Origin of the sequence: Streptomyces sp. NPDC051452 (genome assembly GCF_044454765.1) — a bacterium.
Taxonomy (GTDB): Bacteria; Actinomycetota; Actinomycetes; order Streptomycetales; family Streptomycetaceae; genus Streptomyces.
In genome coordinates this window covers 1-57671 of sequence record NZ_JBITEB010000009.1, presented here as the reverse complement: position 1 = coordinate 57671, position 57671 = coordinate 1, and the positions used below count along the sequence as shown (strand labels likewise).

At 72.0% G+C, this 57671-nt stretch carries 46 protein-coding genes; 17 read left to right on the top strand and 29 right to left on the bottom strand.

The genetic code is table 11. From position 1 onward, the window contains the following. Positions 1-3 precede the first annotated feature (3 nt). The 3 genes from ACIBA9_RS21490 to ACIBA9_RS21480 all read right to left on the bottom strand — a co-directional run bounded on the left by ACIBA9_RS21490 (position 4) and on the right by ACIBA9_RS21480 (position 3607). On the bottom strand, positions 4-1575 hold the full coding sequence (locus tag ACIBA9_RS21490; protein WP_399365158.1) for an FAD-dependent oxidoreductase: 1572 nt from the start codon (positions 1573-1575) through the stop codon (positions 4-6). Then, the gene (locus ACIBA9_RS21485; RefSeq protein ID WP_399365156.1) at positions 1572-2303 is read right to left on the bottom strand and encodes a methyltransferase; all 732 of its coding nucleotides are present in this window, start codon (positions 2301-2303) and stop codon (positions 1572-1574) included. Before ACIBA9_RS21485 ends, ACIBA9_RS21490 begins: the two co-directional genes overlap by 4 nt. 110 nt (positions 2304-2413) lie before the next feature. Next, a complete protein-coding gene (locus ACIBA9_RS21480; RefSeq protein WP_399365154.1) occupies positions 2414-3607 on the bottom strand; it encodes a lycopene cyclase family protein in 1194 nt (397 codons plus the stop codon). 241 nt (positions 3608-3848) lie between these two features. Between ACIBA9_RS21480 and ACIBA9_RS21475 the strand changes: the two genes are divergently transcribed. The 7 genes from ACIBA9_RS21475 (at position 3849) to ACIBA9_RS21445 (ending at position 12336) form a co-directional block, all read left to right on the top strand. Beyond that, positions 3849-5429: a polyprenyl synthetase family protein gene (locus ACIBA9_RS21475; protein WP_399365152.1), complete on the top strand. Its 1581-nt coding sequence runs from the start codon at positions 3849-3851 to the stop codon at positions 5427-5429. Continuing rightward, positions 5426-6979, top strand: a complete 1554-nt coding sequence (gene crtI, locus ACIBA9_RS21470) for a phytoene desaturase family protein (RefSeq protein ID WP_399365150.1) — start codon at positions 5426-5428, stop codon at positions 6977-6979. Before ACIBA9_RS21475 ends, crtI begins: the two co-directional genes overlap by 4 nt. Beyond that, positions 6976-8076, top strand: a complete 1101-nt coding sequence (locus ACIBA9_RS21465) for a phytoene/squalene synthase family protein (RefSeq protein WP_399365148.1) — start codon at positions 6976-6978, stop codon at positions 8074-8076. The genes crtI and ACIBA9_RS21465 overlap by 4 nt, the downstream gene beginning before the upstream one ends. Next, positions 8073-9086 (top strand): DUF5914 domain-containing protein, encoded by a 1014-nt coding sequence (locus ACIBA9_RS21460; protein ID WP_399365146.1) that lies wholly within the window; start codon positions 8073-8075, stop codon positions 9084-9086. Before ACIBA9_RS21465 ends, ACIBA9_RS21460 begins: the two co-directional genes overlap by 4 nt. Before the next feature lie 277 nt (positions 9087-9363). Then, on the top strand, positions 9364-9966 hold the full coding sequence (locus ACIBA9_RS21455) for a DUF2243 domain-containing protein (protein ID WP_399365144.1): 603 nt from the start codon (positions 9364-9366) through the stop codon (positions 9964-9966). Next, positions 9966-10835 (top strand): cytochrome c oxidase assembly protein, encoded by an 870-nt coding sequence (locus ACIBA9_RS21450; RefSeq protein WP_399365142.1) that lies wholly within the window; start codon positions 9966-9968, stop codon positions 10833-10835. The genes ACIBA9_RS21455 and ACIBA9_RS21450 overlap by 1 nt, the downstream gene beginning before the upstream one ends. Positions 10836-10929: 94 nt before the next feature. Beyond that, a complete protein-coding gene (locus ACIBA9_RS21445) occupies positions 10930-12336 on the top strand; it encodes a glutamate decarboxylase (protein ID WP_399365140.1) in 1407 nt (468 codons plus the stop codon). Between the two features lie 99 nt (positions 12337-12435). Here ACIBA9_RS21445 and ACIBA9_RS21440 read toward each other — a convergent pair whose 3' ends face one another. The 12 genes from ACIBA9_RS21440 to ACIBA9_RS21385 form a co-directional block, all read right to left on the bottom strand. Next, a complete protein-coding gene (locus ACIBA9_RS21440) occupies positions 12436-14829 on the bottom strand; it encodes a glycoside hydrolase family 65 protein (RefSeq protein ID WP_399365138.1) in 2394 nt (797 codons plus the stop codon). Next, positions 14826-15569 carry a beta-phosphoglucomutase family hydrolase gene (locus tag ACIBA9_RS21435; protein ID WP_399365136.1) on the bottom strand — a complete coding sequence of 248 codons (744 nt, stop codon included), beginning with the start codon at positions 15567-15569 and terminating at the stop codon, positions 14826-14828. Before ACIBA9_RS21435 ends, ACIBA9_RS21440 begins: the two co-directional genes overlap by 4 nt. A 351-nt stretch (positions 15570-15920) precedes the next feature. Beyond that, a complete protein-coding gene (locus ACIBA9_RS21430) occupies positions 15921-18389 on the bottom strand; it encodes a S9 family peptidase (RefSeq protein WP_399365134.1) in 2469 nt (822 codons plus the stop codon). 509 nt (positions 18390-18898) lie between these two features. Continuing rightward, positions 18899-20683: an N-acetylglutaminylglutamine amidotransferase gene (locus ACIBA9_RS21425; RefSeq protein WP_399365132.1), complete on the bottom strand. Its 1785-nt coding sequence runs from the start codon at positions 20681-20683 to the stop codon at positions 18899-18901. Between the two features lie 244 nt (positions 20684-20927). After that, entirely contained in the window at positions 20928-22121 is a 1194-nt protein-coding gene (locus ACIBA9_RS21420; protein WP_399365130.1) for a YbdK family carboxylate-amine ligase, read from the bottom strand. Positions 22122-22356: 235 nt separating this feature from the next. Next, positions 22357-23160 carry an SDR family NAD(P)-dependent oxidoreductase gene (locus tag ACIBA9_RS21415; protein WP_399365128.1) on the bottom strand — a complete coding sequence of 268 codons (804 nt, stop codon included), beginning with the start codon at positions 23158-23160 and terminating at the stop codon, positions 22357-22359. 83 nt (positions 23161-23243) lie between these two features. Continuing rightward, the gene (locus tag ACIBA9_RS21410) at positions 23244-23864 is read right to left on the bottom strand and encodes a lytic transglycosylase domain-containing protein (RefSeq protein WP_399365126.1); all 621 of its coding nucleotides are present in this window, start codon (positions 23862-23864) and stop codon (positions 23244-23246) included. 218 nt (positions 23865-24082) lie between these two features. Continuing rightward, a complete protein-coding gene (locus ACIBA9_RS21405) occupies positions 24083-24313 on the bottom strand; it encodes a hypothetical protein (protein ID WP_399365124.1) in 231 nt (76 codons plus the stop codon). 358 nt (positions 24314-24671) lie between these two features. Further along, positions 24672-26369: an MFS transporter gene (locus tag ACIBA9_RS21400; protein WP_399365575.1), complete on the bottom strand. Its 1698-nt coding sequence runs from the start codon at positions 26367-26369 to the stop codon at positions 24672-24674. A gap of 122 nt (positions 26370-26491) precedes the next feature. Next, on the bottom strand, positions 26492-27028 hold the full coding sequence (locus ACIBA9_RS21395; RefSeq protein WP_399365122.1) for a MarR family winged helix-turn-helix transcriptional regulator: 537 nt from the start codon (positions 27026-27028) through the stop codon (positions 26492-26494). 704 nt (positions 27029-27732) lie between these two features. Next, on the bottom strand, positions 27733-28359 hold the full coding sequence (locus ACIBA9_RS21390; protein WP_399365120.1) for a hypothetical protein: 627 nt from the start codon (positions 28357-28359) through the stop codon (positions 27733-27735). A 13-nt stretch (positions 28360-28372) separates the two neighbouring features. Next, complete coding sequence (locus ACIBA9_RS21385; RefSeq protein ID WP_399365118.1) at positions 28373-29164, bottom strand: SDR family NAD(P)-dependent oxidoreductase; 792 nt, start codon at positions 29162-29164, stop codon at positions 28373-28375. A 99-nt stretch (positions 29165-29263) separates the two neighbouring features. On the opposite strand from ACIBA9_RS21385, the gene ACIBA9_RS21380 reads away from it, so the two are divergent. Continuing rightward, a complete protein-coding gene (locus ACIBA9_RS21380; protein ID WP_399365116.1) occupies positions 29264-29857 on the top strand; it encodes a TetR/AcrR family transcriptional regulator in 594 nt (197 codons plus the stop codon). Between the two features lie 51 nt (positions 29858-29908). Here ACIBA9_RS21380 and ACIBA9_RS21375 read toward each other — a convergent pair whose 3' ends face one another. Next, positions 29909-31162 carry an MFS transporter gene (locus tag ACIBA9_RS21375; protein WP_399365114.1) on the bottom strand — a complete coding sequence of 418 codons (1254 nt, stop codon included), beginning with the start codon at positions 31160-31162 and terminating at the stop codon, positions 29909-29911. A 208-nt stretch (positions 31163-31370) separates the two neighbouring features. After that, positions 31371-32633: an MFS transporter gene (locus ACIBA9_RS21370; RefSeq protein WP_399365112.1), complete on the bottom strand. Its 1263-nt coding sequence runs from the start codon at positions 32631-32633 to the stop codon at positions 31371-31373. Between the two features lie 1223 nt (positions 32634-33856). Here ACIBA9_RS21370 and ACIBA9_RS21365 point away from each other — a divergent pair. The 3 genes from ACIBA9_RS21365 to ACIBA9_RS21355 all read left to right on the top strand — a co-directional run bounded on the left by ACIBA9_RS21365 (position 33857) and on the right by ACIBA9_RS21355 (position 37703). Next, a complete protein-coding gene (locus ACIBA9_RS21365; RefSeq protein ID WP_399365110.1) occupies positions 33857-35098 on the top strand; it encodes a hypothetical protein in 1242 nt (413 codons plus the stop codon). 182 nt (positions 35099-35280) lie between these two features. Further along, entirely contained in the window at positions 35281-36225 is a 945-nt protein-coding gene (locus tag ACIBA9_RS21360) for a restriction endonuclease (RefSeq protein WP_399365108.1), read from the top strand. A gap of 266 nt (positions 36226-36491) precedes the next feature. Next, the gene (locus ACIBA9_RS21355) at positions 36492-37703 is read left to right on the top strand and encodes a hypothetical protein (protein ID WP_399365106.1); all 1212 of its coding nucleotides are present in this window, start codon (positions 36492-36494) and stop codon (positions 37701-37703) included. A 477-nt stretch (positions 37704-38180) separates the two neighbouring features. Here ACIBA9_RS21355 and ACIBA9_RS21350 read toward each other — a convergent pair whose 3' ends face one another. Further along, entirely contained in the window at positions 38181-38402 is a 222-nt protein-coding gene (locus tag ACIBA9_RS21350) for a hypothetical protein (RefSeq protein ID WP_399365104.1), read from the bottom strand. Positions 38403-38454: 52 nt separating this feature from the next. On the opposite strand from ACIBA9_RS21350, the gene ACIBA9_RS21345 reads away from it, so the two are divergent. After that, positions 38455-38988: a hypothetical protein gene (locus ACIBA9_RS21345; protein WP_399365102.1), complete on the top strand. Its 534-nt coding sequence runs from the start codon at positions 38455-38457 to the stop codon at positions 38986-38988. 137 nt (positions 38989-39125) lie between these two features. Here ACIBA9_RS21345 and ACIBA9_RS21340 read toward each other — a convergent pair whose 3' ends face one another. The 6 genes from ACIBA9_RS21340 to ACIBA9_RS21315 form a co-directional block, all read right to left on the bottom strand. Further along, positions 39126-40343 (bottom strand): hypothetical protein, encoded by a 1218-nt coding sequence (locus tag ACIBA9_RS21340; protein WP_399365100.1) that lies wholly within the window; start codon positions 40341-40343, stop codon positions 39126-39128. Positions 40344-40642: 299 nt separating this feature from the next. Further along, positions 40643-41689, bottom strand: a complete 1047-nt coding sequence (locus tag ACIBA9_RS21335; protein WP_399365098.1) for an ATP-binding SpoIIE family protein phosphatase — start codon at positions 41687-41689, stop codon at positions 40643-40645. Further along, positions 41677-42096: an anti-sigma regulatory factor gene (locus ACIBA9_RS21330; protein ID WP_399365096.1), complete on the bottom strand. Its 420-nt coding sequence runs from the start codon at positions 42094-42096 to the stop codon at positions 41677-41679. The genes ACIBA9_RS21335 and ACIBA9_RS21330 overlap by 13 nt, the downstream gene beginning before the upstream one ends. Continuing rightward, positions 42093-42461, bottom strand: a complete 369-nt coding sequence (locus ACIBA9_RS21325; RefSeq protein WP_399365094.1) for an STAS domain-containing protein — start codon at positions 42459-42461, stop codon at positions 42093-42095. Before ACIBA9_RS21325 ends, ACIBA9_RS21330 begins: the two co-directional genes overlap by 4 nt. After that, on the bottom strand, positions 42458-43306 hold the full coding sequence (locus tag ACIBA9_RS21320; protein WP_399365092.1) for an STAS domain-containing protein: 849 nt from the start codon (positions 43304-43306) through the stop codon (positions 42458-42460). Before ACIBA9_RS21320 ends, ACIBA9_RS21325 begins: the two co-directional genes overlap by 4 nt. Before the next feature lie 128 nt (positions 43307-43434). After that, on the bottom strand, positions 43435-45507 hold the full coding sequence (locus tag ACIBA9_RS21315) for a TrkA C-terminal domain-containing protein (protein WP_399365090.1): 2073 nt from the start codon (positions 45505-45507) through the stop codon (positions 43435-43437). 226 nt (positions 45508-45733) lie between these two features. Here ACIBA9_RS21315 and ACIBA9_RS21310 point away from each other — a divergent pair, with 226 nt between their 5' ends. Further along, a complete protein-coding gene (locus ACIBA9_RS21310; protein ID WP_399365088.1) occupies positions 45734-46927 on the top strand; it encodes an acyl-CoA dehydrogenase family protein in 1194 nt (397 codons plus the stop codon). A gap of 149 nt (positions 46928-47076) precedes the next feature. Here ACIBA9_RS21310 and ACIBA9_RS21305 read toward each other — a convergent pair whose 3' ends face one another. The 3 genes from ACIBA9_RS21305 to ACIBA9_RS21295 form a co-directional block, all read right to left on the bottom strand. After that, complete coding sequence (locus tag ACIBA9_RS21305) at positions 47077-47568, bottom strand: ATP-binding protein (protein WP_399365086.1); 492 nt, start codon at positions 47566-47568, stop codon at positions 47077-47079. Next, on the bottom strand, positions 47565-47918 hold the full coding sequence (locus ACIBA9_RS21300; RefSeq protein WP_399365084.1) for an STAS domain-containing protein: 354 nt from the start codon (positions 47916-47918) through the stop codon (positions 47565-47567). The genes ACIBA9_RS21305 and ACIBA9_RS21300 overlap by 4 nt, the downstream gene beginning before the upstream one ends. A 1046-nt stretch (positions 47919-48964) precedes the next feature. Further along, positions 48965-50188, bottom strand: a complete 1224-nt coding sequence (locus ACIBA9_RS21295; protein WP_399365082.1) for a saccharopine dehydrogenase family protein — start codon at positions 50186-50188, stop codon at positions 48965-48967. A gap of 140 nt (positions 50189-50328) precedes the next feature. On the opposite strand from ACIBA9_RS21295, the gene ACIBA9_RS21290 reads away from it, so the two are divergent. Together ACIBA9_RS21290 and ACIBA9_RS21285 are read left to right on the top strand one after the other, a co-directional pair. Then, positions 50329-51036 carry a TetR/AcrR family transcriptional regulator gene (locus tag ACIBA9_RS21290; protein WP_399365080.1) on the top strand — a complete coding sequence of 236 codons (708 nt, stop codon included), beginning with the start codon at positions 50329-50331 and terminating at the stop codon, positions 51034-51036. Positions 51037-51109: 73 nt separating this feature from the next. Next, a complete protein-coding gene (locus ACIBA9_RS21285; protein WP_399365078.1) occupies positions 51110-52309 on the top strand; it encodes a spore photoproduct lyase family protein in 1200 nt (399 codons plus the stop codon). Between the two features lie 10 nt (positions 52310-52319). On the opposite strand, the gene ACIBA9_RS21280 is transcribed toward ACIBA9_RS21285, so the two are convergent. Both ACIBA9_RS21280 and ACIBA9_RS21275 read right to left on the bottom strand, forming a co-directional pair. Beyond that, entirely contained in the window at positions 52320-52949 is a 630-nt protein-coding gene (locus ACIBA9_RS21280) for a hypothetical protein (protein ID WP_399365076.1), read from the bottom strand. Between the two features lie 111 nt (positions 52950-53060). Further along, a complete protein-coding gene (locus ACIBA9_RS21275) occupies positions 53061-53810 on the bottom strand; it encodes a DUF4097 family beta strand repeat-containing protein (RefSeq protein WP_399365074.1) in 750 nt (249 codons plus the stop codon). 182 nt (positions 53811-53992) lie between these two features. Between ACIBA9_RS21275 and ACIBA9_RS21270 the strand changes: the two genes are divergently transcribed. Continuing rightward, entirely contained in the window at positions 53993-54193 is a 201-nt protein-coding gene (locus tag ACIBA9_RS21270; RefSeq protein WP_362156215.1) for a DUF6229 family protein, read from the top strand. 192 nt (positions 54194-54385) lie between these two features. Further along, positions 54386-57391, top strand: coding sequence for a type 2 lanthipeptide synthetase LanM family protein (locus tag ACIBA9_RS21265; RefSeq protein WP_399365072.1), 3006 nt, complete (start codon positions 54386-54388; stop codon positions 57389-57391). Positions 57392-57671: the final 280 nt, after the last annotated feature.

Sequence of the window (57671 nt, the reverse complement as noted above, 5' to 3'; positions counted from 1 at the left end):
CGCTCAGCGGCTCCCCAGCCGGGCGAGCGCGCGCAGTGCGACGCCGCGACCCCGGTCCGGTACCGTCCACAGCGTCTGCCCGCGCACCCCCCAGCGCTCCAGCAGGGCGTTCGCGGCGAGGAACCCACTCGTGGCGGCGCGCTCCATCAGTGCCACCGGCAGGTCGGTGCGCACCAGGTCACCGGCGAGCACGAGGCCGGGTTCAGGGGTGCGAACGGTCGGCCGGTCGGCGTAGCCGCCCACGGGGAACAGCGGGCAGTCGGCACGCCATTCGTGGCGGACGTCGACGACGGACGCGTGCCGCGTCTCCGGGTACACGCGGTGCAGCTCCTCGACCAGCCGCTTCTGCTCGACCTCAGGGGTGGCGTCCGGTGGTACGGCGTAGGCGTGCAGTTCGACCACCGAGCCACCGGTGCGCGCCGCCCAGCGGGCCGCCTCGTCCTCCCAGCGCTCCAACACGCTGACGTTGTCCAGGCCGCCGTATCCGCTCGTGCCCAGGAATCCGGGGCGCCCTGGGTCCACGGGGCGGTCCAGCCACAGGCGGCTCACCAGGAACGGCGGTGCTGCGCGCAGGAGTTGGATGCGCTCGCGCCACCGCGCGTCGCCCAGTCGGTCGGAGCGGCCGACGAGGGAGCGCAGTCCGGCGGCGTCCAGCGCGAGGACGACCGTGTCGTGCCGCCGCTCCTCACCGCCGGCGGTGAGCGTGTAGGCGCCGTCGGGCGTGTGCGCGATGTGCTCGACCGCGGTGCCGGTCCGTACCTCCGCGCCGTGCCGGCGCGCGTACTCGGCCAGCGGGTTCCACAGGGCCGCCGGGTAGGGCGCGCGGGGCACGTCGAACAGCAGGCCCTCGGCCGAGCCGAGGAAGTAGATGTGGAACATCAGCACCATCTCCGCCGCCGACAACTCCCTCGGATCGGCGAAGAAGCTGCGCGAGAAGACCTCGAACGCCAGATGCCGGGCCATGCGCGGGAAGCGTACGGCTTCGAGGAAGTCGTGGGCGCTGGTGCCGTCGAGGCGCTCGTACACCTCGGGGACGCGGACGTCCAGCAGGGGAAGGGCGGCGACGGCGTTCATCGCGCGCAGGTCGCGCATGCCGAAGGAGGGGCTGAGCGCGGCGAAGCCGAGCGCGCTCCACGGCGGGGTGCGCGGGACGTGGCGGAAACTGTCCCGCAGTCCGCTGCTGTGCCGCAGCGGGTAGTCGGGGAGCCCGGTCAGGCGCCGCAGGCCCGGGTCGGTGCGGCGGAGCAGTCCCCGCAGGTTGTAGTACTGACGGAAGAAGGCGTGGAAGCCGCGGCTCATGGTGACGCGGGAGCCGTCCTTCAGGTCCACCGGCCATCCCCCGGCGCGACCGCCCAGGTACGGTTCGCGCTCGTACAGGGTCACGCGCACCCCGCGTTCGGCCAGTGCCGTGGCGGCGGCCAGCCCGGCGATACCGCCGCCCACGACGGCGGTCGTGGGGCGGGGTCCGTCGATCCGCGGCGCTCCCGGGCGCGGCGGCAGCGACCGGGCCCGGCGGTCCCGGCCGCGACGGGCGGCGGGGTGAGGGGATGCGCCGGAGGTGCCGGGAGCGGTCATCGCGTGTCCCCCGGTGCGGCGTGGGCGCGGCGGGCGACGAAGGTGTGCGCGATGCCGGTCTGCCAGCCCGGCACCGGCAGGGCTCGCACCCGCTCGAATCCCGCGGCGCGCAGCCGCTCGGCGAATCGTGCGGCGGTGTCGAACGCGAGGACGCTGCGCCACAGATGGCGGTAGAGGCCACCGTCTTTGAGGGCGGTGGCCACGGGTTGGACGATGCCACGGCACACCAGCGTCCACACAGCGCGGTCGGCGCGGCGGCCGCTGAGCGTGTACTCGTGCACTCCGAGTCGTCCTCCCGGGGCCAGCAGCGCGTGAACCGTGCCGAGCACGGCGTCGGGGTCGGACAGGTTACGGAAGAGGTAGGCGGCGAAGACGGCGTCGAAGGGGCCCTTCACCCCCGCCTCGCGCAGGTCCTCCGCCGGGGTGTGCACGAAGGTCACACCAGCCGCCCAGGGTTTGGCGGCGGCTCGTTCCAGCATGCCGGCCGAGGCGTCCACGGCCGTGATGTCCGCGCCCGGCAGGGCGGCACGCAGCGCGGCGGTGGAGGCTCCGGTACCGCAGCCGAGGTCCAGCACGCGCAGCCCTTCCCCGTGTCCGGGCAGGCCTAGGCGGCGCACCGAACGGCGCAGGTGCGCGTGGTAGCCGGGGTTGGCGGCCACGAGCGTGTCGTAGCTGCGGGCGGCGTGGTCGAACGCGGCGGCGAGGTCCTCGTCGCGCAGCAGGTTCATGCGGTCTCCCGAAGGGGTGGTCGGTACGGCGTGGTCGGTACGGCGGTGAGCCGGTCAGGGGGTCGGGCCGGAGGCGGTCGGAATCCGGGGGCGGATCAAGGGCGGGCGGCTCAGGGGTGCTCGAAGGGGCGGCGGGGCAGGCCGGGGAGTTCCAGCGCCGAACGGAGCATGGGCCAGGCCGGTGTGTGAAGGCCGATCGAGAGGTCTTCGGTCAGACGGGTGTGCCCGTCGAGGAAGCGCAGCACACGGTTCATCGGCAGGCCCGCGAACACCCGTGAGAACAGCGCCGGACCGTCGACCCTGCCGCTGTCCAGGGCGCGCAGGAGTACGGCGTCCATGGCCCGCGAGCGTGCCGGATGGGCCGGCGGCGGTGCGGGGTGCTGGCCCCGGCGCAGGGCGGCGGCGACGGATCGGGTCTGGCGCTGGAGTCCGGCGAAGGTGTATCCGGTGGCGGGGCGGGTGGCGCCGCCCGCGGCACCGATACGGAAGACGGACTGCCCGGCCTGGGTGGGGATCCGGCCGTCCGTCATCGGGATGACCCCGGTCTCGGTGGAGAGCACGTCGAGGTCGCCGAGCCGCAGGACGTCCTCGGCGTAGTGGCGTACGGCGGTCTCGTAACCCTGCGCCGTGAGGACACGCGGGGAGAACTCGGTGTACTCCACCAGGGCCTCGTGGGGGCCGGTGGGCAGGACGTACCCGAAGGACAGGCCGTCGTCGGGCTGCGGGGTGCGAAAGTCCATCAGTTCGGCGGTACCGGCGTCGAAGACGGGGCGGTCCGTACGGACGAACCAGCCGTGGAAGTGCTGGAGCAGGGTGGTGCGGGCGGCCGGGAGGCTGCCCAGGGGGCGCGAGTCGAACACCCAGCGGGCGCACAGGACGTCCGACCGCCCGTCGGCCGTGCGGAACGCGACCTGGGCGCCCTCGTGGACGTCCTCGACGGTCTCGACGGTCGCTTCCAGGCGCCGCACGTTGGGGCTGAGTCGCAGGTCCTCTCCGACCAGGGCCTCGAAGTCCGGGGAGCGGATCATCTTGTAGCGCAGGGGGGTGATGTCCCCGGTGACGGGAGGGCCCACGGGTGGCCGCACCCGCAGAGTGCGCCAGGTGGCGCTGACGGCGGCCTCGAAACGGTCGTGGCCGCTCTCCCAGAAGCACCACGTCCGGTCCGGGGGCCGCAGCGGTCCCGGCGGAGCGTCCAGGAGGATCACCGAGGGGGTACGCCGGCCGGGGACGTGCCCCGACAGCCGGTGGGCCAGGGACAGTCCGGCCGCTCCGGCGCCGACGACCGCCACGTCCGCCTCCCGCACGACGGCTGCCTCCCTCCCGCGCATCCCTTGCGCACTTGGCCGGTGTTCCCCTCCTCAGGCCCGATCGGATGCGGGTCACCCGAATGCGACAGGCGGTCGTCGCCGAGTCGGGCCAATGTGGAAGGGATGCCGTGCGCTGGCCGTCCGCCGGGCTTCGGGTCCGCTCTCGCATCCGTTGACGGCTCCCGGGGCGAAAGCCCTGTCGACGGAGCTGCCCGCGATCACGACGAAAGGAACCGCGATGCGTCCGACGCAGGCGACGGATCACCATGCGGCCGGGTCACCACCTGCTGTCCGGCTGGTCGCCCCCGGCCACTCCCCCGTTCGGGTGCGGCCGCCCGCCGGCGGCGGGGACATGGGGCCTCGCGGCCCGCGGGGCGGGGCCGACGAGGTGCGCGCCGCCGACCGGGACGTGCGCGCGGCGGTGAGCCGGGTGCTCGACGAGGTGCTGGCCGACCGGGTGGAGCGGTCCCGGGCCGTCGACCCCGTCTTCGCCGACGACATCGCCCTGCGGGTGGCGCGGTTCACCCGGCAGGGCGGCAAACGCGTCCGCTCGCGGCTGCTGTGGTGGGCGCTGCGTGCCTGCGGCGGCGGTGACGGTGTGTCGGCGGCCGCGGCGCTGCGGCTGGGAGCCGCGCTGGAACTCCTGCAGACGTGTGCACTCGTCCAGGACGACATGATGGACCGCTCGCCGCTGCGCCGGGGCCGGCCGGCCCTGCACGCGGACGTCAGCGCCCAGTACGGGGCCGCCGCCGGGGTCGGCCGGGCGGCACGGTTCGGCGACGCGGCGGCGGTCCTCGCCGGGGATCTCGCGCTCGCGTGGGCGGACGACCTGGTGGCCGAGACCGTCCTGCCCGCCGGTACCGAGCAGCGGGTCCGGCGCCTGTGGAGCGACCTGCGTACGGAAATGGTGGCGGGTCAGTACCTGGACGTGCAGGGCCAGATCACGGCATCCCGTTCCCTGCCCCGCGCGCTGCGCTCCGCCTGCCTGAAAAGCGCCCTGTACTCCGTCGAACGTCCTCTCGCGCTGGGCGCGGCGCTGGCGGGCGCGGACGACACCACCACGGCGGGCCTGTGCTCGGCCGGTCACTGCATCGGCATGGCCTTCCAACTGCGCGACGACGTCAACGACATCTTCGCCGACGAACCGGGCCGGGCGGCGGCCGGCGACGACCGCGAGCGCGCCGGGTGCGCGGAGGGTGAGGAGCGCGAGTGGGCGGGCGACACGACGGGCGAGGGGCTCGGTGAGGAGCCCTGCCGCACCGTCGGCGGTAGCGATCGCGAGCGGCTCGGGTCGGCCGATGGCGACAGCGCGGCGGCCGAAAGCCTCCGCCGGGAGCCCGGCCGGACGGTCGGCGACGACCGTCGCTCAGCCGGGTGCGCGGCCGACGGCGACGGGGGCGAGTGGGGCCGCAGGGCCGCGGGTGGGGACCTTCGGGAGGGGAAGGCGACCTATCTGGTCGCGCTGGCCCGGGACAGGGCCGTGGCGGCCGGTGACCGTGCGGCTCTCGCCGTGCTGGACCGGTCGCTCGGCAACGGCGGCCTGACGGAGTCGGATCTGGACGCCGTGCGGGACACCCTGCGGCGCACCGGCGCCCGAGCGGCGGTCGAGACGAAGATCGGCCGCCTGATCGAGCAGGGGCTCCGGCGTTTCGACGACACCCCGCTCGATCCCGAGGGCGCCCGCCGTCTGCGCGAACTGCTGGTCGCCGCGGCGGGTGCCGAGCCGAGCCGTCCGAGCGGCCGTACGGGGGGCGCCGATCCGGCCCCGGGTGTGCCCCTCTGTCTGGTCGCCTCCGTCCGGGAGGGCTCTCGCCCATGAACCGCGTTCTGCCCGGCCCCAGCGACCACGTCGTCGTCGTGGGCGCCGGCCTCTCGGGCCTGTCGGCCGCCCTGCACCTGCTGGGAGCCGGCCGCCGCGTCACCCTCGTGGAGCGCGACCCGCGGCCCGGTGGCCGCGCCGGACGCCTGGATCTCGGGGGCTACCACCTGGACACCGGCCCCACCGTGCTGACCATGCCCGACCTCGCCGACGAAGCCTTCGCCGCGGTCGGTGACAGCCTGTACGACCGCGTCGACCTGATTCCGCTGCACCCCGCCTACCACGCCCGTTTCGCCGACGGCAGCTCGCTGGACGTGCACACCGAGGGCGACGCCATGGCCGCCGAGGTGGAACGGTTCGCCGGTGGTGCGGAGGCGGCGGGATACCTGCGGCTGCGGGCGTGGCTGGAACAGCTCTACCGAGTCCAGATGCGCCGCTTCATCGACGCCAACTTCGACTCTCCGCTGGGCCTGCTCAACGCCGACCTCGTCCGTCTGGCCGCGCTCGGCGGCTTCGGCACGCTGGACGCCCGGATCGGCGGCTTCCTCCGCGACGAGCGGCTGCGGCGGGTGTTCTCCTTCCAGGCCCTGTACGCGGGAGTGCCGCCCGCCCGGGCGCTGGCGGCGTACGCCGTCATCGCCTACATGGACACCGTCGCCGGCGTCTACTTCCCCCGGGGCGGCATGCACGCCCTTCCGCGCGCCATGGCGGACGCCGCCGCGGACGCGGGCGCCGATCTGCGGTTCGGGCAGCGGGTGACACGCCTGGAACGGTCCGGGCAGCGGATCACGGCGGTCGTCACCGACCAGGACCGCATCCCCTGCGACGCGGTCGTCCTCACCCCGGACCTGCCCGTCGCCTACGGCCTCCTCGGCCGCCGGCCGCGACGCCCGCTGCGGCTGCGCCACTCCCCCTCCGCGGTGGTGCTGCACGCGGGCACCGACCGCACCTGGCCCCAACTGGCCCACCACACCATCTCGTTCGGGGCGGCCTGGCGCGGCACCTTCGACGAACTGACCCGCACGGGCCGTCTGATGAGCGACCCCTCGCTGCTCCTAACGCGCCCCACCGCCACCGACCCCGCTCTGGCGCCCCCGGGCCGCCACCTGCACTACATCCTGGCCCCCTGCCCCAATCTGGAGGTCGGACCCGGCGCCCGGGCCTGGGCCGACCTCGCCCCCCGCTACCGTTCCGCGCTGCTGCGGGAGCTGGACCGGCGCGGCCTCGACGGCATCGAGGCCGCCATCGACACCGAGTGCCTGGTCACGCCGGTCACCTGGCAGTCGCGGGGACACGCGGCCGGCACCCCGTTCTCGGCCGCCCACACCTTCGCGCAGACCGGCCCGTTCCGCCCCCGGAACCTGGTGCGGGGTACGGAGAACGCCGTCCTGGCGGGCTGCGGCACCACACCGGGCGTGGGCGTGCCGACCGTACTGCTGTCGGGAAAGCTGGCCGCGGCCCGCATCACCGGCGCCCCACGGCCCGCGCCCGCTTCCGCGCGTACGCGCACGCCGGCGCCGGCGCCGGCCAAGAAGGAGACCGCCGTATGACCGCTCGCGAACTGCACGCGGCAGGCATCACCGACCCGGCCCTGCGCGAGGCGTACGGGCGCTGTCGTGTGCTCAACGCCCGGCACGGCAGGACGTACTTCCTCGCCACCCGGCTGCTGCCGGTCGAGCGCAGGCCCGCCGTGCACGCGCTGTACGGCTTCGCCCGCTGGGCGGACGACATCGTCGACTCGCTCGATCCCGGTATCCGCACCGACGAGCGGGTGGCGGCGCTGACCGGGCTCCAGCGAAGCCTCACCGAGGGGCTGCGCGGCGGGCACACCCGGGAACCGGTGGTGCTCGCGCTCGCCGACACCGCCCGCCGCTACGGCATCGAGCACGCGTACTTCCGCGACTTCATGGCGGCCATGGGTTCCGACCTGGTGGTGACGGACTACCCCACCTACGCGGACCTGCGCGGCTACATGCACGGCTCGGCGGCCGTCATCGGCCTGCAGATGCTGCCGGTCCTCGGCACGGTGGTCCCCCGTCCCGAGGCCGCGCCCCACGCGGCCGCCCTGGGCGTGGCGTTCCAGTTGAGCAACTTCCTGCGCGACGTGGGTGAGGACCTCGACCGGGGCCGCGTCTATCTGCCCGCCGATCTGCTCGGCGCCCACGGGGTCGACCGGGCCCTGCTGCGCTGGAGCCGGGACACGCAGCGGTCCGATCCGCGCATCACCGCCGCGCTGAGGGAGTTCGAGGCGCTGACCCGGAGCGTCTACCGGGAGGCGGAACCGGGCATCGCCATGCTGGATCCGGTGTCCAGGCCGTGCATCCGTACCGCGTTCGTCCTGTACGGAGGCATCCTGGACGCCGTGGCCCGGGACGGTTACGCCGTACTGCACCGCCGGGCCGTAGTCCCCCGGCGTCGGCGCGTCGCCGTCGCGGCGGACGGGGTCACCCGGGTGGTGGCGGCCCGGGTGCGGGCCCGTTACGGCGCCCGCGTCGCCTACCGAGGGGACCACTCCGGGCCGACGGAGCACTGTGATTCCGGGAGGAGCCCCGGCCGCACACCGGCCACCGCACCGCGCCCGGCGTCGACCGCCACCGCCACGTCCGCTCCGTCCGCCCACCCGAGCGTCCGACAGGAGGTCGTGTGAACACCGTACGACCGGGCAGGCGGCGGCGCCTGCCGCTCGCCCTGCGCCCGCGGCCCGTCCCGTGGGACAGGCAGTCGCCCACATGGCGGGACGCCAAGCCCGCGGTGATCGCCGGAGCGCTGAAACGGGCCCAGGCCCGTCCGTCCGGCAACTGGTACGTCGTCGGCGCCTCGCGCGCTCTGCGCGAGGACCGCCCCCTGGCGCGGACGGTGGCTGGGCGCGAGGTGGTCGTGTGGCGGGCCGCCGACGGCCGACCGGTGGCCGGCCCGGGCATCTGCCCCCATCTGGGCGCACCGCTGAAGGACAGCCCCGTGCGCTGCGGCGCCCTCGTCTGCCACTGGCACGGTCTGGCCCTGGACGGTACGCCGTTCGCCGGCTGGAGCCCGCTGCCGGCGCACGACGACGGCCTGCTGCTGTGGGTACGGCTCGACGACATCGGTGACGAGCCTCCTCTGGACGCACCGGTCCTGCCCGGGCGTCCCGACCTCACCCGTTCGCTCAGCGCGGTCTATGTGGGCGTGGGGGTCTGCGAGCCCGAGGACGTGGTCGCCAATCGACTGGACCCCTGGCACGGGGCCTGGTTCCATCCGTACTCCTTCGTCGACCTGACGGTGGTGGGCGGGCCGGAGGACGCCGGGGACGGCCCGGACGGCTTCACCGTGGACGTCTCCTTCAAGGTCGCGGGCCGCCTGGTGGTCCCCGTGCGGGCCGTGTTCACGGCTCCCGAGCCCCGCACGGTCGTCATGCACATCACCGACGGCGAAGGCCAGGGTTCCGTGGTCGAGACGCACGCCACCCCGCTCGGCCCCGACGAGCGGGGCCGACCGCGCACGGCCGTCGTCGAGGCTGTCGTCGCGACCTCCCCCCGCCGAGGGTTCTCCGTGGCCCGCCGGGCGTCCTCGGTGCTGCGGCCGCTGGTACGGAGCGCGGCGGGACGCCTGTGGCGCGACGACCTGGCCTACGCGGAGCGCCGTTGGCACCTGCGCGCCACGGGCCGCTTTCCCGGCTGACCGGCGGTCCCCGCGGCCGTGGGACCGGGGCGGCGCCCGCCGGCGGACCGAAACGGGGCCCCCGGCCGCTCCCCGTGGGCGCCGCGTTTCGGCCTATCACGAGGACCTCGACGAACTCCGCCGGTGGTGTCAGGGCACGGTCCAGAGGTCCGGGGCCGCCGACGCGGTCCGCGGTGTCGTGGCCGAAGCCGTGTGGGCCGGGTGGTTGAGGAAGGCCGCTCGGGAAACCATGTCCCGAGGATTCGACCACGACTGTCGACGGGACGGAGACCAGGCGATGGCCACGACGGCGGGTTCGGCCCGGGAGTTCGATGCGGCGCCCAACAGCCTGCAGCTGCCGGGGATCGTTCTCGGGGTGGGCCTCGGCGGGTTCGTCGACGGCATCCTGCTGCACCAGCTCCTGCAGTGGCACCACATGCTCACCAGCACCAACCACGACCGCATCGGGGTGAAGTACTACGACCCCCACACGGTCTCGGGGCTGGAGATGAACACCGTGTGGGACGGCGTCTTCCACACCGTGTGCTGGATCGCCGTCCTGCTGGGCCTGGCCATCCTCTACTCGCGGGTGACGCACAACCGGCGGGCGGTGTGGGCCTCGCGGGTCCTCTGGGGCTGGATCCTCGCCGGGTGGGGCCTGTTCAACCTGGTCGAGGGCCTCCTGGACCACCAGATCCTGGGTATCCACCACGTCCACGGCGGTCCCTACCAGGCGTGGTGGGACGCCGGGTTCCTCGTCCTGGGCGGCCTGTTCCTGATCGGGGGGTATCTGCTCCAGCGCGGCGGCCGGCCCCTCGACCCCGAGTCCCCCGAAGGGCGCGCACGGTCCGCGGGGCCCGAGCGGCCCGCGGACCCCGGGCGGTCCGGGGGCTCGGTCTGATGGGCGCCATGCACCACCACGGCGGCGCCGGTGGCGGTGACGGGCTGCCAGCAACCGTGCTCACCGTGCTGGTCCTGCTCGCCGCGGCCGGCCTCTATCTGCTCGCCGCGGGCCGGGCGCGGCGCCGCAACCCCGCGCTGGGCTGGAGCGCGTGGAGGTCGGCGTCGTTCCTCACCGGGCTCGCGCTGCTCGGCGTCGCGCTGCTGCCTCCGCTGGCACCCGCCGCGCACTCCGACTTCCGCTGCCACATGGCCCAGCACATGCTCATCGGCATGTACGCGCCGCCGGCGCTCGTGCTGGCCGCGCCGGTCACCCTGCTGCTGCGGGTGCTGCCCGCCCGGCGGGCTCGCCGGGTGACGGCGTTGCTGCACAGCCGGGCGGCCCGGGTGGCGGCGCATCCCGTGACGGCGCTCGCACTGAGCGTCGGAACGCTCGCGGTGCTCTACTTCACGCCCCTGTACAACACCGTCATGGCCCACCCGGCCGGGCACTGGCCGCTGCACGCGCACTTCCTGGCGTCCGGGTTCCTCTTCGCCTACGTCATCGCCGGCCCCGATCCCGCGCCCGCCCGGCCCGGTGTGCGGGCCCGTCTGGTGTGTCTGGGGGTGGCCATCGCCGTACACGCCCTGATCGCACAGGCCATGTACGGCGGGTTCTTCGTCGACATCCACGCCCCCGTCGCACAGGTCCGGCAGGGGGCGGAGATCATGTACTACGGCGGGGACATCGCCGAACTCCTGCTGGCCGCAGCGCTGGTGGCCACCTGGCGCCCCGAACGCCGCGGCAAGGTACACGGATGGGCTCCGGCCAGTATGCGCGAGGGAAAATCCAGCTCATCAGTCCGCAAATCGGTCGCTGGATCGGTGTAATCGGCACATAACACGGGTCGCGGAGAGAACTAGCGTCGAAGGGTACGTGGGCCGCACGCGGACCAGAACGGATCAGAAAGGCATCGAGGCACTCATGCCCATTCCGCATACCGACGTCATGCCCGACACCGGTCTCCAGACCCTGACCACCCACCCCGCCCTCACTCTCGGTCACCCGCCCGCCGACGACCTGCTGCTGCCGGTCGACGAACTGCCCGAACCCGAGTCGTCCCCGGACCTGATCTGCCGGCGCGTGCGTGACGAGCTGATGCTCGACGGCAACGCACGGCTCAACCTCGCCACCTTCGTGACGACGTGGATGGAACCGCAGGCGCGCCAGCTGATGGCCGAGACCGCGGAGAAGAACCTCGCCGACCGTGCCGAATACCCGCAGATCACGGCGATGGAGGAGCGCTGCGTGCGGATGCTCGCCCGGCTCTGGCACGCGCCGCGGCCCGACCGGGTGCGCGGCTGCTCCACCACCGGCTCGAGCGAGGCCGCCATGCTCGGCGGCCTCGCCCTCAAGCGGCGCTGGCAGGCCCGGCGGCGCGCGCAGGGCAAGGACACCACGCGCCCGAACCTCGTCATGGGCGCGAACGTCCAGGTGTGCTGGAAGAAGTTCGCGAACTACTTCGAGGTGGAACCGCGGTACGTCCCGATGGAACCGGGGCGCTACCACCTCACGCCCGACACGCTGACCGCCTACTGCGACGACAACACCATCGGCGTCGTGGCCGTCCTCGGCTCCACGTTCGACGGTTCCTACGAGCCGGTCGCGGACATCTGCATGGCCCTCGACGGTTATCAGGCGGCCACGGGCACCGACATCCCCGTCCATGTCGACGGCGCGTCCGGCGCCCTGGTGGCCCCCTTCCTCGACCCGGGCCTCATGTGGGACTTCCAGCTCGAACGGGTCGCCTCCATCAACACCTCGGGGCACAAGTACGGGCACGTCTTCCCCGGCCTCGGCTGGGCCCTGTGGCGCGACGCCGACGCGCTCCCCGAGGACCTGGTGTTCGAGGTCGACTACCTCGGTGGCCGCTCCCCCAGTTTCACCCTCAATTTCTCCCGGCCGGGCGCGCATGTCGTCGCCCAGTACTACAGCTTCCTGCGGTACGGCTTCGAGGGGTTCAGGAATCTTGCCGCCCAGTGCCGTACGACGGCCCGTGCGCTCGCGGCGCGGATCCAGGGCATCGCACCCTACGAGCTGATCACCGACGGCTCCGAACTCCCGGCGTTCGCCTTCCGGCTGGCGCCCGGCACACGGGGCTTCACCGTCTTCGACGTCTCCCATGCCATGCGCGCACGGGGCTGGCACCTGCCGGCCTACTCCTTCCCGGCCCCGTGCCAGGACGTCTCCGTCCTGCGTCTGGTGGTACGCACCGGCTTCACCTCCGAACTCGCGGGGATGTTCATCGCCGACCTGCGGGAGGTCACCGGGCAACTCCACACGGCCAAACGCACCCCGTCCCCGCTTCCGGAGCCCCTCGCCGCCACCTGAGGCCCGCTCCCGGACCATCCGCGCCGCCAGGGCGCGGCAGCCTGCCGCGCCCGCCCACCCTGTCCGCCGGACGCGCCGGTCCGGTGACCCGCCCGCCGGCTAGCCCTCCGTCTGCGGACTGGCGTCCTCGTGGGCGGCCAGGCCCTCCGGGCGGCGGCCTCGGGGCTGTTGGGGCTCGGGGCGGCTCGGTGGGATGGGGATGGGGCGGTTCACGGCCGCGTCGGCGGTCACGGTCGTCGGCTCACCGCAGTGCAGCACCACCAGCGGTTCACCTTCGACCAGTTGGTAGCTCACCCGGGTGCGGCCGACGTCCACCTTCAGCCTGCGGCCGCCCACCAGCACCATGAACGCCACCCTGGACAGCGCCTCGGGCAGACGGGGCGAGAACCCCAGGAGGTCCTGGTTGTCGTCGACGGTGTGCCGTCGCATGCCTCCGAGCCCCGCGACGAGGGCGATCCACGTCCCGGCGAGGGAGGCGACGTGCAGCCCGTCCCGGGTGTTGTGCTCCAGGTCGTCCAGGTCCATCAGCGCGGCCTCGTTGAGGTAGGCGTAGGCCAGCCGCAGGTGCCCGGTCTCGGCGGCGAGGACCGCCTGGCAGCACGCCGACAGGGAGGAGTCGCGGACGGTCAGCGCCTCGTAGTAGGCGAAGTTGCGCGCCTTCTCCTCCTCGGTGAAGACGTTGGGGCACTCCATCATCGCCAGCACCAAGTCGGCCTGCTTCACCACCTGTTTGCGGTACAGGTCGAAGTAGGGGTAGTGCAGCAGGAGCGGATAGTGCTCGGGCGGGGTGGCGTCGAAGTCCCAGCGCTGGAAGTGGGTGAACCCGGCCGACTGTTCGTGCACCCCGAGGGCGTCGTTGTACGGCACCGCCATACGGGCGGCGGCGTCCCGCCACGCGGCGGTCTCCTCGTCGTCGACGCCGAGTTCCGCGGCCCGGTCCGCATGGCGTGTGGCCGTGTCCGCGGCGGCCAGCAGATTCTGCCGGGCCATCAGGTTGGTGTACAGGTTGTCCCGGGCGATGGCGCTGTACTCGTCGGGTCCGGTGACCCCGTCGATGTGGAAGACGCCCTCGGCGTCGTGATGTCCGAGCGAGCGCCAGAGCCGGGCGGTGTCGACGAGGAGGTCGAGGCCCTCCTCGCGTTCGAAGTCCTCGTCGCCGCTCACCATGATGTAGCGGGCCGTCGCCATCGCGATGTCGGCGTTGATGTGGAAGGCGGCCGTCCCGGCCGGCCAGTAGGCGGAGCACTCGGCGCCGTCGATCGTCCGCCAGGGGAAGGTGGCCCCGGCCAGGCCCAGCTGGCGCGCGCGTTCCCGTGCCGCCGGCAGTGTGCTGTGGCGCCATCTCAGCGCCGAGGCGACGGCCTCCGGCGCGGTGAACGTCAGCAGCGGCAGCACATAGGACTCGGTGTCCCAGAAGGAGTGCCCGTCGTAGCCAGTTCCGGTCAGTCCCTTCGCGGGGATCGCCCGGTTCTCGCCGCGGGCCGCCGCCTGCAGGACGTGGAAGAGGGCGAAGCGCACCGCCTGCTGGATCTGTGCGTCGCCCTCCACCTCGACGTCCGCACCGGCCCAGAACCGGTCCAGGTACTCCCGCTGCGCGGCGACCAGCCCGTCCCACCCGGTGCCGACGGCGGCCGCCACCGCCCCGTCCACCTGGTCGTGCACGGCCGGCAGCGACCGCTCCCCCGACCAGCCGTAGGCGACGAACTTGACCAGCCGCAGCGGCTGTCCGGGCACCAGGTCCGCGGTGACCGTCAGACGGCTGACGTCGGGCTCGCTGTGCGCCGTCCACCGGGTGCTGTCGGGACCCTCGACGAGATGGTCGGCCGCCGCTCCCACCCGCAGCCCGCTGCGGGCGGTGCGGTGCACGAGTCGTAGCCGGGTGTCCTGGGCGAAGTGCTCCTCCGCCACGAGCGGGCTCTCGGTCGCGGCGGCGACGCGCGGGTCTCCCTCGAAGTGGGGCAGTTGTTCGTTGGCGACCAGTTCCGACTGCACGGCGACCGAGGTCGGTCCGTCCACCGGCTCGACCTCGTACACCACGGCGGCCACGGCTCGCTGGGTGAAGGAGACGAGGCGCCGGGCGGTGATCCTGACCGTACGGCCGCCGGGGGAGGTCCACCGGGCGGTGCGGCTGAGCAATCCGGTGCGGAAGTCCAGTACGCGCTCGTGCGCGAGCAGCTGGCCGTAGCGCAGGTCGCAGGGGTGGTCGTCGACCAGCAGCCGGATGATCTTGCCGTCGGTGACGTTGATCATCGTCTGGCCGGACTCGGGGTAGCCGTAGCCGGCTTCCGCGTACGGCAGCGGATGGATCTCGTGGACACCGTTGAGGTAGGCGCCGGGAAGCCCGTGGGGCTCGCCCTCGTCGAGGTTCCCGCGCCAGCCGATGTGCCCGTTGGACAGGGCGAACACCGATTCGCTCTGGGCGAGCACGTCCAGGTTCAGCTCGGTCTCGCGCAGGCACCACGGCTCGACCGTGAAACTGGGATGAGTGATCACCGCGACTCCAGTAGTCCGGCCAGGTCACGGACGACCACATCCGCGCCGTGCGCCCGCAGTTGATCCGCCTGGCCGACGCGGTCGACGCCCACGACCACGCCGAACCCTCCGGCCCGTCCCGCTTCGACACCGGCCAGGGCGTCCTCGAACACGGCGGCCTCCTCCGGCGTCGCGTCCAGCCCCCGGGCCGCCTCCAGGTAGGTGTCCGGGGCGGGCTTGCCGCGCAGTCGGCGCTCGCGTGTCACGATTCCGTCGATCCGCTCGTCGAAGAGGTCCTCGATGCCGGCCGCCACGAGGACGTCCCGGCAGTTCGCGCTGGAGGACACCACCGCGCAGCGCAGCCCGGCTTCCCGTACGGCGTGCACATAGCGGACCGAGCCCTCGTAGGGTTCCACGCCGTCGCGGCGGATCCGCTCCAGCACCAACTCGTTCTTCCGGGTGCCGAGCCCGTTCACGGTCTCCGCCTCCGGCGGATCGTCGGGCGACCCCTCGGGCGGATGCACCCCGCGTGCGGCGAGGAACGTGCGTACGCCGTCCTCGCGGGGCCGTCCGTCCACGTACTCGTCGTAGTCGTCGACGGCGTCGAAGGGCACGAACGGGGTGCCGTCGCGTGCGGCGCGCTCGCGGAGGTAGCCGTCGAACATCTCCTTCCAGGCGGCCGCGTGCACCTTCGCGGTCTGGGTGAGGACCCCGTCGAGGTCGAACAGACAGACACGGACATGAGAGGGAAGCCCCAGCATGCCGCCCAGGCTAGGAGCAGCCCCCGACACGTCGGCGGCGGGACACCGTGCGGCTCGCGGTAAGACACCCGCTCGGTCTAGGTACCTTCGCTCGACAGGCCGTGCGGCTGAGCGGGTGCCAAAGGCCGCGGCCTCTCCCATGTGGCGGCCGGGTCATGGGCCGGCCGGTGGCGTCCCGACAGCCGTGGGACCCTCGCCCCGCTCCCGGCGGTCCTTCGTCATGGCGGCGTGCACGGCCATCGCCCGTCGAGCGAGTCGACCGGCCGGCGTGGGCGAGGAGTCCACCGTCGGACGCGCTGTCGTGCGGGGAGCGCGGATGGTGCTTTCCGGTCGGTCCGTCACTTCGCGGTGTCAGCCCGTCAGGTGCCGCTCGATCCAGTCGGCGGCCGTGCGGCGGAAGAGGCGGCGGTTGTCCGCCCGACGGAACTCGTGGCCCTCCTGGCGCAGCAGCAGCAACTCGGCGTCCAGACCGCGTTCCCTGGCGGCCCTGACGAACTGCTCCGACTCCCCGACCGGCACGTTGGTGTCGTGCTCGCCGTGCACGGCGAGCACGGGGACCCGCAGCGCGTCGATGCGGCTCATCGGCGACAGCGCCCGCAGCAGCTCGCGGTCGCGCTCCGGGTGCCCGTACTTGTGGGCGGCCGACTCCGCGAGCCAGGGCTCGGTGCCGGCGAAGAAGGTGTTCAGGTCGGACATCCCGCACACCGCCACGCCGGTGCGGAAGAGTTCCGGATGCCGGACGAGGGAGGCCATCGTCAGATAGCCGCCGTACGAACGGCCCATCACCGCCAGGCGCCGCGGGTCGGCCCATCCCTCCACCACCACGTGGGCGGCACAGTCGGCGACGTCGTCGAGCGCGGCGAAACGGCCTTCGCCGAGGTCGGCGTCGACGAAGGAGCGCCCGTAGCCGGAGGAGCCACGGATGTCGGGGGCGAAGACGTCCACTCCCCGGCCGAGCAGCTCGTGGTAGAGCGGGTTGAGGACCGGCCGCTCCTGCTCCTCGGGGCCGCCGTGCAGATGCAGCACGCAGGGCGCCGGCTCCCCGGGGGAACGGCCCGCGGCCCGGTAGTACCAGCCGCCGAGTGGCAGTCCGTCCCGTGCGACGGGCCGCAGGGGAACCGGTCGCACGGGCGGCCGGCCGCCCGGGACGGCGTCCTCGTCACGCGCGGACCACGGCGTGCGCAGCGCCACGCCTTCGTGCAGCCACCACACCCCCGGTCGGCGCGGGGAACCCGAGAGCGCCACCACGGGACCGTAGGGGTCCAGGGTGGGCGCCACCCGGGTGACCACCTCGTGCGGCAGCGCGAAGGCGCGGGCCGGGCCGGCGGCGGGGAGTCGGGACAGGGCGGACAGGTCGCGCGGCTCGGAGGGTTTGGGGAGTCCGGGGAACACGCGCAGGCCGAGGGGCCCGGTGGCCGCGCGGAGGTCGGTGGCGCCGGGGAGCGTGGCGCCACCCGGGGCCGGTGGGATCCCGCCCGTGACCGGAGGGGGCCCACCCGGGAACGGTGGGATCCCGTCCGCGGCCGGAGGGCGTCCGCCCGTGGCGGGTGGGGTCCCACCCGCGGCCGGAGGGGGCCCACCCGTGGCCGGAGGGGGCCCACCCGTGGCCGGAGGGGGTCCGCCCGTGGCGGGTGGGGTCCCGTCCGCGGCCGGAGGGGGCCCACCCGCGGCCGGAGGAGGCCCACCCGTGGCCGGTGAGGTGCTCTCCCGGGCCGGTGTGGAGGGGTGCAGGGTGGTGACCTCCAGCTCGCTGACGCCCCGCACGTTCCACGCCAGCAGGGCGCTGCGCCCTGCCCGGTCCAGAGTCAGCAGTTCCAGGTCGCAGCCGGCGCGGGCCGCGACGACCCGACGGCCCCGCCACTGTCCTCGCGGACCGAGCCGCACCGCGACCAGCTCGGCGAACTCGCCTTCGGCGTCGCTGCGCAGCCACAGCGTGCAGCCGTCCGGTGAGAAGCCGCCGATCCACGGATCACCGTCGGCGACGCGCAGGGAACCGGTGACCGTACGGTCCCGCAGCCGTACCACGAGTGCCTCGCGGTGGCCGCGTGGTCCCCGCCGTACCAGGGCCAGCTCGCCGTCCTGGCTCAGCGCGCACACGCGCAGCGTCGGTGCCCCGGCCTCGCTCGCCAGCAGTACCGAGGCGGCGCCGCCGGCCGGGTCGACGAGGTAGGCGGCCAGGGTCCGCTGCCCCGGCTCCCCCGAGGGCGCGCCGTCGTGCGCGGGGCGCACGGCGCTCCCCCGCTCCTCGGGCGGGTGCGACGTGAGCGGTGTTCCGCCCATCAGGAACGCGCGGCCGCCGCGACCGGTCCAGTCACCGGTGTGGGCGGCCACCGGCGTGTCCGTCGTCGCGGTCGTCCCGTCGGTCTCGACGCGCGGCGGCCCCACGGGCGCCGGCTCGGTCACGGTCACCGCGACGGCCGAGCCGTCCGGGGCCCAGCAGCCGAGGTGGGCGGAGGCGCCGGGCTCGCCTCCGGCCAGCAGTCGGCGCATGGTGCCGTCGGGGCGCACGCACAGGACGCGGGTCAGTTCTCCGCCGCCGGGCGCGGTGGTGTAGGCGATCCACCGGCCGTCCGGCGACCAGGACACCTCGACGACCGGGTCCGGATCCGCGTCCAGCAGGCGCGCCTGCTCGCCGTCCACGGGAGCGACCCACAGTTGCGGTACGCCGGTACGGTCGCAGATGAAGGCGACCTCGCGTCCGTCGGGGTCCGCGGACGGATACCAGCAGCCGTGCGCGATCAGCGGCCGCGGCACATCGAGCGGCGCGGCGGTGTCCGGCAGCGGGACGGGCTCCGGCGCGGAACCGGCCTCCGTCCACATCGGGCTCCCGGGGGCCCGCGCCGGTTCCGGGCCCCCGGCGGATTCCGCCCTCGTCCGGCTCGCGGCGCCCTCCGCCGCCGGGCGCGCGGCGGCATCCGTGCCTGCCCGGCCCGGCGCTGCCCACCCCGGCCCCGGGCCCGCGGCCGCCTGCGTCGGTTCCGGGCCCCCGGCGGATTCCGCCCTCGTCCGGCTCGCGGCGCCCTCCGCCGCCGGGCGCGCGGCGGCACCGGTGTCTACCCGGCCCGGCGCTGCCCACCCCGGCTCCGGGCCCGCGGCCGCCTGCGCCGTCGCCCCGCTCGCGGCGGTCTCCGTCGTCGTCCGGTCCTCGGTGGCCCCCGTGGGCGCCGGGCCCGCGACGCCTTGCGGCATCGAGGGGTCCTCGGCCGACGCCGGCCGAGCGGGGGTGGGCGCCCGGGCGGCGCCGCCCGGTCCCGGCGGGCCGGTGGGCCGGCCCGGGGCGGACGCGCCGCCCGGGGCCGTCGGGCCTTCGGTGCCGGGAGCCGTCGGGGTCAGCGGATGCCGTGCGTCTGCAGCCATGTCTCCAGCAGCGCTACCTGCCACAGTGTGTTCGCTCCTCGCCGGGTGCGGTGGGCGTTGGGTGCCGCGAGCAGTTCGGCGACGCACTCCCGACGGAAGACGCCGCGCTCGACGGCCTCCGGGGCGTTGAGCGCCTCGCGGACCCGCTGCAGCACCGGGCCTGCCATGTGCTTGATCGCCGGGACCGGGAAGTACCCCTTGGGCCGGTCGACGACCTCCCGCGGCAGGACCTTGCGGCCCGCGGCCTTCAGCACTCCCTTGCCGCCGTCGGCGAGTTTCAGCTCGGGCGGACAGGCGGCGGCCAGCTCGACCAGCTCGTGGTCCAGGAAGGGCACCCGGGCCTCCAGGCCCCAGTCCATCGTCATGTTGTCCACGCGCTTGACGGGATCGTCGACCATCATCACGTGCGTGTCCAGCCGCAGATCGGCGTCCAGCGTCGTCTCGGCGCCCTCGGCCGCCATGTGGTGGCGCACGAACTCGGCCGAGGCGTCCCGGTCGGCGAGGAAAGCCGGTTCGAGGATGCGGGACAGCTCGGCGTGGGACCGGTCGAAGTAGGTGTCGATGTACCCTTCCGCGGCCCGCTGCCGGGGCACGCCCGCCATCTGCGGGTACCAGTGGTAGCCGGCGAACACCTCGTCCGCGCCCTGGCCGCTCTGGACGACCTTCACCTCCTTGGCCACCTGCTCGGACAGCAGGTGGAAGGCGACCGTGTCGTGACTCATCATGGGCTCGCTCATGGCGAGCACGGCCGACTCCAGTGCCCCCGACACCCGGTCGGAGGGGACCATCAGCTGGTGGTGGCGCGTGTCGAAGTGGCGCGACACGAGGTCAGAGTAGTGGAACTCGTCGCCTTCCTCGCCCCCTTCGGACTCGAAACCGACGCTGAAGGTCGCGAGGTCCTGCTGACCCTCCTCGGCCAGCAAGGCGACGATGAGGCTGGAGTCCAGACCGCCGGACAGCAGCACGCCCACGGGCACGTCGGCCACCATGCGGCGGCGCACCGCGGTGCGCAGGGCGTCGAGTACCGCGTCCGTCCAGTCGTCGGCGCTCAGACCGGCGTACTCCGGGCGGCGCGTGTAGGCGGGCTGCCAGTAGCGGTGGTCGTGCTCGGTTCCGTCCGGTTCGACGACGCGCACGGTGGCCGGAGGGAGCTTGCGCACACCGTTCAGGACGGTGTGGGGGGCGGCCACGGTCGCATGCCAGCTGAAGTACTGGTGCAGGGCCACCGGGTCGAGGGTGGTGTCGACGCCGCCGCCCGCGAGGAGGGCCGGCAGCGAGGAGGCGAACCGCAGCCGGTCGGCCGTCCGCGCCAGGTACAGCGGCTTGATGCCGAGCCGGTCCCGGGCCAGCACCACGCGTCCGCTGTCCAGCTCGACGATGGCGAAGGCGAACATGCCGTAGAAGTGCTCGACGCAGTCGGTGCCCCACTGCCGGTAGGCCTTGAGTACGACCTCGGTGTCGGAGTCGGAGAAGAACTCGTGACCGAGCGCCCGCAGTTCGTCCCGCAGCTCCCGGTAGTTGTAGACGCAGCCGTTGAAGACGCCGGCGATCCTCGCGCGGGGGTCCGTCATGGGCTGGGCGCCGCTCTCCGACAGGTCGATGATCTTCAGTCGCCGGTGGCCGAGGGCCACCTGTCCCTGGGACCACAGACCGCGCCCGTCGGGGCCGCGCGGCGCCAGCCGATCGGTCATCCGCTCCAACGCCGCCATGTCCGGCCGCTCGCCGTCGAACCGTATCTCTCCGCCGAGGCCACACATCAGAGGCTCCCCCCGCTCCGGGCCGAGGGCCGCGCGGTGCGGCCCACCGGGCTCACCTGCTCCGTGCGGCCCGTCATATCGGGATGGCTCGTGCGGTCCGGGGGTCCCGGAAGCGGGTGGTCGGCGATGGGGTGATCCTGCTTGCTGAGCATGGGAATGCGTCTCTCCTTGATCAGACGACGGTCGCCGGTCGGCCGGGCCGTGCGGTCGGGCCCCTGCGGAGGCCGTCGGCGTCGGGGGCGGGTCACGCGCTCGGTGTCCGGGCGATGGACCTGCCGCTGTGCGGACGGGCGTCGAGGGTGCCCAGGCGCGCGGTGGTGTGCCGCGGACGGGCCGGCAGGCGGGGCCTTCGCCGTTCGCCTCGGGTCTCGGCCACCATCAGGTCGACGCTGGCCAGGAGGTCCTCGGTCTGGGCGGCCCGGCGCAGCCGGTTCGCCGCGGTACCGGCGGCCAGCGCCTCCTTCAGGAGCCGGTGCACGATGTCCCAGTCGCCGGACGCCTCCAGCTGCGGGCGGAGCCTGGTCAGCATGGCGGTCAGCACGGCCGGGGCCGGTGCCGAGCAGCGCGTGAGGGGGTCGACCAGGTCGCCTTCCAGACCCGAGCGCGCGGCCCGCCAGGCGGCGGCCCGCAACCACTCGTGCCGGCCGTCGCACAGAGGTCCCTCGGCGCGTTCGAGGCGCTCGCATGCCTCGCGCACCAGGGCCCGGAAGAGGCCCGCGACGAGCACCACGGTCTCCACCCGGGGGCAGGCGTCGCAGATGCGCAGTTCCAGCGTGCGCTGGTGGGCGGAGGGCCGTACGTCGTGATAGATCATGCCGGCGTCACTGATGACGCCCGAGCGGATCAGTTCGACGAGGGTGCGGTCGTAGTCGGCGGCGTCCGGGTGGCAGCCGACCGGTCCCGCGGTCGGCCACCGCTGCCACAGCATGGTCCGCCAGCTCGCGTAGCCGGTGTCGGACCCGAGCCAGAACGGCGAGCTGGCCGAGAGGGCCAGCAGGGGCGGCAGCCAGGGTGAGACCAGGCACATCGCGCGGACGGCGGTGTCCCGGTCGGGCACGTCCACATGGATCTGAGCGCTGCAGATGAGCTGCTCGTCCGCGACCAGCCGGTAGTCGTCGGCCATGCGCCGGTAGCGGGGGTCGGCGGTGACGTCCCGGGCGCCGATGTCGGCGAGGGGGACCGTACCGGCGGCCACGACCGCGAGGCCGAGTGCGGCCGCCGCCGCGTCCAGTCGGCGCCGGGCCGAGGCGAGGTCGGTCCACAGCCCGTCGAGGGTGTCGTGCACACCGCTGTTGCTCTCCACCACCGACTGCTGCAGTTCTCCGGTGAAGCCAGGTCTGTCGAGACGACCGAGCACCTCGGCGGCGCGTGGCACGAGGTGCCCACTCTCCACATCGACCACATGGAACTCTTCTTCTGCCCCTAGACGCGCCGTCACGGTATCTCCCTGCGAGTAGTCCACAGCCGCCGGTGGCCCGGCCTGCCGGTCGGCGCGCGGGCGGTTGACGTGGTCAGAGTTCCCTGATCAGCCGTGGGCAAGCGTCGGAGTTACCAGCAAGTGACATCACCCGCTCATCTGAGCGACCGCGTGCCGGGACTCGCCGCGAGCAGGCGGCGCGTTACGGCCGATTCGGACACCCCGCAGGCCGTCGAGGGGCCGGCCGGATGCCGACTCAGGACCGCCCCTCGTCGTCCTCGGCCGTGCCCGGTTCCGCCATGGAGCGGTGCAGTGCGGCCTTGGCCCTGTCGGGGAGGACCTTGTTCGCCAGGCCCTGTGCCCTGGTCTTCAGGGAACCGGTCACCTTCTTCTGGCGGCCGTGTGTGATCGCCTCGAAGGCCTGCCGGGCGACGTCGGCGGGGTCGTCCTTCTCCATGGTGCCGATCCTGGTGTCCCCCATGTCCGCCCGGCGGAAGAAGTCGGTGTCCGTCGGGCCGGGCATGAAGGCGGTGACCGTGACGCCCGTGTCCTTCACCTCGTCGCGCAGCGCCTCGGCGAAGGACTGCACGAAGGACTTGGTGGCGTTGTAGACCGGCTGGAAGGACCCCGGCATGGTCGCCGCGATGGAGGACGTGAACGCCAGCCGGCCCGTGCCGCGGTCGAGCATGTCGTGCAGCAGCGGTTTGGCGAGCCGCACGGTGGAGGTCACGTTCAGGGCGATCACCGAAAGGTCGTCGGTGAGATCGGTGTCCGCGAAGGCTCCGTCCTGGCCGACCCCGGCGTTGAGCACGGCGACGTCGATGTCCAGGCCGATCGTGGCGGCGACCAGCCGGTCCACACCCGCCGGGTCCCTGAGGTCGGCGCGCACGGCCCGTACCTCGGCGCCGGTCTCGCGCAGCCGGTACGCCGCGTGGTCCAGGCGGTCGTCCTCGGCGTTGATCAGCAGATCGTAGCCATGCTCGGCGAACTGCTCGGCCAGTGCGTATCCGATTCCGCTGGAGGCCCCGGTCACCAGGGCGAGCGGCCTGTCGTCGTCCATGCGCGGTGTAACCACCCTCGCCGCCTCCAACCGTGCGGGCGCGGGGAGTCCACGCGGACGGGAGCCGGGGGTGCGGCCGACCGTCAGCGGGCCTCGTGAGCCTCGTGTGCCGGGCGCCGGTGCGGCCTGTCGGCCGTGGCCAGGGCCTCGGCCGCCCGGTGCCGGTTCTCCCGCAGGCGGCGCAGGTAGGAGCGCGCCATGGGCCCCGGCGGGACACCACGGGCGAAGGCCCGCATGTTGCGCTCCCCCGTGTTGTAGCCCAGGGCGAGGAGTTCGTCCCGGGCGTAGCGGCGCGAGTGCCGTCGCGGCAGTCGCCGGTCGAGGTCCGCCAGATACAGGGCCGCCGCGTGCACGGCGAACGCGGGGTCGTCGCGCAGGTCCTCCCAGCGGCCGGTGAGGCCGTGCGCCCGCCGCACCCGCTCGAAGGTCGCACGGTGCATGTTGGCGACGCCGAAGGACGCGCCGGGCTTCCACCACTGCCACAGCCGCTCCAGGAGCGGATGGTGCGGCTTGTAGGCCTCGTTGTGGAGGACGCCCATCAGCAGCAGCGGCGAGATCCCCGTGCGCTCGGCGCTGTGCACCACGTGGGCGGCGTAGTCGGCCGGGTCGTAGCCGCCCGGCCGCAGGGGCGGGGTCCGGACACCGTCGCTTCCCGCCGGCCGCCACCGCCGTTCCCCGGACGTCACGGTCGCTTCCTCGGTCATCGCTTGTCCCGCCTCCCTGCTCGTCGGCCACGCGGCGGCCTGCCGGGCTTCCGCCGTCGTGGGGTGCACGTGCCCGCGTGAGGAAGCCGCAATCCATCGTGCCGCGAGGACGACCGGGCCGACGGGTGGTGTGGCCGCAGTCGAGGAACAGCGTCCCGCCGTCGGCCCATCCAGGGGGGAAGCCGCGTGCCGCCCGTCCTGGCCGTCGCGCCCCCGTGTCAGCCGGTGGCGCCGCCCCGTACGTCGATGTCCCCCCGGCGGGCCTCGCCGTCGCTCAGCGCGGCCTCCGTGGCGACGGGCGGGTAGCCGGAGGCGACCACGGTGTAGTCGCCCGGGGCAGGTCCCGCAGTGTGGAGGTCCCGCAGGGTGTAGGTGCCGTCGGCGATCGCAACGGCTGAGGCCACCACCTTGCCCGCCGGGTCCAGTAGCGTGAGGCGGGCCTCGGCCACGGGCCGACCGGTCCGCTCGTGGCGCGCGGTCCCGTGGACACGGCCGACGCCGGGCAGCGTGACGTCGGAGACGACGGCTCGTGTCCCGCACGTGAGCTGTACGGCGCGGGGGGCGGTGGCCGTCGGCCGACACGACCAGGGTGTACGCGCCCGGCCGGGCCACCGCCAGCCGGTAGCCGCCGTCCTCGCCGGTCCTGGCCAGTGCGCCCGGCCGTGGCCGTCGACGAGGGTGAGCGTCGCGTGGGCTATGGGCCGACCGGCACCGTCGTCCACTCGCCCGCGCAGCGCCCCCGCACCCGCGAGATGATCCGGGTCGGCCTCAGCGCTCGCCGCCGGTTCGGTCGTACGGGGCGAAGCCTCAGGCTGGGTCCTGTCGGCCGCCGTCGGACCGGTCGGCGCCGGCTGCCGGGCCGCCGCGGTGTCCGGCTGCCTGGCCGGTGTCCCCCGTGGCCGGCGCCGTCGCGGCAGGGCGGCTGCGGACCAGCGAGGCGGCGGCCGCGGCCAGGGACATGGCGATGGCCAGCGAGAAGACCACGACCAGGCCGTCGTGGAACGGCTGCGAGATGAGGTGCGGGAAGTACTCGCGACCCGTGAGGTGCGCCGAGGCGGAGGGCGAGAGGTGCCCGAGGATGTCCGGGCCGAGGAGGTGCTGGATCGGGTTGTAGCCGAGGAAGGCCGCGAAGAGGACGCCGACGGGGGGAAGTCCGGCGACGGTGTGGGCCGCTCCCGCCGGGACGCCCTGGGCCGTCAGGCCGGTGGAGAGGGTGTGCGGGAGGGTGCCGGAGAGCCCCGCCACCATGAGCGAGAAGAACACGCCCATGGACAGCACCATTCCGGCGTTCTGGAACGTGGCACGCATGCCGGAGGCGGCGCCGCGGGCGTCGGCCGGGACGTTCGACATGATGATCGACGTGTTCGGCGCCGCGAACAGCCCGCCGCCCAGGCCGTTGAGGAAGATCAGGGCGGCGAACACCCAGTAGGAGAAGTCGCCGGGCAGGACGAGCAGTCCCGCGAAGGACACCGCCATCACGAGGAATCCGGAGGCGGCGAACAGTCGCGCGCCGAACCTGTCGGACAGCGCGCCGGAGACGGGCCCGGCGAGCAGGAAGCCGACGGTCAGCGGCAGCATGTAGATACCGGCCCACAGCGGGGTGTCGGCGTAGTCGTAGCCGTGCAGGGGCAGCCAGATGCCCTGGAGCCAGATGATGAGCATGAACTGCAGTCCGCCCCGGGCGATGGACCCCAGCAGAGTGGCCGCGTTGCCGCCGGCGAACTCCGCGTTGCGGAACAGGCGCAGCGGGAACATCGGCTCGGCGACCTTCATCTCCACCACGCAGAAGGCGGCGAGCATCACGACCCCGCCGATGAGTCCCGCCAGGACCCAGGGGTTGGTCCAGCCCATGGTGTGGCCGCCGTAGGGCTGGATGCCGTAGGTGATGCCCGCGAGCAGCGCGGTCAGCCCGATGGCGAAGGTGGTGTTTCCCCACCAGTCCATCCGGCCGGGCCTGCGGATCCCGGTCTCGTGCAGGGACTTGTACGCCCACACCGTGCCGATGAGGCCGATGGGCACGTTGACCCAGAAGATGGACCGCCAGTTCCAGGTGACGAGCGCCCCGCCGAGCACGAGGCCGAGGAAGGAGCCGGCGATGCCCGCCACCATGTTGACGCCCAGCGCCATCCCGCGCTGCCGGGCCGGGAACGCGTCGGTGAGGATGGCCGCGGAGTTGGCCATCAGCATCGAACCGCCGACGGCCTGCACGATGCGCCAGCCGATCAGCCACATCGCCCCGCTGCCGCCGTGGAAGGGGTCCAGCGAGAGGACGACCGAGGTGAGAGTGAAGATCAGGAAGCCGGCGTTGTAGATACGGACCCGGCCCATCATGTCGCCGAGCCGGCCCAGCGCGACGACCAGTACGGCGGTGACGAGCATGTAGCCCATCAGCATCCACAGCAGATAGCTGACGTTGGCGGGCTGGAGGGGGTCGAGGCGGATGCCGGTGAAGATGCCGGGGAGCGAGATCAGCACGATCGAGCTGTTGATGGTGGCCAGCAGCATGCCCACCGTGGTGTTGGTCAGCGCCACCCACTTGTAGCGGGGGTGGTCCGCGCCGATCCAGGCTCTTCGAGGGGGGCGGTCGGTGTCGGTGCCCGAGGGTATGCGGTCGGTCTGGTCGGCTGTCATCGCGGGCTCCCGGTGTCTGGCCGTTCGGTGGGCGCGGTCGTCCGGTTCGAGGGGTCCTCGGGGTCGGGGGCCGCCGACGCGTCGCCCGCGACCATCCGCTCCACGAGCGGGACGACGATCTCCATCGCCTCCCGCAGCGCTCGCCGGTCGTCGTCGGGCAAGGTGGCGACCAGTTCGGCCAGCCGGGCGTCCCGCGCCCGTCTGCGGGCGGCGAGCACGTCGCGGCCGGTGTCGGTGACGGCCACCAGGGTCGCCCGTCCGTCGGCCTCGTCGGCGACCCGTCGGACCAGGCCCTGCCGTTCCAGGCGCTGCACGAGCTGGGTCATGGACGGCTGGGCGACCCCCTCCGCCGCCGCCAGAGCCGTCAGCCGCACGGGGCCCTCGCGTTCGAGGCGGCCCAGGGTGGCGGCCGCCGTGAAGCTGAGGCTTCGACGGTCGGTGACGACCCTGATCACGGCGGCCGCCGTGTCCGCCAGCGCCCGTGCGGTCCGCCGCGCGTCCGCCGCGTCCGCGGCACCGAAAGTGTGATCCACACCTTTCAGTATCACGCGTCTACATAGGCACGCTATGAAAACGGGGTAAGAGTCGTTTCGGTCGGGCGGCCCCGCGTCCAGTCGCACGAGGCCGCCCTCCCAGCGCCGCCGGCGCTGCTCCGGGGAAAGGTCCTGGCGCGGGCTTCGCACGGTGCACGCGTGCGCGTGCCGTTCGCTCCGCCTCCGGGTCGCCCGCGGTCGTCGCCGAGCGCGCCGCGCGGCGGGCGGCCACGACGTGACGGCGCAGCCGGAGGCCTCCTCGGGAAGCGAGGGGTCGGTCGCCCGCCACCGCCGGCCGCGGACCACGATGACGTGTCCGTCCGGGGGTCGTCTCCTGAGGAGGCCGCGCGATCACACCCCCGCTTGCGGCCGCTCTCGCCGCGGCAACGGCGGCCGTCCCACCTCCCCCTCTGGGTCGCCCGCGGTCGTCGCCGAGCGCGCCGCGCGGCGGGTGGCCATGACGTGACGGCGCAGCCGGAGGTCTCCTCGGGAAGCGAGGGGGCAGCGGCGGCCGTCCCACCTCCGCACGCACCGGCGCCGCGGACATGGAGGTGCCGGACCTCGCGGCGGCGCGTCGCCCCGTACCGCGGGCCGCGCTTCGATCCCGGCGCCGACGCGGGCCGACGCGCTTGCGGGCCACCTCGGCGTCACATGGACACCTCGTCCGAACCGGCCGGCTCGGCGGCGAGCGAACCGGTCGCCGCTCACAGCCAGCCGAGGGCTCCGAACGCGGCGAGGGCGAGCGCGTCGACGCCGAGGATCGTGGCCACCGTGACGGCCTTGGTGCGGACCTTGGGCATGTCGTGCACCACGAAGGCGGCCACGAAGAACGGGGCGTAGCCGATGAGGAGGACAAGGAGCGGGAACCGGGCATTCCACCAGTCCCAGTCCCAGGTGAGCACGCCGGCCTTGTTCAGCAGCAGCTCGACGCCCACGGCGGCCGCGGAGTCCACCGCGACCAGTACCGGACGGTTCGGCATGCCGAGGATGCGGACGTCGCGCGGGGGCAGCAGCTTCGCCGCGACGATGCCCATGACGGCGAACATGAAGCAGATCTCGATGTTCAGGCCGATGAGGATCTGGTAGGCCGTGCTTCCCCGGGCGCCCCACACCGGTGCGCGTCCGCTGAAGTGGAAGACCAGCGCGTTCCCTATCTCGTTGAACCAGTCCATGCCCCACAGGGCGAGTCCGGCGAAGAACACGTTCCAGTCCCGGCGTTGCGCCTCGGTGGCGTACGCGTACAGCACCAGCAGGAGCAGCGGGATGACGTACCACTTGAACTGACCGGCGTCGCGCAGGTGTTCCAGCGCCGCCCGGGCGTCCTCGGTCATCGTCTCGCTCTCCTCAGGCCTTGAGCGCGCGACCGGCCGCGGCCAGCGCGAGGCGGCGTGGCGCGAGCTGTGCCGCTCGTGCCGACAGACGGTTGCCGAGCCCGGCGACGACGCTCGGCGGGGTACGGCGGCCTTCCAGGGCGCGGCGGGTCGCCGTGACCACGTCGGCGGGCGTGGCGACGTTCCCGACCATCGCCTCGCGGGTGCCGACGACGTCGAAGAACTCGGTGTCGACCGGCCCCGGGGAGACGGCCAGCACCCGCAGGCCCGAGCCGCGGGTCTCGTAGGCGAGGGCCTCGGTCAGGCTGAGAACGAAGGCCTTGGTGGCGCCGTAGACGGCCATGGCGGGAGTCGGCTGGTACGCGGCCGTGCTCGCCACCGTCACCAGGGCGCCGCGTCCCTCGGCGGTCAGTTGCGGCAGAAACGCGCGCGTGACGTCGGCGACGGCGCCGACGTTGAGCTGGATCATGCGCGAGATCTCCGCCGGATCCTGCTCCAGGAAGGCCCCGTGACTGCCGAAACCGGCGTTGTTGATCAGCGTCTGGACGACGGTACCGCGGGCGTCGAGCGCCTCGCGCAGGGCCGCGCCGGCCCCTGGGGCGGCGAGGTCCGCGGCGAGCGGGGTCGCGGCGACGCCGTACTTCTTCCGCAGATCCTCGGCCAGGGTCTCCAGCCGGTCCAGGCGGCGGGCGACCAGGACGACGTCGGCGCCGCGCTCGGCCCACTGGCGGGCGAACTCGGCGCCCAGGCCGGAGCTGGCGCCGGTGATCAGGGCGCAGGTCCCCTGGTAAGAGAGAGTGGGCATGGCTGCGCTCCGCTTCGGCTGGTCCGGGGTGCGATGACGCCGCCAATGTAGGCAACTGACATCATTGTAGTCAACCGACAACATCGAGGGAGTTCCACTGTGGCCGAAGGCTCCTACCACCACGGCAACCTGCGGGCCGCCCTGCTCGAACGGGCGGAGACCGTGCTGGCCGAGAGCGGAGTCGCCGGACTCTCCCTGCGCGGACTGGCCCGCGACCTGGGCGTCAGCCATGCCGCCCCGGCCCGCCACTTCCGGGACCGCCAGGCCGTGCTCGACGCGCTGGTGGTCAGCGGCTTCACCGATCTCAACCGGCGCATGCGGGCGGCGGCGGAGGGCCCTGGCCCCGTGCAGCGGCGGATGGCGGACGTGGGGCGGGCCTACGTCGGCTTCGCGATCGAGAGGGCCGCGCTGCTGGGGCTGATGTTCACCGCGAAGCACGAGGAGGGCTCGGGGGAGGAACTGCGGCAACTGGCCCATACGAGCCTGGAGATCGCCGCCCGTCTGCTCGCCGAGGCCCAACGGGGCGGTGCGGTTCGCCCCGGTGATCCGACCCGGCTGGCACAGGTCGCCTTCTCCACCGTGCACGGCCTCGCGGCGCTCGCGGTGGGCGGCCTGCTGGACGACACCCCGGTCGACGACGCCACCGACCTCGCCCTGGAGGTCCTGCTGGCGGGACTGCGCGCACCCCGGTGAGCACGACAGGCGGGCCGGGGCACACCCGGTGGCCCGCACCGGACTCTCAGGTCACCCCGTGGCCTCCAACCGCTCGTCTCCCGTGAGGCGGTTGACGCGGTACGTCTGCGGGACGCACAGGTTGAGTGCGGCGGCGGCGCCGATCAGCCCCGCGCACGCCCACAACACACCCTGGTCGTCCCACGCGCGGGTGGCGAGGGCGGTGACGAGGTAGCCGAGCGGGATGGCCAGCCGCTCCCCCACCCCGTTGAACGCGCTCATGCGGCCCTGCTCCGCCGGGGGCACGTGCTGCTGGAAGGCCGTGGTCCAGGCGACGATCGCCACGTCGAGCCCGATCCCCGCCAGCAGGGCCGCCGGCAGCACCAGGGACAGCGGCCGGTCCCAGGCCAGGGCGGCCAGCGGGAGCGCGAGGGCACCGCTCGCCGCGATCGCGACGGTGAGCAGTCGGTACGGCCGCCAGCGCAGGCACACGAGGGTTCCGGCCAGCAGTCCGGAGGCGAAGGCCGCCTGGACGAGGCCCCAGTCACGCGCCCCGGCGTAGTGGCGTGCGGCGACGAGCGGGCCCAGGAGCTGGAAGCCCGCCAGCCAGGCGGCGACGAGAACGGTCCCGGCGGCGGTGTAGGTCCACAGCCAGGTGCGCGACCAGAAGCCCGTCCAGCCCGCCCGCAGATCGGCCAGCACACCGGCGGTGGCGCCAACGGGGGCGCCCAGCCGCAGGCCGAGGAGCAGGACGGCCGCGACGGCGAACGTGCACGCGTCCCAGGCCAGTGCCCAGGCCGCGCCGCTCGCGGCGACGACGATCCCGCCGACGGCCGGGCCCAGCACCCTGACCGCGTTGCCCGGCAGTCGGAGCAGCGCGTTGGCCTGTTGCAGGTGCTCGGCGGGAACGATCTGCGCGACGGCGCCCTGTGCGGCGGGCACGGTGAACGACGCGGCGGTCCCCGAGGCGAAGCCGCACGCCGCGATCGACGCCGTGGTGGCGTGCCCGGTGGCCACGGTGACCGCAAGGGTGCCCTGCGCGCCCGCCGCCAGCAGATTGCCGAGGAAGAGCAGCCGGCTGCGGGAGACGCGGTCCGCGAAGAGACCGCCGGCGATGAGGAACACGATCGTCGGGACGGTGCTCGTGGTGAGCACCAGGCCGAGCGATCCCGCTCCTCCGCCCTGCTCGATGACCGAGTAGGCGAGAGCGAGCGGGGCCATCGCCGAGCCGGTGGCGGAGATCAGACTGGCCGACACGAACCGCCGGAAGGCCGCGACGCGTAACGGCGTCCTGGGGGTCGTCGACGTCTCGGCGGCGGTCCTCATGATCTCCCCTGTGCTCGGCGCACCGAGCACGGTAGTACACCTGTGCGATGTGCCGGACACGGACGCCGGGAGCCGGCCGCCGAGAGTCAGGGCACTCGGTGCACGGCGCTCGGCAGTCGGCGCACGGTGCCGCATCCGGTGACCGGCCGGCCCGTGGTCGCGGTCGTGCGCGTTCCTGGTCGCGGACGCGGGTGGGGCGGCGTGCCGGTCATGCGGGTCGGCCCTCGCGGGATGTCCGGTCGACCCGGCCGAGCAGGACGATCGTGGCGAGCAGCAGGCCGAGGAAGCCGGAGAACCACAGCGTCGCCGTCGCCTGGGTGGTCAGCTGTGCCGCGACGCCGAGTCCGAGGGACGTGACGACGAGGCCCGTATAGGCGGCCAGGAAGAAGGTCGCGAGGGCTTCCGCGCGTACCTCCTCGGGCGCGGCCCGCGCGACCAGGGCCACGGCGGCCTTGAAGAGGGTTCCCGCACCGAGCCCGGCGACGGCGCCGCCGACGAGGAAGAGGGCCGGGTTCCCCGAGACCATTCCCACGGCCACGGCGGCGCAGCCGGAGGCCTCCGCTGCGACACCGATCGCCTCTCTGGCGGCGGGCCGCAGGGGGGCGGAGAGGAGCTGGCCGAGGACCGCGGCGGCGAAGACGCCGAAGACCATGGCGCCCGCGACGGCCGGCGAGTTCTGGTGCAGGGCGGTGGCGAGGAAGGCGGGCGCCAGGGAGGTGAAGAGCCCGAAGATGGCCAGGCCCGCGCAGGCGCACGCGACCGCCCGGCCGAAGAGTACGGCCCCGCCGTGCGCCCGGATCCGCTGCACCCGGTAGGGCTTGGGGCGGGTCGGGTGGGCGACTGTCTCCGGCACGGCGGTTACGGCGGCGGCAGCGGCGGCGAGCAGGACGGCGAAGACCGCGTACGGCGTGCGGACGGGGGCGGGGACGTAGGCCGCGAGGAGTCCGGCGACGAGCGGTCCCACACCGAGGCCGCCGATGTTCGCGGCGGTGGACACGGCCTCGAAGCGGCCCGGCCCCTCCCCCGGTCGCGCCCGTGCGTCCAGGTCCTGGAGGTAGGCGGTGGCCGTGGGCGTGGCCGCGCCCACGCCGAGCCCGGTGACGAACCGCGCCGGGAGCAGTCCGGCGAGGTCGGGCCAGAGGAGGAAACCGAGGGCGGCGGCCAGTTCGCCGAGAAGCGCCGCGATCAGGACCGGGCGTCGGCCCATACGGTCGGAGAGGTGGCCGGTGAACACCAGGCCCACCGCCACCCCCACCGCGTACACGGCGAAGACGACCGTCACGGTGAACGCGCCGAAGCCGTCGCGTTTCTCGTACAGCGGGTAGAGCGGGGTCGGCACGGTGGAGAACGCGATGGCCACGGCGAAGACCGCCGCGACGACCCGGAAGCCGACGGCGTTTCCCACCCCGGCGCCGGCCGGACGACCCGAACGCGCCGGAGCACCACGCCTGAACCGCGTCGACACCCTCATACGAACCACTATGACCGCTGACCGCCGGCGGGCGAGGAACCGCTTCAGCGCTGGAGCGCGCGCCACCGGGCCCACCGCGTGCTCGGCGAGGGGCGAGCCACCGGGCGGCTGCCGGACACCGGCACCGCCCACAGGCGAGCCGACCGCGCACGGCAACGCCACCCCCTCGGCCGCGGCCGGGCCCCGGCGCGGCTGAACGGCGTTGAGGCGTCAGCCCATCAGCGCCACGTCGTCGCTGCCGTCCGGCGGGCGGCGGGCGGCGGCCCGGTAGCCGGGCGCAGACCTCCGGCGTCGATGCCAGACATAGCGTATGCACCCCCGGGCGCGACCGGTACCCCTCGAACCGCTGGGCTGCTGCCTGCCTGGTCAGAAGCGTGCCCGCGCGTCCCGTGGCCAGCCTGGACGGTGCCGGGCCGCCTGCGGGCCGCACAACGGCTTATGCGGGGCCATCATCGGCAGGGGCCGCCCCGCGATGAACGCAAGTAGTGCCGTGCACCCTTTAGCCAGGCCGTACACATAAGTGGAAAATCTTGCTCCTATCCAGCCCAAGCACGGGTGACGGGGGCGGATCATGCCGAACCGGGGGGAGCCCGCCATTACGGCGGTAGCCCGCGAACTCCAAACGCTCCTCGGGCACGGGATCACAGACGCCAAGGCGGCCACCAAGCTGGTTCATCTGCGCGCCGCCCTCGGCTTAACGGACGCCCCACCCGCCCAGGCTCGCCAGCTCATCCGACAGCACCTGCGCCAGCGCATCCGCCCTCCTGGCCGGTGACTATGAAGTGCTTGACCCGCCCGTCACCCGCTCCGCCACGGCACTCCGTTCGTCCCCGGGCCAGACGATGAAGTGCTCTGCTTCGAGTTCGACCTGAGTAGCCCGCTCGGTGAGCCGAAAGATGCGCAACTGGCGCACAAGCTAGCTACGGCATTAGACCAGGCTGTCCGGGACGCAAGGGTGGGTGAGTGTGGCGGCTTCTACTACGGCAACAGCGAGTGCACAGTGTTCCTGTACGGCGCGAACCTGGAAGCCATGCTGGAGGCCATTGAGCCTTCTCTACAGTCGTTCCCGCGTGAGCTCAGGATGAGGATGCCGGAGGCGTAGCCGGGGCTCGTACTGCCCATCATCGGCCTGTGTCATCGCGCCGCCGGCGCGGGGCATCGTCAGCCCGCGGACGAGGGGAAAATCGCTGTCTGATACCAGTCATCGCTGGTATTATCTGGACATGACAGACCTAATGGATGAAGTAGCCCAACACTACCTTGGCTCAGGCGACTTCAACGGATACTTCTTTCATGAGGAGCCGGAAGACGTCCGGCGTGAGGCTATTCGCCTGCTCGATGATGGACTCATCGAGGTCGTCGGCGAGGCCGACTACCCGAACCCCCACATCCGCCCGTGGCCAACCAGGCGCCCAATTGAAGCGCAGAGGACTGACATCCAAGAGTCGGCCAGTGAGCACGGTGCAATCTGCCTTTATCCAACCGCTAAGGCATTGGCTGGCCGCCTAGAGCCCCAGCTGCATCATGATGAGCCGTACCGGCGTCGGCTGGCCGAGGGGCGCGGCACGCTGGAGTTGGCTTACTTCCGGTTCGATGTACTGGAGAGCTACCGCAACGACCCCCGCTTCCACTTCGACTTTGACGACTTCGGAGTGAGGATCTCGGTCTCAGATGAGGTCTACCTGGATGAAGATGAGGACCCGGACGACAAGACGTCGATCTACCATGTTGGCTTTGCCTACAACGGGACGACCATCAAGCGCGACAGCAGCGAGCCCATCACCCGCCATATCTGCGCCTTCTTGGGCGACCTGTCCAAGCTGACGCCCGCCCATCAGCAGCGGTGGCGAACCTATGAGGTCACGGCGAAGCCGGAGGTTCAGCCTCACCCTGTGTGGATGGCTGCCCAGATGGGGCACTGGCCTGATGGCCTCGGCCCGTTCGCCCGGTTCTTCTTCGAGCTGGAGGCTTGGAACAAGCTTCACACTCAGGCGTTCGGGGTGCCGCTACTGAAGACAGTAGACAGACCACGTGAGTTCGGCTGGGTGCTTCGTCCCTCCCAGCATGAGTACGACTCGTTCATCCACCAGCTGGACAAGCTGTTGTCCGAGAACCTGCAACACAAAGCCTTCGATGCGGCTGACGTGCCACGGAAGGACGAGAACGACCAGGCCATTGGCAGCTTGAATCGGCTAGACCGCCTCCTTGCCAAGCACAACATCCCGGAAGACGCGCGCCGGGGCGTGCTGAAGCCCTTGCGCGACGTTCGTACCGCACGACAGAAGCCTGCACACACCGTGCGCTCGAACCTCACCAACAAGAACTTCATCCGCGACCAGGCGGAGCTCATGGCAGTCGTCGTCGAGAGTCTGATGTTGCTCCGTTCGTTCTGGCAGAACCATCCGAAAAACGCCGGATGGGAAGAGCCAGACTACGTGGGCGAGGGTCGCTACTACTGGCTCTAATGACGACCACCAGCTGGCGCTTGGACTGCGCATCACCGGCCTGTGCCGTCGAAGCGCCGACGTCCGTTGGATGACGCGTCATCACGACCCTCTTGGATCAGGGGTTGTCGTACCTACTGATCAGCGACCGCCTGCGCGGTACCGTGATAGGTCGGTGACAGTGCGTATAGAGGAGGGGGTCGGTGCAGCAGGATGGTGCCCGCAACAAGAAGATCAATCCCAGTGCGTACAACGCCTTGGCCTATGCGCTCTGGCGGGTCATCTGGAACAAGGACGACTTTGAGCGCTACGTGCGCGGCATGTTGCAGGACCACAGCGAGCTCATGGCCCGCCTCGACTTCGGCCGGACCAAGCGCGAGACGGCCGGGGAGTTGGTGAACCTTCTCCGAGCCAATGAGGCGCGCTACCTCGATGTGACCGTGGCGCTCATGCTCGACATTGCGGGCATGGACCGGTTCCCGAACCTCGAACGACAGGTCGATGGTGCCGAGAAGGTGGCACTGGCTGAGACCGCCGTGGCCGAGCTGCGGCGCTGGACCGGCAAGCAGCAAGAGATCATCAAAGAGCATGAGGAGCACGCGGCCACCATCGCCGAAAGCGCCAAGCAGGCCCAGGTCATCCGGGCGTTCACCGAGGCCCACGAGGACCTGAAGCAGCGCTTCTTCGTGATGCACCAGGCCACGGACAAGCACCAGCGTGGACGGGACTTCGAAGGCTTCATCGACGAGCTGTTCGCCCTGTACGACCTGGACCCGCGGGCGTCGTACAGCCTGGAGCATGAGCAGATCGATGGTGCCTTCTCCTTCGACACCGACCACTACGTCCTGGAGGCCAAGTGGTGGAAGGAGGCCATCGGGCGGCCGTTGCTCGACATCTTCAAGACCAACATTGAGCGCAAGGGCAAGAACACCCTGGGCCTCTACGTCAGCATGAGCGGCTTCACCTCAGACGCCCTGGACATGTACGCCTACAGCACGCCCTTCATCACCATGGATGGCCTCGACTTCATGGCCGTACTGGAGCAGCGCATCCGCCTGGACGAGCTTCTGCGCCGGAAGAAGCGCCACGCGAGCGAGACCGGGCACTGCTCGTTGCCGGTCGCCAAAATCCTCTCCGCCGCAGATTGACGAGCAGGAGCCCAGCATCATCAGAGCCTCGTGAACGTGCTTGGAGTACGTGACCGGGGCTTTGGTCATCTCCAGGCCGGCGGCGTCAGGGCGGTCGCTCTGCATGGTCGAGGAGCCGCCAACATGATCCGTCATCGTCCTGTCGGCCTGGGCCAGTTCTGCCGGATGAGGGCGAGCACGGTCCTCAGATGTGGCGCATCGTCATGTGACTTCGCTGCAAACGAAATTGGCTAGTACTAGAGCAAGCTAAGTCGTAGCATACCCAAATGGACTATCAATCGGCGCACGATCTCCCCTCGTTTGTGGAGATGAAGAGACAACTCCAGGGCCTGCGAGCGCTAAGCCTGTTCTCTCGAAATCAGCGGGCAACCGTGAAGACTCTTGAGCAGCAGATCAAGGGTTTGGGCGACGTCGTGGACCAGTATTACAAGATCCTCGGGCCCCGAAACTGGATCTTCCATGACACGCTGCCAGTTGATGACATCACGGTCCTTCTGAACGCGCACGCCGAGGCAGAGGAAGTGGAGGCTGGGCTAATCGCGCTGTACAACAACCCTGACAACCTGCGCCGTATGATTACACCGCTCAGGCAATTGCCTGCCATGCGTAAGAGGTTGGCGCTCATCCACAAAGCTCAGGACGATTATTTCAGTGAGAGGTACTACGCCTGCATTCATGTTCTGCTGAGCGTGATGGATGGTTTTGTAAATGAGTTTGAGACGGTGCGTCGTGGCCTGCATGCCCGGGAAGCGGAGGAGCTCCGCGCCTGGGACAGCGTGGTTGGGCATCACATGGGGCTAACGAACGCCCATAAAACGTTCACCAAGGGCAAGAGCGCCACCAGCGAGGAGCCAGTCTTCGAGCTGTATCGCAATGGCATCGTGCACGGCAGCATACTTAACTACGACAACGCAGTGGTTGCGACCAAGGCATGGAATCGCTTGTTTGCCGTGACTGACTGGGCGCGGGCGCGGATTAAGGAACAGCAACCGCCCCCAGAGAAAACCAGCTGGAAAGAAGTCTTCGCCCAGATCGCCGAAAACGATAAGCGCATGCGTGCCAATGAAGCATGGCAGCCTTCTATCTGGCGCTCCGGAGAAGACGGCTTTGTCGAGCATCCGGCGAGAGAGCTAGCCGATCAGTTCCTAACTGCCTGGGTGGCTAAAAACTACGGCCGGATGACTCAAGCAATCTCGACTGAAGTACGTCAACCGCACGGTAATGCTATGCCTCGACTGGTACGGATTGAGTACGAAGGCTTCGACCTTAAGAGCTATGAGGTCACGGCCATTGATCATACCGCTCCGGCCGTATGCCTGATCGGGGTTGTGCTGCGCTTTGCAGACGGCTCCCAACAGACCGTGAATCTGCGCTGGCTCCATGAAGACCCCGATGGCCAACCCATCGCCTCATCGCTACCTGGGGTCTGGCGTCTGCGTAACTGGGGCCCAATGGCGTTCATGAACGCGACTGCATGATGGCGCCCGCGGACTCGCCTCGATGACGCCTCATCAGAGCCCGTGATGCCGCTCGTCCGGCCGGACTGCTGGCAGCCGTCGGCCGGGGCCGGCGTCGAACTCATGACGGTTCATCAAGGCGGTAGAGCGCTAGTAGTGGCCCTGGACGTGGGCGTATGAAGCGTCGTCGGTCGGCTGGCCCTGGTAGTCGGGCAGAAGTATGCGCCTCATTGAGGGGCCCACCTCGGCCCGCCGCTCGGCTTCAGTCGCGCGGGCATCTGCCAGCTCGGTGCCACCGTCCAACAAGCAGAAGCGGCCATGTGTCGTCCCGAGAAGCCAACCGCCCTGGCAGTCGTTCATGTCCTTGATGGAGCCCACGGAGAACCGGTCAATGATGGGTTGAAGTGTTTGCTTCGTGATGCTTTGTCCTGGTTACGGCAATGAAAAAGGCTGATCCGGCACCGGGGTGCAGATCAGCCCACTGGAGCCTATGTGTAGTTATTCGTCGTCATCCTCGTCGACGTCCACGCCCGTGGCTCCGCCGATCTGGTCGCCGTCCTCATCGAAGACCTGGGTGACATGGCCGTCATCGTCGTTGCCGTACGACACGTAGTACGACCCATCGGGGTACTGCGGATCGTCGGTGGGGTTGGCAGTGACGTAATCGGAGTTGTCCCACTTCTCGTGGAGGCCCTCGTCTGCGTCGCGCTCTCCAGCCATCCTGTGCTCCTCATGAATGATGCCGTAGTTGAAGCCGTGGGGCGAATGTGACATGGCTGCCTACTCGGTCACGAAAATGCAGAAGCTGCTTGTCCAGGGGGCAGACAAGAGCCTGACCACCAAGGCCCGCGGGGACGCCTTAGAGGAGCTGTTTTGTTACCTGCTGGAAGAACTGCCGGGAGTGCGGACACGCCGTAACTCGATCGACCGCTTCAAGAGTGCAGAGATCGACATTGCCGTTGTCAACCGGAAGGTGGCGGAATGGCTGTGCGCCTTCCCGCACCTATTCTTGGTGGAGCGCAAGAACTGGGATAAGCCGGTAGACAGTGCGACGGTTGGCGCCTTCAAGACCAAGCTCGATAATCGCTCGATTGAGCTAGGTATCATCGTTGCTGCGAACGGTATTACCGGTGACGAGCACGACCGGATGAACGCACACCACATTGTGGACCTAGCTCAAGCAGCTAACCGCCGCATCTTGGTGGTAACCCTGAAGCAGATAGAGGACATCCGCACGACTCAGGATTTCGAATCTCTCTTGGTCGACCGCTTGCTGACGCTCGCGGCAACGGGAGGATCGTTTTAGGGTGGCGTGAGCACCAGCTTTGAACTTCGCTGCTCAGCAAGACGGGGCGTGGAGCTGAGCAGCGGTGGCGAATTCAACTGCGGTCGTGGCATTCCGCTGACGGAGCTATGGCCTAAGCGGAGTTTAAGTGGCTTCCTCTACTGGAGCTCGTCGATGCACACCCGCAAGAGGGCGTTGATGTACCCAGAGTTGGGAATGTCGTGCACCGTGATGACGCCCCGGCTGGTGCGGATCTGCCGGTGCATGACGTCATCCGCCTGGTTCTTGAACTCCAGCAGCTTCTTGGCGTACTTCTTATCCGCGTCCGTCGGCCAGGCGTAGTTGTTCACCGCTGTCAAAAATGACTTCTCCCCGAGAATCGGCGGCACGTGGTCGATGATGGCCCGCACCAAGGCATGGCAGGCGTAAGCGTGGCCATCCTGGAAGCAGGCGTTTAGCTCCCGCACGAGTTGCAAGAGCTTGTCCGGGCTGAGTCGGGTTTGACCCTGCTTGGCCTCAAGCTCCTTGATGAGGTCTTCATTGACGTACTGCTTCGGCTCCTCGGGCGGAAGAGTGGTGCGGGGAATGATGGCGCCCGCAACGGTTGGCAGACCGGACGAGAACACACCGGCCGCGATCCCACCGTGCGTTGCCATCACGCCTCCTGATGATCCCAAAACCTGCGACGGCGCACGAAACGGGCTCGCCGGAAGCTGGGCGTTGATAGCCGCCTCTGTCACCTCGGCAACTTTCGCCACATAGCCCGGCAAGTCATCGATATTCCGGTAGTCCTTGAGCCACTTGTGGAGTTGAAACCGCCATCCACCGGGATTGGTACCCCACGGCTGATAGCCGCGCCGCAATACCGGCTCGTGCTCAAAGACGCCCGGCAATGCCGCAACGAACTCGTCTGTTACGGCAGGATGGTCCCGCTTGAAGTCGTCCGAGGTTATGTATGTGGGGTCCGACTGATTGGGCGAGAACCTGACATTCCGTTGGTGATTGACCAAGTACTGCAAGACAGAAACGAAGTTATCGCCGAAGAAGTGCCGCAGCTCGGGCGAGTGGAGACCAGCGGCAGCAGTGACGGCCGGGCGGCTGTCGTCCGCCAGATGAACCCGGTCGTACCACGCCAACCCGTACCACGGCCCCACAAGGCCGGAAGACTCGCTGCCCCCAACCTTCGGCAGAGACTTGAGCACGGCCTCAGCATCGTCATGCCCCAGCTGGTCCATCGTTCCATCGACGTAGTGCCAGAACGGCCACTGCCCATCCTCTAGGAAGCGCTCAGCCATGATCTTGAGCAAGGTGAGTTGGGCGTCATCGAGCGGGTCTGTCAGGGCTGACATGGTTGGTCCGATCTTGGAATGATCCACACAGATAACCAGAGCGTACGCCGCGCCACTGGCAGTCAGCCACGACTTTGAACGTGGCTGATCAGCGCAGCGAGGGCAGGGGAGTTGGCGGCCGGATGGTGGGTCATCCGCAGCCGTGAGGCAACGCCGGCGGGACGACGACGTAAACCGATGACCCGCACGACCAAAAACGCTTGAGCATATTCAGATAAACGGGATAATCTTTACAATTCATCACTCTGCACCGGCGCGAGGTGACCACGTCGCCCGCCTCCCGGAGGGCGATCGTGATCAACTCGTGTAGCCGGACGGCCCGGTGGTCACGGCTGCCTGTGCAGCGCGACGACGATACCGGCGTCGTCCCTGCGGACCGCGGCCTGGTTCAGCAACTGCCCGGCGGCCACGGCGGGGTCCTGCGTGAACAGGCCGGGGAAGTCGGCCGGCTTCCACCGGTCGCTGAGACCGTCGGAGTGCATGACGAGGGCGGCGCCGGGCGGGAACGCCGCCTCGAAGGCCCGGGGCCGGGGCAGCTGCACGCCGACGATGCCCGGCAGGGAGAGCAGTCCGGTGCGGGTGTCACCGGTGCCGACCAGTGCCGTGATGTTGCCCGCTCCGCTCAGCTGCACGCGCCGGCCGGCGAAGTCGATGAACGCGATCGCCGCGGCGGCGCCACGGGTGCCGCGCAGGCCCCGGTGGAGGTCCTCCAGCACGGCGGTCGGGCTCGTGTTGCGGCTGTCGCGGAAGGCTTCCCTGGCCCGGTCCGCGACCCGGGCGGCGAGCGGGCCGTGCCCAAGGCCGTCGCACATCATCAGCAGCAGCCCCGCGGAGCCCGCGGTGTCCACCGTGCGCACCGCCCAGGTGTCGCCGCACACCTGCTCACCGCTGATCGGGCGGGTCAGTCCGCCGGCCTCCACCGGGCCGGCCGCCGGCACCTGGCCGTCCGCCCAGAAGCGCGCGCAGACCACCGTGCCCCGCCCGCGTAGGGAGTGGACGCCGAAGACGTCGGCGAGCCGCCCGATCGCCCCCATACCGATCCCCAGGGTGCCGGAGGCCGATGCGCCGTCGCGCAGCGCCCGTTCGACGTCGTCGATGCCGGGCCCGTTGTCGAGGGAGAGGCACTCCAGGGCCGCGTTGCCGCGGGCGCGCACCACGCGTAGTGCGAGCGAGCCGTCGTGGGCGTACTTGAGGAGATTGGTCGCCATCTCCGTCACGCACAGCTCGACGCGCGCCACCCGCTCCTCGGGCAGGCAGATGCCGCGGGCCAGTTGGGCGGCCTGTCGGCGCGCCGCCGCCGCCAGGGCGATGTCCGAGCGCAGCCAGGACACGTCCCCGGCTTCGGTGACGAGCGTGCCGTTCACCGGCCCCACTTCACAATGCGCACGGTCGTACCGTCCGATCCGGACTCGATGGCGAACTCGTCGACGAGCCGCTTGGCACCGCTGAGGCCGAGCCCCATCCCGTTGCCGGACGTCCAGCCGTCGGTGAGCGCCAGTTCGACGTCCGGTATTCCCGGGCCCTGGTCGCGGAACTCCACGTAGACGCCGGAGCGGCCCGCGTCGGTGACGGCGGCCGCGCGGACCACCCCTCCGCCGCCGTATATCAGCATGTTGCGTCCCAGTTCGCTGGCCGCCGTGACGAGCTTGGTCTGGTGGACCAGCGACAGCCCGCTGCGCTGGGCGAGGGTGCGCACCATCTGCCGTGCCGAGACCACGTCACTGCTGTTGGCTACCGAGACGGTCTCGGTCAGGGCGCTTGCGGCGCCGTAATCCTTCATGCCCGGCCCGCGTTGAGACGTCGTAGCAGTTTGAGTCCGCGCTCCAGGTTGAGGGCGGTACGGACGCCGTTCATGGACAGCCCGAGTTCGACGAGCGTCATGGCGACGGCGGGCCGCATACCGACGACGATGGTCTCGGCACCGAGGATGCGCGAGATCGAGGCGTTGGTGGCCAGCATGCGCCCGACGAAGGAGTCGACGATCTCCAGGGCGGAGATGTCGATGACGACACCCTTGGCGCCGGTCGCGACGATACGGTGGGACAGATCGTCCTGGAGGTCCATGACCATCTGGTCCTCCAGATCGGTCTGGATGGAGACCAGCAGGATCTCGCCGATCTTGAGGACGGGGACGCGGTCGGTCACAGCAGACCCCGCACGTCGTCCTCGGCGTCCTGGGCGACTTCCTTCAGCGCCTGGCGCAGCGCGTCCGACAGGGAGGCGTTGGTCGGGATGTCACCGAACTCGATGCCGAGGGCCACGATGGTCTGGGCGATCTGCGGGCGGATGCCGGAGATGATGCACCGCGCCCCCATCATGCGGGCGGCGACGACGGTCTTCAGCAGGTGCTGCGCGACCTGGGTGTCCACCGTAGGGACGCCCGTGATGTCGATGATGGCGTGCGTGGCGTTGCTGTCGACGAGGGTCTGCAGCAGCTTCTCCATGACGACCTGGGTACGCGCGGAGTCCAGCGTGCCCACCAGCGGTACGCCGACGACGCTGTCCCAGAGTTTGACCACCGGCGTGGACAGTTCGAGGAGCTGTTCGGCCTGCGAGGAGATGATCTCCTCGCGGGTGCGGACGTAGGCCTCGGTCGTCAGCAGCGCGAACTCGTCCAGCAGCCGGGCGAACAGCAGGTAGGCCCGGGCGCCCCGGTCGTCGCCGGTGAGGGTCGGCTCCAGCACCTCTTTGAGGGTGAAGACGCTGCGCGCGGTCTCCGTGGGGGTGAAGCCCTGCCGGGCGCGGTTGCGGGACAGCTCGATCAGCAGGCTGCGCGCCTCACCGAAGTTCTCCCCCCGGCCGTCCAGTCCCCCGGAGTCGAGTCCCTGGACGATGGCTCCGTACAGCTCCCCCAGTTCACGGCCCAGCTCGGCCGTGCTCAACCGGCCCTGCAGGTCCGCGCCCACCGATTCGGTCCACTGAGTGAGGAACGCATCACGCTGGGCGGTCAGTGTCTCGACCAGAAGGTGCGTGTTGCTCTCGGTCGCCACGTCTTCCCCACCAAACACTTGATTGGATATGCCAGGGAGACGATACGACAAGCGTGTGGGCCCGGCCGCCACAACCGTTGCCTTTCCTACCATTCCGGCCGCTTTCGCTCGGTGGTCTCACGGGTGTCTCACCGTAGTTCCGGGGGATCACCCCCGCACGAGTCACTCCCTTTCGTGTCCTGTCTCATACCGGTGTTCCGTCTCGTCCCGGTGTCGTCCTGTCTCATCCGGGGCAGCAGCCCCTCGCGGGTGTCGTCCGCGGCGGCGGGCACCGCGGGGACGGGCAGCACCACGACGATCTCGTCCTCGGCCGCCCACACCCGGTGCTCGGACTTGCCGGGGCACAGACGAATCCCTTCGTGGCGGGTGGAGCGCGGTGCGTTGGCGCGGTAGCCGATCGCGCACTCACCGTGCCGCAGGGCGGCCGCGACCACCGTCGCGAAGGAGGCCGCACGGCCGGGCGCCACGTACCGGCCGGCCGGACGCAGGCCGAGGGCGCCGCCCCGGGCGGCGAACACCTCCTCGAAGACCGGCGCGAGCGTCGGGTTCCGGCAGATCTGGGCCATCAGCAGGGCGGTCAGCTCACCCCGGACCACCGCGTCGGAGGCCGGGCCCAGCGGGGCGAGGGCCCGGCTGCGGTGGTCGTGCAGCTCGGCCACCACCGGCAGCGCGTGCCCCGTCTCCTCTTCCCACGCTCGCAGCATCAGCAGGGCGAGCAGGGTGCGGTCGTCGGGCCGTGCGCCACCGGCGCCCGCGTCCGTGCCCAGCACGATGACGCTGTCGTAGCCGGACAGGTCGAACGCGGGCAGGGTCTCGGGGCGCGCGAGATCGCCGACGTGGTACGAGACGGCGAGCCGCCCGGCGAGCGACGGCGGCTCCGGCGACGCCGGCGGGAGCTCGTCGTCCGGCCCGGTGACGACATCGAGGACGGAATCCGGCCGGACGGTCCGCCGCAGGATGTCCACGATCAGTGGCGCCCGCCGATTCCAGCCCAGCAGCAGTACCCGTACCGGCGCTTCGGGACCCGGCGGTTGAGCGGGCGTGGCTCGGCAGTTCCCGGGCGGCTCGGGCGGTGCCGTCGGTGTGCGGCAGTCGGTCGGCGGGGCCGTGTCGTCGTGGGCCACGACGATGAGTCGGTCCCCCGGTTCCAGCGGTGTCTGCGGCCCGGGGGTGAGCAGGGGGCGGCCGTCGGCCCGGAGGAGCCCCACCGCGCAGGCGGCCTCCCAGCGCACCGCGACCTCCCCGAAGGTCGATCCCGCCAACCGCTCCCCCTCGACGACGTGGAACTCGGCCCCCGCGGCGTCGAGCAGATCGCGCAGGACGGCCGAGAGGCCCGGGCGACGAGCCGACTGCACCAGCAGCCGCGCCGTCGTCATGTCCGTCTCCAGGACGACGCCGCGCGGGCCGGCCGCCAGTCGCGCGGCCGGCAGATAACGGCCGTCCCGTACGGCGGCCACGACCGGCGGTCCGGCCGCCGCGCCGATCAGTGATCCCAGGGCCAGCAGGATCCGCACCACTTCCAGGTCGGCTTCGGCGCCCTCGGCCGGCAGCACCAGCACCGAACCCGCCACGGCCGGGGCGACGAGCGCGAGGGCCGCGGGATCCGTGAGCGTTCCGCTGCGGCAGACCAGCCGGGCCCGGCCGGAGCGCCGGCGGCCGAGGGCCGTACCCGGTGTGGCGGCGAGTGCCGCGTCCATCTCGGCGCTGTCCCGGTCGGCGAGCACCGCCACGACCCCCCGCCCGCGGCCGTTTAGGGCCGCGACCAGTTCGGCGACCACCGTGAAGACCTGCTCCGACCAGCCGAGCACGACGGCGTGTTCGCGCTCCAGCACCGTGGAGCGTCCCCGCCGCAGCTCCGCGAGCCGGTCACCGAGCCCCGTGGTGATCACCCCCACCAGGGTCGACACACACAACAGGGCGATCAGGCCGAGCAGTACCGAGAGCAGCATCCGCGGCGGCGCCCCGGTCGCCACCCCCAGACGCAGGGTCTCCGCGCTGGTGCGCCACACCGCGGTGAGCCGACCGGACAGGGAGCGCGGCGCGGCGGGGTCCATCCACACCAGCGCGGTGCTGACGGGCACGACGACACCGAGGCAGCCGAGCGCGAGCCAGCTCAGCAACGTCCCCGTACTGCGGGCCAGTTTCCTGTCGAACAGATAACGCGCTCGGTCCCGTAACGAAGTCCGCTGCCGCCCGGCCACATCCGCTCCCAGACCTCCGCCTACCTGCCCGTCGCTCCCAGCGTGCGGCTTGCGCCCCCACGACACGCCGCGCCACCGGGCCCGTTCATCCTTTCGGTGCCGCTGGGGCCGCTCGCCGTCTTCCTCGATCTGCTGCTCTGGCCGACCTGGTGCCTCCGGGAGGCCGGAACGCACGCGCCTGTGGACCGGGCCGCATTGCCCGGCCCTGGCGTGGAAGAAGGGCCCCATGACTTCACTCTCGGAACAGCAGAACCTGGCCGACTTCTACGACTTCGAGGCCGCCTTGACGGAGGAGGAACGCAAAGTCCTGCTGCGGACGCGGACGTTCATGCGTGAAGAGGTCCAGCCCCTGGTGGCCGAGAACTGGGCGCAGGGCACCTTCCCCAAGGAGCTGATCAGCCGCTTCCGGGAGAGCGGACTGGTCGGGCTGTCGTACGAGGGCTACGGCGAACAGGGTCCCGCAACCAGCCATCTGCTGTCGGGGATGATGGCGATGGAGATGAGCCGCGTCGACGCCTCGGTCGCCACGTTCTTCGGCGTCCACAACGGACTGGCCATGTACGCCGTCCATGTCGGCGGCGACCAGGAGCAGCGGGACCGGTGGCTGCCGGGCATGGCGCGGATGGACACCATCGGGGCGTTCGCGCTCACGGAGCCGCTCGACGGTTCCGACATCGCGGCCGGTATGCCTACGACCGCCCGGCGCGAGGGCGACACCTGGGTGCTCGACGGCGCCAAGCGGTGGATCGGCAACGCGACCTTCGCCGACCATGTGGTCGTGTGGGCCAGGGATGTCGCCGACGACCAGGTCAAGGGATTCGTCGTCGGCAAGGGGACTCCCGGGTTCGAGGCCGAGAAGATCGCGCACAAGACGTCGTTGCGCATCGTCGAGAACGCGGACATCACCCTCACCGGCGTCCGGGTGCCGGAGTCCGACCGGCTGCAGAACGTGTCGTCCTTCCGTGATGTGGCCGAGATCCTGCGCGCCACGCGCAGCGGCGTCGCCTGGCAGGCACTCGGTGTCATGGTGGGCGCCTACGAACTGGCCCTGCGCTACGCCACCGAGCGGCAGCAGTTCGGCCGTCCGCTCGCGGGCTTCCAGCTGGTGCAGGACCTGCTGGTGAAGAGTCTGGGCAACATCACGTCGAGCTGGGGCATGCTGGTGCAGCTGGCCCGGCTGCAGGACGCCGGGGTGTTCCGGGACGAGCACTCGTCACTGGCCAAGGCCCATGTCACCGGCCGGATGCGCGAGGTCGTCGCCTGGGCCCGGGAGATCTTCGGCGGCAACGGCATCGTCCTGGACTACGACGTCGCCCGGTTCTTCGCGGACGCGGAAGCCATCTACTCCTTCGAAGGCACCCGCGAGATGAACACACTGATCGTCGGCAAGGCGATCACCGGGGAGAGCGCCTTCGTCTGACCACCCGGACAGCTCGTGCCGGCACGCGGGTACGGGCCGGATGCGGGCGCCGCGCCGAACGAAGCCCCGCCGGACGCGGTCGCACCCGGCGAGGCCGGGGCGGCCGAGGCCGAGTCGGGTGACGGCCGGGTCGCACCGGTAGCCGGGGTTCAGTACCTCAGCGTCACCCGTACGGTCTTGCCCGCCGGGTGCCGTAGGGTCTCGCGCCCGTCGGTCAGCCGGTCTACGAGCAGGATTCCCAAGCCGCCGGTCCCGTGCACGTTGTCCGGTCTCCTCGGCCGCGGCGGCGTCGTGGAGGCGTCGTCCACGTCCAGCACCAGCCGGCCCGGGTGAGCGTGCGCGCGCAGCCGCCACCAGCCGGTGGCGTGCCGGTAGGCGTTGGTGCACAGCTCCGAGACGACGAGTTCGACGGCCTCGGCGTCGATGCGCGGGCAGCACACCGTGACGTACTGGACCGCCGCGCGACGGGCGTCCGCGATGGTCGCGCCGGGACTCTCCAGCGTCAGCAGCGCGGGGCGCTCCCCCCGGGTACCGGGCCACGGGTCGCCCGACCGCCCGCGGCGGCAGTGGAGGCACCCTCTGTCGTACGTCACCGCGCCACTCCTCGGCAGCGTCCAACGCTCGACGCCATCGGCCCTCATGTGGGTCTCTCCTCTTCCAGGCCGTGGACGCAGAACCGCTCCAGGACACCGGTGAGGCGCATGAGCTTGGCGAACTGGGGCCGCAGCGGCCCGACCAGCCGGACGTCGAACCTGTCCGCCATTCGCAGCAGCAGGTTGAGCAGGGTCGAGTCGGCGAACCGGACCTCGGCCACGTGCAGTTCGACCGACCGCGCGGCGGAGGCCACCTCCAGGACGAGTTCCAGGTCGAGTTCGGACTCGAGGTCGAACTCACCGCTGAGTCTGATCACCACCTCCCGCCCGTCGCGGGATGTGTCCACCTGGACGGAGCACGTCTCCTGTACGTGGCCGTCGTCGTCACCTACGTTCATCACCACCACGGTGGCCGATCCGGACGGCGAAGGGGACTGCTTTCCGCCTACGAATGACCGGTCGAACACCTGATGCGGCAGGCGTCCCGGTAGGGCGGGGGATCCGACGGCTGGTCAAGCGCGGGCTGACAAGGGCAGCGGAGCCGATCCGGCCCGGTTCACGGCTCCCGCCGCTGTCCGGCGGCGACCCGCTCGACGACGGGGCGCCACGACTCCGGGACACGGCGAGCACACCGCCGGGGCGGTCGAGGGTCTGCTGGGCTCGAGGAGACCCTGCCCAGGTACCTGAGAAGGACCCTGACCCGGGGCGCCGCCGAAGCCACCCGGGCCGCCGGGGCCCGGGCCCTGGCCGCCGCCGAAGCCGGACGGGGGGGCCCTGCGGACGCCGTTCCCCGCCGAAGCCGGACGGACCCCCGGGAGCGCCGGGACCCGGGGAGGTCGGCGGGCCGGACGGACCGCGGTCGCCGCCGAACGGCGTCGGACCCGACGGCTCGCTGCCGAAGGACGGGATCGGCTCGGCCGGCCGGTTCACCCGCGAGGGCCGGGAGCCCTGGTACTCGTACGAGTCGGCGCCGCCGTACGTCGTCGCCCGGCTGGTGGCCCGCACATCCCGCCAAGCGCTACCTGGCCACCGAGGACCCGCATCTCGCGCTGTCCGCGGGAGGCGCTCGCACACTCGGCTGTCAGGGCGCGGCCCGACGACCGCGCCGGAAGTGGCGGCGTTCGAGGCGGATCCCGCGTTCGCGGCGGCGATCGCCCCGCGCCGCGCCGACGACGCGGGGAAGGCGGTGAGGCCGCGGGTGCCACCGCTCGCCTCGTCGGCGGGCACCGGCTGGTGGCGGATGTGGTGGACGGGCCCGGTAAGTCGCGGTTCCGCGTCGTCCGGGTGGCGCTCGGCGAGCGGTGCCGCCACCTGGAGGCCGTGATCGAGGATGGCCACCGGATCGCCGGACCGGGCCCGGGGTGTCCCAGGCGTCCGCGCAGTCGGCCAACGGTGGGGTGGAGGGCGCCCCCGCCACCCCACCGGCTCGGCCGTCTCCCTGGGGTCAGCCCTGCTCGCGCAGGCCCCAGGGGGAGCCGTACTCGGTCAGCAGGTCGAGGAAGGGACGGGGCGGCAGGGCCTCGGGGCCGAGGACGCCACGGCCCGACCAGGCGCCGGTGGCGAGGAGTTCGAGCGCGACGACCGGGTTGACGGCGGTCTGCCAGACCACGGCCTGGGAGCCGTACTCGCGCATCGACCACTGGTTGTCGACCACGTGGTAGAGGTAGACCTCGCGCGGGGCGCCGTCCTTGGTGCCCTTCACCCAGGTGCCCGCGCAGGTCTTGCCGGTCATCCGGTCGCCCAGGGTGGCCGGGTCGGGCAGACAGGCGGCGACCACGTCGCGCGGGGACACCCGCACCGGCCCGTCCTCGCCCGGGACGGTGACCTTCTCGGTGGAGTCCAGTCCCAGCGCGTGCAGGGTCTTGAGCTTGGCGATGAAGTCGTCGCCCAGGCCGTACTTGAACGTCACCCGGCGCGCGTCCACCCAGCGGGGGATCAGCAGCACCTCCTCGTGCTCCACGTTCACGCACTCGACCGGGCCGATGCCCTCGGGGAAGTCGAACACCTCCGGCTCGCTGAACGGCGCGGTGGTGAACCAGCCGCGGTCCCTCTCGTAGACCACCGGCGGGTTCAGACACTCCTCGATGGTGGTCCAGATGCTGAAGGAGGGAGCGAAGTCGTAGCCCTCCACGGTCAGGTCGGCCCCGTCCCGGACGCCGATCTCCTCGATGTCGTCGAAGAGTTCGTCCGCCGCGTACCGGGCGAAGACGTCGGAGAGGCCGGGTTCCACGCCCATGCCGACCAGGGCCAGCCGGCCCGAGTCCGCCCAGCGGCCGGCCAGCTCGAACTGTCCGTCGCCGAGCTTGACGCCGCACTCCGCGTAGGGGCGCTCGGGGTGCGGGGCGGACAGCGACATCGCCATGTCCAGGTAGTGGGCGCCCGCCGCGAGTGCCGCGCGGAACAGCGGCATCACGAAGCGCGGGTCGGTCGCGTTGAGCAGGACGTCGCAGCGCTCCTCGGTGAGCAGCCGGCGCACGCCGTCCTCGTCGGAGGCGTCCAGGCGCCGTGCGCTGAACCGGTCCCCGTGCTCCTTCACCGCCGCTACGGCCGCCTCGGCCCGGCCGAGGTCGTAGTCGGCCACGACCATGTGGGTCAGGAAGCCGCGCCGGGCCGCGATCCGGGTGACGGCGGTTCCGACACCGCCCGCTCCCACGAGGAGTACTCGCATGTTCGGACACCTTTCTCCAGAGGGCACACGTTTGTCCGGCAGGCACACGCCTTGCGGGATGACCTGATGCAACGGCACGGCACGAGATAAGGTCAACCGTGTTGGCATAAGGGTCGGGGGGCGAGTGAGGAGGGGTCCGTATGGTCAAGCAGGTGGTGCCCGAGTCGGCGCGGCGCAGACGCCGCAAGACCCAGGGGGGCACCGTGCTGTCCGAGACGCTGATCGTGCACACCGCCCTGCGGGTGCTGCGCGAGCACGGCAGCGGCGGCCTGACCGCGCGCCGGCTGGGCACCGCCCTCGGCGCCGACCCCAGCACGCTCTACCGCTACTTCGCCGGCATGGACGACCTGACCCGGGCCATCGGCGAGGAGCTGATGGGGCGGGCGCTGGAGAACTGGTCCGCCACGGGCGAGTGGCGGGCCGACCTGCGGGCGCTCGGCCTGGCTCTGCACTCCTCGTACCTCGCCCATCCGCACGCCGCCGCCCTGACCGCGAGCCGGGTCACCGGCCGGCCCCGGGAGATCGCGGTCGACGAGACGATCCTCGGCATCCTGCGCACCGCCGGGTTCCCGGACGCCGCCGCCGTCCGCCTCTACCACGCCTTCATCGACCTGAGCCTCGCCTTCGCCGCGCTCGACGCCGGAGCACTCGCCCTGACGCAGCAGGCCCGTGCGGCGGACGAGGAGATGTGGACCTCCACGTACGCCCGGCTCCCCGCCGAGTCGTATCCGCACATCGCCGCGACCGCCCGGCTGCTGGCCGCCCGGATGCCGCACAGCGCCTACCCGGTCGTCCTGGACACCCTGCTGGACGGCGCCGCCGCCGAGCTGGCCTCCGCGGGCTCCTGAGGACGCGCACCCGACCGACACGCCCGTTTAGAGTGGATCGCGGTCATGCCTCCCGATCCCGAGCGGAGTACAGATGCGGTACCCCTCCGCCGCCCCGGACGACGACGGCTCCGACGCCCTGTTCGGTCTGGACGCGCTGGACGGCGTCACGGCGCCCGGAGCGGCCGGTACGCCCGGGACACACGCCGGGACCTCGTTCCGTGACTCCGCCGCGGCCCGCCGCCTGCTGCCGGTGCGGGCCATCTACGCCGAGCCGGCCGCGGCCGCCTCCCCGCGCGGCCGTCAGATCCTCGCCCGCTTCCCGGACGCCGAGGTCGTCGAGGTCGACTCGCACTGGCGGATCCCGGGACTGCACGGCAACGAGGGCAACGTCGAGCGCTGGGTCCGCGTGAAGGGCGAGACGCTTGTCCTGGGCGAGAAGAAGACGCTGACCACACGGCCCAACGGGCGGTCAGCCGACTGGATCGCGCCCGGCGCCTCCAACGGGTGCGCGATGGCCTGCGCCTACTGCTACGTGCCGCGCCGCAAGGGGTACGCCAACCCGGTCACCGTCTTCACCAACATCGACAAGATCATCGCCCACCTGGGGCGGCACGTCGTACGCCAGGGGCCCAAACGGGAACCGAACCAGTGCGACGAGTCCGCCTGGGTCTACGACATCGGGGAGAACGGCGACTGTTCGGTGGACGCGCTGATCTGCGACAACACCGCGGATCTGGTGCGCTGCTTTCGTCGGTGGCCGACGGCGAAGGCCTCCTTCGCCACCAAGTTCGTCAACCCCGACCTGCTGGCGCTCGACCCGCGCGGCCGCACCCGTATCCGGTTCTCGCTGATGCCGGCGGCGGACTCGCGGCTGCTGGACCTGCGCACCTCCGCCGTGGGTGACCGGATCGCCGCAGCGGCCGACTTCCTGGACGCCGGCTACGAGGTCCACTTCAACCTCTCGCCGGTCGTCCTGCGCCCTGGCTGGCAGGATGCCTGGAGCGAACTGCTCCGCAACCTCGACGACGTCCTGCCGGACCGGGTCAAGCGGCAGGCCGCCGCCGAGGTGATCATGCTCACCCACAATCGGGAGCTGCACGAGGTCAACCTCGGCTGGCACCCCCGTGCCGAGGAAGTGCTGTGGCGGCCCGATCTTCAGCAGGGCAAGCGCTCGGAGAACGGGGCACTGAACGTCCGCTACGGCAACCGGGTCAAGGGCGAGGCCGTGCACGCGCTGCGCGAGCTGGTCGCGGCCCACGCGCCCTGGCTGCGCATCCGGTACGCCTTCTGAGCGCCCGGTCTCAGTACCGCTGGGCCTGAGTCAGACGGGGAGTGAGTCGGACGTCGGACGGCTCATGGCTGAAGACGACGGGCTGCTCCTTCTTCCCCGGCTGGAGGTTCTCCGCGCCGGTGAACCGGGTCTCGACCACGTGGTGATCGGCGTTCTCGAAGTCGACCCGCACGGCGTAGGACGCCTTCCGGCTCGTCTTGTTGGTGATGGTGACCAGGACCGCGAGCACACCGCCCGACTGTGCCTTGGGCACGCCGGTCATGGCGACCTCGGCCCGCGCGTTCCCGCCGCCCTTGACGCCCTTCAGCTCCTTCTCGGCGGCGGCGGTCCGGCGCGCCGAGTCGGCCGACACCGACGCCTCGAACTCCGAGGCCCGGGCCGACGCCGAGGATGCGGCCGCCGAGGCCGACGCCCGGGCGGAGGCGACGGCGGAGGCCGCGGAGGACGCCAGCGCCGAGGGCGGCGCCCCGGAGAACGAGCCGGTGTCCGGGGCGGTGGGCGTACGGCTGGACGAAGTGCCCGTGCCGCCGCCACCGCCGCCGCATCCGGTGAGCACAGCGCTCGCCGCGAGGCAGCAGCAGGTCGCGGCGATGGCGGTGAGGCGGGCGCGGCGAGGACGGGGGCGGCGATGGGAAGGCATCAGGTCTTCCTTGCGTGAGTGAGCTCCTGACGTCATCGTCCGTGGTGCCGGGCCGGCACGCGAGTCGGGCGGGGCCACCCCGGCCAGGGTCGGACTCCCTCCGCCGGGCGCTCAGCCGCGGCGCGCGCCGACGTCACCGTTGACCGTTGTCAGCTTCATGACGGGGCCGTGGCCGGCCTCGCGTGCGGGGAGGTCCACGGTGGCGCGGCCGTTGGCGGTGGTCGCGGCGACGCGGTAGGCCGGGCTGTCGGGTGGCACGGTCACGGCGACCGAGCCGTTGGTGGTCGCCGCCGTGACGGCCGTCGGCGCGGTGTCGCAGGCGAGGACCACGTCGCCGTTGGTGGTCGTGGCGGTCACCCGGCGCGCGTCGAGGGCGGCGGTGCGCACGGTGCCGTTACGGGTGGACAGTCGCACCGCCGCGTCGCCCCGGCCCGAACGCGTCACGGTCACATCGCCGTTGACGGTCGTGAGGTCCAAAGCGGTGTCCACTCCCACCACGTCGACGCCGGCGTCCCGGGCGGTCACGGTGACGTCGGCGCCGTCGGGGACGTCCACCTCGGGCATGCGGGCACACGGGTGGCCGTGGTCCTGGTCCGGGCAGGACAGGTCGAGGACCCAGGTGTCGCCGTGGTGGGACCAGTGGCGGTCGACGCGGTCGTCCACGCCGACGCGGTGACCATCGGCCGGGCGTAGCCGCAGTCCGTTGTCGCTGGTGATGACGAGGTCCTTCCCCAGGGCGCCCGGTGCGGGGCCCGCCGCGGCCGCCGGACCGCCGGCGCCGTCGCCACCGCCCGGTACCGGGGCGCCGCCGCACGAGACGGCGACGGGAAGCAGTGCCAGGGCAACGGCCGCTCGGGTCAAGCCCCTTGTCGTCATCGGCTTCATGCCACTCCTGGTGCCCCGGCCCGGCACCGTCATGACCGGCCGCCCGCGCACGGGCGCCCACCCCGGCACTGTGGCCGGAAAAGCAATCTGACGGTTCGCCGAACACCGCGATACTCGGGCTGGGCAAACCGCCCGGTTCACGACTTCGGAGGCCACCGATGTCCCAGACCAGTGCGCACAACGCCGCCGTGCTCGAAGCGTGGCTGTCGGGCGCGGAAAGCGCGTACGGGCAGGTCAACCCCGCCGGTCCGCTGTACGTCGGCGGTGCCGCCGCGGAGGCCGCGCTCACCGACCCGGCCGACTCCCTGTACGGCTTCTGCTCCAGCCCGAGCGGGTCGCACGGCAGTTGGTGCTGCTGACCGCCCGGTCCCGCCCGGTGCCGCGGCCCGGCGGCACCGGCGGGGCCCCGGGGAACCCGGCCCCGGCTTCCGGCTGCCCGTACGCCCGGTACGCCGGGTGGGGACGCGCCGGTATCGGCCGCGCCGTTCCCCGTGTCTTCTGCGCGCACGCCCGGCCGGACGGGCCGTGCCAGGGAGCAGGGAGGATGCAGGGTGAGCGGATCGGCACCGGACGGCGGGGAGCGGGCGGACTGGTTCGCCGGGCCCGTACGCGAGATCGCGCGTCCCTGGCGGGAGGAACTGGCCCGGCGCCTGGGCGCCGTGGACGGCCTGGACCGGGGAGAGCGTGAGGTACTGCTGACGGCGGGACACACCGCGCTTCTGGGATCGCTGCACGCCAAGCTCGCCCGGCTGTTCCTGGTGGAGCTCCACGCGCTGCGGATGGCCCAGGGGGCCGATCCCGTGGCCGGAGCGGCGGCCTGGGCACGTTCGGCGGACACGGCGGTCGCCGACACCGGCACTTGGGCCGCGTTCATCGAACAGGCCGGCCGGGAGGGCTATCTCGACAAGCTGGCCGACCGCTACCCCGGCCTCGGTCCACGGGTCGCCACGGTGGCCCGGATGTCCGTGGCGGCCACGGCGTCCGTGGCCGGGCGGTTCGCCGCCGACCGCGCCCTGCTCGCGCCGCTGCTCGGCGGCCGGCGCCGCGGTGGCGGCGCCGGGGCGACCGTGGGCCGGATCCGGGGTGTGACGTTCGGGGCGGGCGACAGCCACCGCGGCGGCCTGACCGTCAGCCGGATCGACCTCACCGGCGGCACCGTCATGTACAAACCACGTCCGTCCGAGGCGGACGTCGCTCTCGGCGCCCTGCTGGACGAGGTGTTCGCCGACTTCCCCGGCGCCCCGGCACCGGAGGAACGGATCCGGGTGCCCCGCACGCTCCCCCGCGCGGGCTATGGCTGGGCCGAGTTCGTCCAGCACCGCTACTGCGCGGACGACGCGGAACTCGCCGCGTTCTACCGGAACATGGGGCACTGGCTGGCCGTCCTCCGCTTCACCGGCGGCACCGACATGCACGCCGAGAACATGGTCGCGGCCGGTCCGGTGCCGGTGATCGTGGACGCCGAGACGCTCTTCGACGCCCCGGCCCCCTTCGCGCCCAGTGGCCGCGGCGACGCGGTGGACGTGGCGGCGGCCGCCATCCGGCGCACGGTGCTGCGTACCGGGCTGCTGCCCGTGCGCGGCACCGGTTTCGCCCTCGGCGGGGTGGACGTCTCCGGTGTGGGGGCGCTTCCCGGCCAGCAGCCGCTGATCCCGCGCCCGATGATCGCGGACGGCGGCACGGCGGCGGCCCGGTTCGAGGTGGACCTGGTGGCGATGCCGACCGCGGGCAACCACCCCAGCGCCTCCCCCGTGCTCAGCGCGTACTGGGGCCGGATCCTGGCCGGATTCCGCGAGATGACCGAGCGTCTGCGCCGGCCCGGCCTGGACCCCGTCCGGCTGCTGCGCCGGTTCGAGGGGACTCGGGCCCGCCGGATCCTGCGGCCCACCCAGGCGTACGTCGACATCGGCCGCATGCTGTGGCATCCGGCGTCGCTGCACGACGAGTCCGCCGCCGTGGAGCGCGCCCGGGACATCCTGCGGCGCAACGCGGACGTGCTGCCCGGCGCGCCGACGGACCGCGAGACCATCGACGGCGAGATAGCCGATCTGCTGGCCGGTGACGTGCCGATGTTCGGGTTCACCGTGGACGCGGCGGCGATACGCGCCACGGTCGAGGACTGGCGTACCGCCGACTTCGCCCTGGAGGAGGCGGTGATCCAGGACGCCCTGGTGGGCGCCTATCTGAACGAGCGTTCGCTGCCCGCCCGGGTCCAGGCCGCCGCCGAGGAGCCGCACGCCCGCGACCGCGAACGGCGTCGCCGGCGGCTGGCCGCCCGGATGGTGGGCCGGCTGTGCGAGGGGGCGGTGCGGGGGTCGGACGGCACGGTCACCTGGATCAGTCCGGTCTTCACGCCGGCGGGCTGGTCCATCAGGGTGCTGCCCGCCGACCTCTACACGGGGCAGGGCGGAGTGACCCTGGCGCTCGCGGAGTACCTGCACGAGGTCCGGGCCGGCCGGGCGGACGAGGTGCCGGGCGTCACCGAGACCTTCGAGGGTGCGCTGCGCGTGCTGATCAGCACCGAGGACCGCACGCCCACACCGTCGGCCGGGGCGTACAGCGGCGCCGCGTCGCAGGTGTGGACGTGGCTCGCGCTGCACCGCGTGCTCGGGGAGCGGTGGCCGCTCGAACGGGCCGCGCAACGGGCCACCCTGCTCGAGGGCCCCCTCGTCGACGAGGACGTCGAGGTGGATCTCCTCAACGGGGCGGCCGGGGGCGTCGTCCCGCTGCTCGGTCTGGCGGCGGTGACCGGGCAGGAGCGCTGGCAGGCCGCCGCCGCGCACATCGGCCGGCGGCTGCTCCGGCTCGCGACCGTCGACGCCCGCGGCGCCCGGTGGCCGACCCGGCTCAATCCGGAGGGCATCGGCGGCTTCGCGCACGGCGCGACGGGCATCGGGTGGGTGCTCGCCCGGCTCGCGTCCAGCGAGGCGGGTTGCGTGGCGGAGCGGCGCGCCTGGCGCCACTTCGCCGAGCGGGCGTTCACCTTCCAGGAGTCCCTGTGGGATCCGGACCAGGGCAACTGGCTCGACGTCCGCATCGGCGCCGAGGAGGACTTCTTCACCAGCTGGTGCCACGGCAGCGCCGGAGTCGGCATCGGCATGCTCGACCTGTACCGGCGTTCGGGCGATCCCGTCCACCTCGACATGGCCCGCAGGGCCGCTCGGGCCTGCGCGGCCGAGGGCTTCGGCTGGAGCCACACCCTGTGCCACGGCGACCTCGGCCTCTGGCAATTCCTCACCTCCGCGGGACTCGGCGACTTCCGCCGGCCCGACGAACGCGGCGCCCGCGACCGGTCCGGCGCTCGCGCTCCACTCGGCGCCCCTCGTCCACCCGGCGCCCCCGGTCCACTCGACGCACTCGGTCCGCTCGACACAGCCGACCCACGCGACGCGCTCGACGCCGAGATCCTCACCGGCCTGGAACAGCGAGGCCCCGTCGGGGGGCTGGCCCGCGAGGCGTTCTCCCCCGGCCTCATGACGGGGCTCGCCGGGGTCGTGCACAGCCTCCTGTGCATGCACCGGTCGGCTTCCCTGCCCGATCCCCTGCTCCTCGACTGAGCGCAACCCGCCGTCCCCCGGCGAGCGCGGGTCAGTCGTCGTAGGGCACGATCTTCGGCACCTCGCACCGGGGATCGCCGAACCGGTTCCGGCCGGTCCACTCCTTCAACGCCTCGACGGCGGCCCTCGTGACAGGTTCCCGGACCGCCGTCCACGACGTGGTGGGGGGGGGCCCCCCCCGGGGGGCGCCGGGGGGGGGGGGGGGGCCCCCGCGGGGGGCGGCCCCCCCCCCCCCGCGCCCCCCCCGGGCGGCGGGCGGGGCGGGGGGGGGCGGCCGGGC

Coding starts and splice junctions, on each gene's coding strand:
- ACIBA9_RS21490 (WP_399365158.1), bottom strand. CDS start 1,575: ATGACCGCTCCCGGCACCTCCGGCGCATCCCCTCACCCCGCCGCCCGT.
- ACIBA9_RS21485 (WP_399365156.1), bottom strand. CDS start 2,303: ATGAACCTGCTGCGCGACGAGGACCTCGCCGCCGCGTTCGACCACGCC.
- ACIBA9_RS21475 (WP_399365152.1), top strand. CDS start 3,849: ATGCGTCCGACGCAGGCGACGGATCACCATGCGGCCGGGTCACCACCT.
- crtI (WP_399365150.1), top strand. CDS start 5,426: ATGAACCGCGTTCTGCCCGGCCCCAGCGACCACGTCGTCGTCGTGGGC.
- ACIBA9_RS21465 (WP_399365148.1), top strand. CDS start 6,976: ATGACCGCTCGCGAACTGCACGCGGCAGGCATCACCGACCCGGCCCTG.
- ACIBA9_RS21455 (WP_399365144.1), top strand. CDS start 9,364: ATGGCCACGACGGCGGGTTCGGCCCGGGAGTTCGATGCGGCGCCCAAC.
- ACIBA9_RS21450 (WP_399365142.1), top strand. CDS start 9,966: ATGGGCGCCATGCACCACCACGGCGGCGCCGGTGGCGGTGACGGGCTG.
- ACIBA9_RS21445 (WP_399365140.1), top strand. CDS start 10,930: ATGCCCATTCCGCATACCGACGTCATGCCCGACACCGGTCTCCAGACC.
- ACIBA9_RS21435 (WP_399365136.1), bottom strand. CDS start 15,569: ATGCTGGGGCTTCCCTCTCATGTCCGTGTCTGTCTGTTCGACCTCGAC.
- ACIBA9_RS21430 (WP_399365134.1), bottom strand. CDS start 18,389: ATGTGGACGGAGGCCGGTTCCGCGCCGGAGCCCGTCCCGCTGCCGGAC.
- ACIBA9_RS21425 (WP_399365132.1), bottom strand. CDS start 20,683: ATGTGTGGCCTCGGCGGAGAGATACGGTTCGACGGCGAGCGGCCGGAC.
- ACIBA9_RS21415 (WP_399365128.1), bottom strand. CDS start 23,160: ATGGACGACGACAGGCCGCTCGCCCTGGTGACCGGGGCCTCCAGCGGA.
- ACIBA9_RS21410 (WP_399365126.1), bottom strand. CDS start 23,864: ATGACCGAGGAAGCGACCGTGACGTCCGGGGAACGGCGGTGGCGGCCG.
- ACIBA9_RS21400 (WP_399365575.1), bottom strand. CDS start 26,369: ATGCTGCTGGCCACCATCAACAGCTCGATCGTGCTGATCTCGCTCCCC.
- ACIBA9_RS21390 (WP_399365120.1), bottom strand. CDS start 28,359: ATGACCGAGGACGCCCGGGCGGCGCTGGAACACCTGCGCGACGCCGGT.
- ACIBA9_RS21385 (WP_399365118.1), bottom strand. CDS start 29,164: ATGCCCACTCTCTCTTACCAGGGGACCTGCGCCCTGATCACCGGCGCC.
- ACIBA9_RS21375 (WP_399365114.1), bottom strand. CDS start 31,162: ATGAGGACCGCCGCCGAGACGTCGACGACCCCCAGGACGCCGTTACGC.
- ACIBA9_RS21370 (WP_399365112.1), bottom strand. CDS start 32,633: ATGAGGGTGTCGACGCGGTTCAGGCGTGGTGCTCCGGCGCGTTCGGGT.
- ACIBA9_RS21365 (WP_399365110.1), top strand. CDS start 33,857: ATGACAGACCTAATGGATGAAGTAGCCCAACACTACCTTGGCTCAGGC.
- ACIBA9_RS21355 (WP_399365106.1), top strand. CDS start 36,492: ATGGACTATCAATCGGCGCACGATCTCCCCTCGTTTGTGGAGATGAAG.
- ACIBA9_RS21350 (WP_399365104.1), bottom strand. CDS start 38,402: ATGGCTGGAGAGCGCGACGCAGACGAGGGCCTCCACGAGAAGTGGGAC.
- ACIBA9_RS21345 (WP_399365102.1), top strand. CDS start 38,455: ATGGCTGCCTACTCGGTCACGAAAATGCAGAAGCTGCTTGTCCAGGGG.
- ACIBA9_RS21330 (WP_399365096.1), bottom strand. CDS start 42,096: ATGAAGGATTACGGCGCCGCAAGCGCCCTGACCGAGACCGTCTCGGTA.
- ACIBA9_RS21310 (WP_399365088.1), top strand. CDS start 45,734: ATGACTTCACTCTCGGAACAGCAGAACCTGGCCGACTTCTACGACTTC.
- ACIBA9_RS21305 (WP_399365086.1), bottom strand. CDS start 47,568: ATGAGGGCCGATGGCGTCGAGCGTTGGACGCTGCCGAGGAGTGGCGCG.
- ACIBA9_RS21300 (WP_399365084.1), bottom strand. CDS start 47,918: ATGAACGTAGGTGACGACGACGGCCACGTACAGGAGACGTGCTCCGTC.
- ACIBA9_RS21295 (WP_399365082.1), bottom strand. CDS start 50,188: ATGCGAGTACTCCTCGTGGGAGCGGGCGGTGTCGGAACCGCCGTCACC.
- ACIBA9_RS21290 (WP_399365080.1), top strand. CDS start 50,329: ATGGTCAAGCAGGTGGTGCCCGAGTCGGCGCGGCGCAGACGCCGCAAG.
- ACIBA9_RS21285 (WP_399365078.1), top strand. CDS start 51,110: ATGCGGTACCCCTCCGCCGCCCCGGACGACGACGGCTCCGACGCCCTG.
- ACIBA9_RS21280 (WP_399365076.1), bottom strand. CDS start 52,949: ATGCCTTCCCATCGCCGCCCCCGTCCTCGCCGCGCCCGCCTCACCGCC.
- ACIBA9_RS21270 (WP_362156215.1), top strand. CDS start 53,993: ATGTCCCAGACCAGTGCGCACAACGCCGCCGTGCTCGAAGCGTGGCTG.